The organism is Salinarimonas soli, assembly GCF_008386575.1.
GTDB lineage: Bacteria > Pseudomonadota > Alphaproteobacteria > Rhizobiales > Beijerinckiaceae > Salinarimonas_A > Salinarimonas_A soli.
In genome coordinates this window covers 108,676-162,689 of record NZ_VUOA01000006.1, presented here as the reverse complement: position 1 = coordinate 162,689, position 54,014 = coordinate 108,676, and the positions used below count along the sequence as shown (strand labels likewise).

The window sequence follows — 54,014 nt, the reverse complement described above, 5'->3', positions numbered from 1 at the left end:
AAACGTCCGACCGGGAAACGCGCACGACTGCTTCACAATGACATAGGGGAGCGGCCTGCCCGTTCCATCTGCCGCGTGGGTCAACGCCCCAGGCCCCGGCCCGTTCGACCGGGGCCGTGCGCCATCTAGCGGATCACCACGACCTTCGTGCCGACGCGCACCCGGTCGTAGAGGTCCTGCACGTCGCGGTTCGTCATGCGGATGCACCCCGACGACACGGCGGCGCCGATCGTCTCAGGCTCGTTGGAGCCGTGGATGCGGTAGAGCGAGGAGCCGAGATAGAGGGCGCGCGAGCCGAGCGGGTTGTCGGACCCGCCTGCCATGTAGCGGGGCAGGTCGGGGCGGCGCTTGAGCATCTGGGACGGCGGGCGCCAGTCCGGCCATTCCTTCTTCATGGTCACGGTCTTGGCGCCCGACCAGGCGAAGCCCTCGCGGCCGACGCCGACGCCGTACTGGACCGCCTGGCCGTTACCCAGAACGTAATAGAGCCGGCGCTGGCTCGTGGAGACCACCACGGTGCCCGGAGCGTAGCGGCCGTTGAACGCCACCACCTGACGCGGCACCGCCTGCTGCTCGAACATGCTGAAGAAGTCGCGGAAGGGACTGGGGGCGGCGTTCGCCGCTGTCGAGCCGAGCGCGAGGGCGAGAGCCAGGGGGGCGGCGAGCCGCAGCATATCGTTCTCCAGATCGTGGGTGCGGCGCGTCGAGGCGCCGGCGTCTGGGGTGCGGTTTAAGGTTTGCGGCCGCTTCGGGCAAATCAGGCGAATTCCAGAGGACGAATCCCACCTGTTTCCGCTAGGTGAGGCGGGATTCGTGACGCTGGGCTGCAACGAAAGCGTGGCCGTTTGCGTTTGTAGCCCTGACGAGATGCAGCGAGAGGGAGCGTTCATGACGGCTCACGACCAGACCCGCCCGGCGCCCGAAGGCAGCCTCGTCCAGGCCTGCCGCGATCTGGCGGCCGCCTTGGAGCGGCATCAGGAGGCCGTGGCGCGCCACGCCCGCGAAATCCCCGACCCGTCGGAGGAAACGCTCGCGGAGCTGGAGACCAGCTATTTCGATCTGATCGCGGCGGCGGGCATCGTGTCCGGACAATCCCTCGAGGCGGCCTCGGACGACGATCTCTTCACCGCGAAGGCGGCCTGAGGTGCCGGGCGCCGAGGAGCCGACCGGGCGCGCCCGCGGGCTGATGGAGCTCGGCCTCTTGGTGGAGCGCAGCGGCGTGCTCGCCGCGGTGGACGGCGACCGCGGGGCGGTCCTTGGCGTCCTGCTGGAGGCGGTCGAGCGGCTATGCGGGGCCGGGCGAGAGGCGCTCGTCGCCGAGTGGCGGCTCCGGGCCCGCGACAGCCTCGACGACGGCCTCGTTCTCGCCCGCCTCTCCGAGCGGGAACGGGCCTGACAAACTCTATGCGCGCCGGGCGCGGCCCACCGCCGCGTCGAGCGCCTGCAGGAAGCGCGAGCGGTCCGCCGCCGTGAAGGGCGCAGGGCCGCGGGTGATCTCCCCCATCGAGCGCAGGTGCTCGCCGATGCTGCGCGAGGCCAGCGCGCTGCCGATGTTCTGCGCCGTGAACGCCTTGCCGTTGGGATGGAGCGCCTGCGCGCCCGCCTTGAGCGAGCGCTCGGCGAGGGGGATGTCGGCCGTGATCACCACGTCGCCAACGACGGCCCGCTCGGCGATCCAGTCGTCGGCTGCGTCCGCCCCCGCCTCCACGACCGTCAGGGTGATCCAGGACACGCGCGGCACCCGGATCCAGCTGTTCGAGACCACGAACACGGCAAGCCCGTAGCGCTCGGCCACCCGGTAGACCTCGTCCTTCACGGGGCAGGCATCGGCGTCGACATAGATCGTGGTCATGGCGGACCCCCTCGTCAGCGCAGGGCGATGGCGTGAAAGAAGCTGCCGGTGACGAATCCCAGCCGGTGCCCGGCGGTGCCCAGCGGCTTGCCCTCGCCGTCCGTCACCTCGGCGAGGGCCTCGCCCCGTTCGGGATCGGGACTGGTGACGCTCGCGTAGTGGAACTCGTGACCCACGAGGGCGGTGCCGGCGGGGCCGAGGGCGCCGTCATGGAGGAGGCGCGCCACCCGGTAGCCCAGATGCATCCGGCGCCGGGCGAAGCTCGTCTCCACGGGCAGGAGCCCCGCCATGTCGTGCACCGTCCCGTCCGCGTGCTGGAGGCTCCGCCCGAGCACCATGTAGCCGCCGCACTCGCCATGGACGGGGCGCGTGGCGGCGAACGCCTGCAGGCCCTCCAGGAACCGCGCCGCGCCCGCGATGCGGCCCGCATGCAGCTCGGGATAGCCGCCGGGCAGCCAGCAGGCGTCGCAATCGGCGGGCGGCGCCTCGTCGGCGAGGGGCGAGAAGGGCCGGACCTCGGCGCCCATCCGCCGCCAATGGGCGAGCACGTGGGGATAGACGAAGGAGAAGGCCGCGTCGGAGGCCAGCGCGATGCGCCGCCCTGGCGGGGCGAGCGCGCCGGAGGCCTCGCCCGCCGCGCCGGGTGTCGGACGTCCGAGCGCCACGACGGCATCGAGGTCGACCGCTTGCTCGACCGCGTCGGCGAGCCGGTCGAGATGCGCCTGGAGCCCCGTCGTCTCGACGGCCTGGACGAGGCCGAGGTGGCGCTCAGGCAGCGTCAGCGCCGTGTCGCGCGCCAAGGCGCCGAGCACGGGAATCCCGACCCGCCGCAGGCCGTCCTCCACGAGACCCCGGTGGCGCTCGCTCGCGACCTTGTTGAGGATCACGCCCGCGACCTGGATCCGGGGATCATAGGATGCGCAGCCCAGGGCCACGGCGGCCGCCGACTGGGCGTGGCCCGACACGTCGAGGACCAGCACCACCGGCCAGCCGAGCGCCGCCGCAACATCGGCGCTCGCCCCCGTGCGCCCGGGCTCGGTCCGGATGCCGTCGAAGAGCCCCATGGAGCCCTCCGCGATGACGAGATCGGCGTCGCGCGCCGCCTCGCCCGCGAGGCCCGCCAGCAGCGGCGGGCTCATGGCGAAGCTGTCGAGGTTGAGGCTCGGGCGCCCCGTGGCGGCGGCGTGGAAGGCGGGGTCGATATAGTCCGGCCCACATTTGACGCCCGCCACCCGAAGCCCCCGTCGCGCCAGCGCGCGCTGGAGGCCCAGCACGATCGTGGTCTTGCCTGAGCCGGACCTCGGGGCCGCGACGAGGAGGCCCGGCGCGCCGCTCATTGGGCGGCCTCCGCGCCGAACTCCAGGAGGTGGTTGGCGATGGCGGAGCGGAACGCCGCGATAGCGCCGACCGCCACCACGGCGGGGGAGCGGATCGCGCCCTCGCGTGCGAGCGCCGGCAGCCGCTCCAACGTCGCCTCGACCACACGCTCCCGGGCGGTGGTCGCCCCGTGCACCACGAGGACGGGGGTCGCGCCGGGGAGGCCGCCGCCGATCAGGGCCTCGACGATCTCAGGAAGGTTTGTCACCGCCATGTAGAGGACGAGCGGTGCGCCCGTGCGGGCGAGCGCGGCCCAGTCCGTGGAGCCGTCCGCCGCGCAATGGCCCGTGGCGAGGATGACGGCGTGGTTGGTGTCCCGCGTCGTGGCCGGCACGCCGTGAATGGCGAGCGAGGCGAGACCGCTCGACACGCCGGGGATGATGCGGAACGGGATCCCCGCCTCGGCGAGCGCCAGCGCCTCCTCGCCCCCGCGCCCGAACACGAAGGGGTCGCCTCCTTTCAGGCGCAGGACCCGCAGGCCCCGTCGCGCGAGCGCGATCAGCCGCTCCGAGATGTCGGCCTGCGCCGCCGAGGGCTGGCCGCCGCGCTTGCCCGCGAATTCGAGCACCGCGCCCTCCCGGGTGAGCGACAGGACGGACGAGTCCACCAGCGCGTCGTGGACCACCACGTCGGCGGCGGCGAGCGCGTTGAGGGCATGGATCGTCAGGAGCCCGGGATCGCCGGGACCCGCGCCCACCAGCCACACGGTGCCGGGCGCGAACGGGGGGGAATACCGCGAAAGCGGGGTCAAGCGAGCCTCCGGCCATGACCTGCGGCGACGGGCCGACTATATGTGGGGGAATGGAGAGCGAAAAACCCCCCGGAGAGTTGCGCCGCGGCTGGACCACGGGCGCCTGCGCCACGGCGGCCGCCAAGGCGGCGTATCTCGGCTGGCGCACGGGGGAGTTCCCGGACCCCGTCGAGATCGTGCTCCCCGGCGGCGCGCGGCCTGCCTTCGCGCTCGCGCAAACGGAGGCCGCGCCCGCGGGCGCGCGGGCCGGCGTGGTGAAGGACGCAGGCGACGATCCGGACGTCACCCACGGCGCCCTTGTGATCGCGACCGTGCGGGCCGGCGCGCCGGGAACCGGGGTCAGCTTCCGGGCGGGCCCTGGCGTCGGAACGGTGACGCGCCCGGGCCTCCCCCTGCCGCCCGGCGAGCCCGCCATCAACCCGATGCCCCGCCAGATGATCCGCGAGAACCTGGAGGAGGCGGCGAGCGCCATCGGCGGCCCTCGCGACGTGGTGGTGGAGATCTCCATCCCCGGCGGTGAGGAGATCGCCCGGCGCACCCTCAACGGGCGCCTCGGCATCGTGGGCGGGCTCTCCGTGCTCGGCACCACGGGTGTCGTCGTGCCCTATTCCTGCGCGGCCTGGATCCACTCCATCCATCGCGGCATCGACGTGGCCCGCGCGGTGGGGCTTGATCATGTGGCGGGCGCCACGGGCTCCACCTCGGAGGCCGCCGTCCAGGCCCTGCACGGGCTGCCCGATCACGCGCTCATCGACATGGGCGATTTCGCGGGCGGCATGTTGAAATATCTGCGCCGCAACCCCGTGCCCCGGGTCACGGTGGCGGGAGGCATCGCCAAGATGGCGAAGCTCGGCCAAGGCATGCTCGACCTCCATTCCCGGGCGGGCGCCGTGGATCTCGACTGGCTCGCCGAGCGCCTGCGGGAGGCCGGGGGCGACCCGGACGCGGTCGCGGCGGCGCGGGGCGCCAACACGGCGCTGGAGGTGCTGGAGAGCGCCGCGCGCCTCGGCCTGCCGCTCGCCGACGTGGTGGCCCAGCACGCCTGGCGCACGGCGGCCAAGGCGCTCGCCGGCACGGACACAGCCCTCGAGGTGGCTGTGTTCGACCGGGCCGGGGCTCTCCAGGGCCGGGTGCCGCTGCATCCGATCGGATAGGGTCTCACCCATCGGAGGGTCCTCCGGCGCGGGGGCGGAAGCGCCGGTCGTAATCCGTCGAGTAGAGGGCGCTGTCGCGGAAGCTACCCGCGTCGAGCGCACGGCCCACCAGGATCAGCGCCGTGCGCTCCAACCCTTCCGCCCGCACCAGCCCCGCCAGCGTGCCGAGCGTTCCCCGGATCACCCGCTCGTCGGGCCACGAGGCGCGCCAGACCACGGCGGCGGGGCAATCGGCGCCGTACGCGGGGATCAGCTCCTCGGCGACCCGCTCCACCACGTGGATCGAGAGATGGATCGCGAGCGTCGCCCGGGTCGCGGCAAAGGCCGTGAGCGTCTCGGTCTCGGGCATCGCTGAGGCGCGGCCCGTGGTGCGGGTGAGCACCACCGACTGCGCCACCTCCGGTACGGTGAGCTCGCGCCCGAGCGCTGCAGCGGCCGCCGCGAAGGAGGGGACGCCCGGCGTGATCGTGTAGGGAATGCCGAGCGCGTCGAGGCGGCGCAGCTGCTCGCCCATGGCGCTCCACACCGAGAGGTCCCCCGAATGGAGCCGCGCCACGTCCTCCCCGGCCTCGTGCGCCCGAACGAACTCCGCCACGATGGCGTCGAGGTCGAGGGGAGCCGTGTCGATGCGCCGGGCGCCGGGCGGGCACCAGGCCAAGATGTCGGACGGAACGATGGAACCCGCATAGAGGCAGACGGGGCAGCGCTCGATGAGCGCCCGGCCCCGCACGGTGATGAGATCGGGGGCGCCCGGACCGGCGCCGATGAAATGCACGGTCACGGGAGGTTCCCCCGTGCGAGCGCGCAGGTGGCGGCGGGAGAGGAGATGCGTGCCAGAAGGAGCGTGCTCCCGAAGCCGGCGGCAGCGAGGGCCGCGGCTTCCGCCACCGAGCCGACGCCGTGGGCTTTGAGCGAGCGCTCCGAGCGGGTCAGCACCCGCGCGTCGGCTCCTTGCAACGCAATCTCGTCGACGCCCAGGCCCGCCGCCGCGAGGCGGCGGGCGGCATCCTGGAAGGCGGGTGCGTCGGCGAGCGCCTGCACCGTGGCGAGGCGGGCGAGGTCGCCGCGCGGCGCTGCGGCGAGCGCGAGCGCGCGCTCCACGAGCGCGACGATCTCGTCCGCGCCCGCGCCGCCCCTGAATCCTACGCCCGCCACGATCATGGCTTCGTCACCAGCCATTGCGTCACAGGCATCGCGGCCCGCCAGCCGTGCATGGAGCCGACCCGCTCCAGGCGCGAGAGCGCGATGCGTCGCATGAGGCCGCCATAGGCGCCATGGAGCGCGGCGAGCCGCGCCTCCGTCTCCAGGGTGACGGCGTTGATCACGAGCCGTCCGCCGGGTTTCAGGGCGCCCCAGCAGGCCTCGAACACCCCCGCCTCGTGCGCGCCCCCGCCGATGAACACGGCGTCAGGCGGAGGGAGATCGGCCAGGGCCCCCGGCGCTTGGCCGACGCGGACCTCCACGCCGACCGCGCCGAGCTGGAGGGCGTTGCCCCGCGCCCGCTCGGCGCGCTCGGCCCGCTCCTCGATCGCAAGGCAGCGATTGCGGGGATGGCTCAGGCACCATTCGATGGCGACCGATCCCGCCCCCGCGCCGACGTCCCATAGGAGCTCGCCGGCGCGCGGCGCCAGGGCGGCCAGCGTCATGGCACGCATCTCCGATTTCGTGAGCTGGCCGTCATTGGCGAACCAGGCATCGTCGAGCCCCGGCGCGAGGGTTACGACGCGCGCCGTCAGAGGCGCCTCGACCTGGAGCGCGATCGTGTTGAGCGGGTCGACGTCTCCGAGGGCGAAGCCCGCCGCGTCCGCCGTCCGCACCCGCTCGCGCGGCCCGCCCATGGCCTCCAGCACGGTGAGCTTCGACCCGCCCATGCCGCGCTCGTCCAGCAGCGCGGCCAGCCGCGCGGGCGTCGTGCCGTCCCAGGACAGGGCGAGGAGGCGGGCACCGGGCTGGAGCAGGGGGATGATCCGCTCCAGGGCCCGCCCGTGCAGGCTCACGCAGGCGCATTCGGGCAGCGACCAGCCCATGCGGGCGGCGGCGAGCGTGAAGGCGGACGGCCCCGGATGGCACACGATCTCGTCCGCCGGGATCAGGCGGGCGAGCTCCGCGCCGACGCCATGATTGAACGGGTCCCCCGTGGCGAGCACGCACACGGCCTCGCCGCGCCGGGCCAGGATCGCGCCGTAGCCGTCCGCGATCGGGGAGGGCCAAGCGAGCGTCGGCGCCGCGATCGGCGCGACGAGCGCGAGATGCCGCGCGCCGCCCACCACCAAGGTCGCGGTCTCCAGAGCGCGGAGCGCGGCGGGGGAAAGCCCCGCGCGCCCGTCCTCGCCCACGCCCACGATGGCGAGCCAGGGGCGGGCGGCGCTCGACTCCACGTCAGCTTTCGGCGACAAGGCGTTCATGCGCATCCTTATTCTGGGCGGCACCACGGAAGCCTCGGGGCTCGCGAGGGCGCTCGCCGGGCAGGGCCGCTTTCAGCCGCTGCTGTCGCTTGCCGGCCGCACCAGCGAGCCGCGCCACCTGCCGATCCCGACCCGCATCGGCGGCTTCGGCGGCCCGGAGGGGCTCGCGCGGTTCCTGCGCGATGAGCGGATGGAAGCCGTCATCGACGCGACGCACCCGTTTGCGGCGGTGATGTCCCACAACGCGGCCAAGGCCTGCGACGACGCTGGCGTGCTTCTGCTGGCGCTGCGCCGTCCGCCCTGGAGGCCGCAGGCCGGCGATCGCTGGCGCGAGGTCGCAACCATGGCGGACGCCGTGCGGGCCCTGGGCGAGGCGCCGCGGCGGGCTTTCCTCACGGTCGGGCGCCTGGAGCTGCGCCCCTTCGCGGCGGCCCCGCAGCATGCCTACGTGGTGCGCACCATCGAGCCCATCGACGACGCCCTGCCGGTGCCGAACGTCATCGCCATCCGCGACCGCGCCCCCTTCGACGAGGCGGCGGAGCGCGCCCTGATGCAAACGCACCGCATCGACGTGCTCGTCACCAAGAATTCCGGCGGCGGCGCCACCTATCCGAAGATCGCGGCGGCCCGGGCGCTGGACATCCCCGTGGTGCTCGTCGCCCGGCCGGAGAAACCGGCGGGCGTCACGGAGGTGGCGGCTGTCACCGAGGCGCTGGCTTGGCTCGATGAGCGTCACGGGCGCACCCCGTAAACGCGGGGCGTGTAGACGTAAGGCGCGGCGCCCTCGCGTTCGATGAGCCGCGTGGTGCTGGCGCCGATCATGACGAGGGTCGACATGTCGGCCGAGGCCGCGTCGGCTTGCGCCAGCGGCACGACGCGGACGCCCTCGTCCGCCCGCCCCACCGCGCGGGCCATGATCACGGGGGTCGCGGGATGGCGGAACTCGGCCGCGAGCGCCAGCGCGCGGCCGAGCTGCCAGGGGCGCGCCTTCGAGATCGGGTTGTAGAGCGCCACGACGAAATCCGCACCGAGCGCCGCGCGAAGCCGCGTCTCGATCACCTCCCATGGCTTGAGGTTGTCGGAGAGCGACATGGCGCAGAAATCGCCCCCGAGCGGCGCGCCGACCCGGGCCGCGGCGGCAAGCATCGCCGTGACGCCGGGCTCCACGCGGATATTGATGGCGCGCCACGCCGGGTCGCCGCCCTCCAGTGCCTCGAAGACGGCCGCCGCCATGGCGAAGACGCCCGGATCGCCGCCCGACACCACCGCCACCCGGTTTCCCGCCGCTGCGAGATCGAGGGCGAAGCGCGCCCGGTCGATCTCGACCCGGTTGTCGGACGCATGCCGCCGCTGGCCGGGCCGCTCTGGCGCGCGGTCGAGATAGGGGCCGTAGCCGACGAGATCCGTCGCCTCCGCGAGCGCCGCCGAGGCCGCGGGCGTGAGCCAGCGCGCGTCGCCGGGGCCTAGGCCCACCACGGTGAGGACGCCTGTCATACGCGCCTCCCTGAGCCTGGCACGATGATCATGGAGAAGTAGGGTGCGTCCTCGTCCTCCGGCAGGTCCGACAGCGGCACCACGCGCTCGCCTGCCATGGTGGCGCGCTCGACGTAGATGGCGCGTTCCAGGAGGCCTGCCTCGCCCAGCGCCGCGCGCACCTTCGGGAGGTGCCGGCCGAGCTTCATGATCACGGCGGCGTCGGTGGCCGCGAGGCGCCGGGCGAGATCGTTGCCCGGCAGCGTCGCGGGCAGGACCGTGAGCACGTCGTCGCCCCAGGTGATGGGCGCGTCCGCGCGCGTCCAGGCGCCGGACATCCCCGTCACGGCGGGCACGACCTCGATCGCCACCCGGTCGCGCAGGCGCCGCCACAGATGCATGAACGAGCCGTAGAAGAACGGGTCGCCCTCGCAGAGCACCGCCACGATCCGCCCCGCCTCGGCCTCGGCGAGGAGGCGGGCGGCGCAGTCCTCGTAGAAGGGGTTCAGCGCCGCCGCGTAGTCCGGATGGTCGGCGGGGATCTCCGTGGTGACGGGATAGACCATGGCGATCTCGCGGGCCGGGTCCGCGCCGAGAACCGCGTCCGCGATGGTGCGGGCGTTGCCGCGCCGCCCCTTCTTGCAGAAGTGGGCGAGCCGGTCGGCGCGCTCCAGGATGCCGCGGGCCCGCACGGTCATGAGGTCCGGGTTGCCGGGGCCTAACCCTAACCCGAAGAGGCGGATCGCGTCGCTCATCGCGCGCCCTACTCCACCGGGTTGGCAAGCGCGTTGACGGCTGCCGCCGCCATCGCCGAGCCGCCCCGCCGCCCGTGCACCACCACGAAGGGCACCCGGCCGTCGCGGGCGAGCGCCTCCTTGGACTCGGCGGCGCCGATGAAGCCCACCGGGATGCCGATCACGGCCGCGGGCTTAGGTGCGCCCTCGTTCATCATCTCGAGGAGCCGGAAGAGCGCGGTGGGCGCGTTGCCCACCACCACGAGGGCGCCCGCCAGCCGCTCGCGCCACAAGTCGAGCGCGGCGGCGGAGCGGGTGTTGCCCATCTGCGCGGCGAGCCCCGGCACGCGCGGGTCGTCGAGGGTGCAGATCACGTCGTTGCCGGCGGGCAGGCGCGCCCGCGTGACCCCGTTCGCCACCATCTTGGCGTCGCACAGGATCGGGGCGCCGGCCCTGAGCGCGGCCTCGGCCGTCTCGGCGAAATCGGGCGACATCTCCACGTCGCGGGGCAGGTCCGTCATGCCGCAGGCGTGGATCATGCGCACGACGACCCGCTCCGCCGTGCCGTGAAAGCGCGAGAGGTCGGCCTCGGCGCGAATGATCGCGAAGGAGCGGCGATAAATCTCGGCGCCCTCGCGGACGTAATCGAGGCGCTCGGTCATAGCGCGGGCTCCCGGAGGGCGCGGGCGAGCTCACCGGGCGTCGGAGCTTCGCGAAGACGGGTCATCACCTCGTCGAGGGAGAGGCGGAGGACCGCCGGATCGCGGGCCGTACCCCCTGGCACGAGGCCATAGCAACCGTCCTCCTGCCCCACGAGGGTGACATCCGCCCGGCCCGGATGGGCGCAGCCCTTCGGGCAGCCCGACACGTGAAGCGAGAGCCCCGCCGCGAGGAGGTGCGACGCGGCCTCCGCCAGAGGCGCAGCATCGCTCGGCGCTGGCACCCGCCCGGCGCCGCAGGAGGGCGCGCCGGGGCAGGCCGAGACGGCGAGGCGGGGATCGGCGGGATCGACGATGAAGCCCGCGGCCTCGGCCTCGCGGAGGATAATGCCCGGATCCGGGATACCCGGCAGGACCAGGCCCCGGCTCGGCGACGGACGGATCTCGCCGGAGCCATGAGCCCGGCTCCAGTCCGCGGCGCGGGCGAGCTGATCCGCGTTGCAGCGGCCGAAAGCGAGAGCGGCGAGAAGCGCGAGCGTGCCGCCGTGGGAGGGCACCAGCCCTGTGCGGGGGCAGGCGGGGCGGAGCGGGGGCGCGTCCCTGGGCGCCAGGGCCACGCGGGCGGCGAGCACCGCCCGTTGGGCCTCGTCCAGATCGCGGATCCGTCCGACCCCCGTGCGCCCGTCGCGCCGCAGGGCCGCGAAGCCCTGCAGCAGCGCGCGGACGACTTCGGGCGCGTCCCCGGCCCGGGTCGCGCCGATCCAGCGCGGGCCCTCCGGCGCGGCGAGGCCGACCGCGATCGGGGTGGGACCGGCCACGGCGGTGAGAACGATGTCGGCGCCCGAGCCCACGAGCGGCATGATCCCGCCGCCGTCGACCGCGACGAACACCTTGCCCGGCAGGTCGCGCACGTCCGCCGCCTCCTCCACGGCTGCCGCGAGGGGGCGGGCGTCGAGGCGCTCGGCGGGATCGATGCCGCTGAAGGGCGAGACGAGGGTGAGCCGGTTGGGGCCGTCGCCCTCGGGCTCCACGAGGCCCGCCTCGTCGAGGCGCGCTAGGAGGGCGGGGTAGGTCGCCGGTCGCACGCCCCGGATCTGGAGATTGCCCCGGGCCGTCACGTCGAGAAGCCCGTTGCCGAAGGTGCGCGCAGCCTCCGCCACGAGACGCGCCTCGTCCGCCCCGAGCACGCCGCCCGGCGGGTGGACGCGCACCAGGAGCCCGTCGCCGGTCTCCATGGGCCGGCGCACGCCGGGGCACCAGCCCCGCACCCGGGGCGCCTGCGGCAGGGGCGCGCTCATTCGGCCGCCTCCGGCAGGACATCATCGAGGCATGCCGCGACGGAGTTGAGCCGGCTCGTCCACAGGCCTCGACGCCGCGCGTCCGCCAGGCGCTCGCGGATCGCGTGGGCGGCGGCGGGATTGGCTTGCGCCAAGCGGTCGCGAACGGACTCGTCGCCGATGAGCGCGGTGAAGACGAGATCGAACGCGGCGTCGCCGACCTCGCGCGTCGTGGCTGCGAAAGCGTAGAGCGCGTCCACGCCTTGCGCGATCTCGGCCGCCCCGCGCCAGCCGTGGCGCAGCTGCCCCTCGATCCAGCGGGGATGGGAGAGCCTGCCGCGCACCAGCCGGTCCACGTCCTCGCGCAGGGTGCGGGCCCGCATGGAGTCGGGGCGGCTCGTGTCGAGGCTGTAGAGGGCGGGGCAGGCCCCGAGCGCCTCCGCCGCCGCGGCAAAGCCCCCGAAGGCGTCCGCCACCGCGTCGCCGTCGAGGATGTCGCGCTCGGCCACGTCGGTCACGTGGACGAAGGCCTGCGCTCCGCCGACGCGCTCGGGGAAGCTCGCATCGGCCCGCGCCTCGCCGCCGGCCCCATAGGCGTGGGTGACGGAAGCGAGATAGGTCTGCCCGAGATCGCCGCGCCCGCTCCAGTCGCCGTCGAGCGCGCGAGCCGAGACGCCCGCCCCGTAGGTGCCCGGCGCCCCGCCGAAGATCCGCGCCGCGCTCTCGCCCCGGCGGCGGGCGGCGGCGGGCTCGTTCCACTCGTCGTCCTCGTTCAGTGCCGCCACCGCGCGGGCGGCGGCGTCGAGGAGGGCGATCTGCTCGGGGAACGCGTCGCGAAAGGCGCCCGACACCCGGATCGTCACGTCGGCGCGCGGGCCCTCCAGGAGGGGCTGCGGCACGATCTCGAAGCCCGTCACCCGGGTCGAGGCGTGATCCCAGACGGGGCGCACGCCCATGAGTGCCATGGCGTGGGCGATGTCCTCGCCGCCCGAGCGCAGCGTCGGCGAGGCCCACAGGTCCATGACGACCCGGCGCGGCCAGTCGCCTTCTTCTTGCAGGTGGCGACGCACCACCTCCGCCGCGGCGCGCCGGCCGAGTTCCGTGGCGGCGCGGGTCGGGATGGCGCGGGGGTCGAGGGTCGCGAGGTTGCGGCCGGTGGGGAGCACGTCGAGGCGCCCCCGGCTCGGCGATCCGGCGGGACCGGGGGGCACGAAGCGGCCGTCCAGGGCGGCCAGAAGGCCCGCCCGCTCGGCCTCCCCACAGGCCTGGAAGCCGGGGCGCGCCTGCCCGAACACGTGCAGCCCGTCGCGCGCGGTCGTCTCGCCGAGATCGCACAGATGGGCGTCGAGACGGGTCAGCGCCTCGTCCATGGGGGTGCCCTCGTCCACGCCGCAGGCCCGGTCGAGACCGGAGGCGCGGGCGCGCTCCCGGATCTCGGCGGCGACGAGCTCGGCCCGGCGGGGGTCGAGGACGCCGGCTTGCGAATATTCCTCCACGAGCTCGCGCAGGGCCGCCGCCTCGCCCTGGAGGCCGGTCTCCATCACGGCGGGGGTGAGGTGGCCGAGGGTCACCGCGCCAAGGCGGCGCTTGGCGGGCGCGGCCTCGCCGGGATCATCCACGATGAAGGGATAGACCACCGGCAGCGAGCCGGTCGCGAGCCTCGGCCAGCAGGCGGCGGAGAGCGCCACGGCTTTGCCCGGCAGCCATTCCGTGGTGCCGTGGGTACCCAGATGGATGAGCGCGTCCACCCGCTCGAGGCCCCGAAGGGCGAGATAGAACGCGAGATAGCCGTGGCACGGCGGCAGGTCGCCGTCGTGGTAGCGCGCCTTGCGGTCGCCCCCGTGCCCCCGGTCGGGCTGGAGCGCCACGAGAACGCGGCCCGCCTTGAGCGAGCGGAAATGAAAGGCGCTCTCCTGGAAGGCGGGGTCGGCCTCCGGCGCCCCCCAGCGGGCGTGAAGCTCCGCGCGCTGCGGCTCGCCGAGCGTGTCGAGCCAGGCCCGGTAGGCCCCGAGGGGCACCGCGAGGCTCGGTGCGGCGCCCATGAGGCGGGGCATGAGGTCGGCAGGATCGATATCGCGGGTGACGTCGTAGCCCGCGTCCGCGAGCGTACCGAGGATCGCGCTGACGCTCGCGGGCGTGTCGAGGCCCACGGCGAAGCCCGCCCGGCCCCCGCGCGCCGGATAGTCGGAGAGGACCAGCGCCATGCGCCGCTCGGGGCGCGGTGTCCGGGCAAGTCGTACCCACGCCGCCGCGAGATCCGCCGCCGCGACGACGCCCTCCAGGTCCGGGGCCTGGACGCGGCGGGCGAAGGCGAGCGCCGGGTCGGGCTCCGCCTCGGCTTTGAACGAGATCGGCCCCGCGCCGATGCGCCCGTCGAATTCAGGCAGAGCGACCTGCATGGCGAGGTCGGCCGCCGAGAGGCCGCGCGGGGAGGCCTCCCACGCCTCGCGGGAGACGCCCACGGGGATCACCTGGAGCACGGGGCAGGCGGCGGCATCGAGGACGAAGCCCGAATCGTCGCGCGCCGCGAAGGCTGTGGTGGTGAGCACGATGTCGGGCCGCCGCGCCGCCGCGGCCTCAGCCACCACGGACACAGCCGCCGGGTCCTTGAGGCTCGACACGGCGAGCACCAGGGGCTCGATGCCCCGCGCCTGCAGGGCTTCGCACAACGCGCCTGCGGTGGCCGTGTCGCCCGCGAGCAAGGAGGAGCGGTAGACGAGGAGATGGGCGAGGGGGCGAGCGGGATCGAGGCCCGCCAGCACCTGAACGGCATCGTCCGGGCCGCCCTCGGGCGTCCAGGCGAAGGCGCGGGGGACGGTGCGGGGCGGGAGGACGGGGCCCCCCTCCATGCCGATCTCGGCCGCGATGCGGGCCAGCAGCCGCCCCATGTTCTCGACGCCGCCCGCGCGGAAGTAGGCCTCCAGCTCGTCGCAGAACGCGGCCGGCACCGTGGCGTAATCGGGCAGGCGCGGATCGGGCCTGTCGTCGCCCGGCAGCACGGCGAGGGTCACGCCGTTCGCCCGGCAGGCGGCGTGCAGCCGCTCCAGGCCGTAGCGCCAGTAGTCGAGCCCGCCGAGGCAGCGCACGAGCACGAACCGCGCCCGCGCCGCCGTGCCCTCCACGTAGAGGTCCACGGAGAGCGGATGGCGCAGGCGGCGCAGGGACGCGAGGCGCAAGGAGGGCGCGCCCGGGGGCAGCGCCTCCCGCGCGGCCGCGAGCGCCGAGAGATCGCTGTCGGCGAAGGAGAGCGCCACGACGTCGCCCGGGGGCTGGCGGAGGTCCACCGCCTCCGCCCCCTCGTCGAGGGAGACCGTCGTGACCGGGAGGAGGTGCATCCTAGCCGCCGCGAAGGGCCGCCTCGACGGCGCCCCGGTCGAACCCCTTGAGGCCGATCACCACCATGCGCCCGTCGCGCGCCTCGCCCGCCCGCCAGGGCCGGTCGAAGTGATGCGCCACGCGCCGGCCGACTCCCTGCACCACGAGGCGCATGGGCTTGCCCTCCACGGGCGCGAAGCCCTTGATCCGCAGCACGCCCGCGGCTTCCGCCGCGCGCTCCACCCGGATCGCCAGCGCGCCCGGATCGGCGACCGCGCCGACGGGGATCGAGACGCTCTCGAAATCGTCGTGGTCGTGATCGTCCTCGCCGTCGTGGTGCGAGGGGCGGGCCTCGAGATCGGTCTCGGCGGCGGCGCCGAGGCCCAGCAGCACCCGGGGCTCCACCCGGCCATGGGCCGTTTCGACGACCTTCACGGCTCGGGGCAGGTGCTCGCGGATGTCGGCCAGCACGCGGGCGCGCTCCGACTCGTCCATCGCGTCGGTCTTGTTGAGGAGGATGAGGTCGGCGCAGAGCAGCTGGTCCTCGAACACCTCCTCCAGCGGGTTGTCGTGGTCCACCGACTGGTCGGCGGCGCGCTGGGCGGCCAGGGCCTCCGGATCGTCGGCGAAGAGTCCCGCCGCCACGGCGGGACCGTCCACCACCGCCACCACGCCGTCCACCGTCACCCGCGAGCGGATGGCGGGCCAGTTGAAGGCGTTGACGAGGGGTTTCGGCAGCGCGAGCCCCGAGGTCTCGATGAGGATGTGCTCGGGCGGGTTCGGCCGGTCGAGGAGCTTCGTGAGCGCGGGCACGAAATCGTCCGCCACGGTGCAGCAGATGCAGCCGTTGGGCAGCTCGACGATGTCGTCCTGGGTGCAACCCTCGATGCCGCATCCCTCGATGAAGGAGCCGTCGAAGCCGAGATCGCCGAACTCGTTCACGAGCACGGCGAGGCGCCGCCCGCCCGCGTTCTCCAGGAGATGGCGGACCAGCGTGGTCTTTCCCGCGCCGAGGAAGCCGGTGACGACCGTGCAGGGAGTTTTGGCAAGCGTGCTCATGGGGCCTGTCTCGGGCGCTTTTACGCCGCGCTGCTCGTCTTGAAGGGCGGGATGCGGGCGACGACGCCCTTGCGGAAAGCTTCCGGGCGCTGGCGCCAGGGCACGAGGCCGTCGGGCGTGGCGGCGTAAAGGCGCACGCCCTCCAGGATGGTCTCGACGGCGCTGCCAGGGTCGAGGTCGCCGTAGATGTAGGTCCAGCGCCCCGGCCCCGACACCGCGACGGTGCAGGGCCGCTTGCAGACGGAGAGGCACTCCACCGCCTCGAGGCGCACGGCGGGCGCGCCCTCCTGGCCAAGCGCTTCCGCCAGCGCCCCGTGCAGCACCGCGCCAGGACGCGGCGCGCCCTCGTCCGCGACGCCCGCCATGCGGCAGGTGACGCAGACGTGCAGGCAGATCTCGGAATCGGACATGTCCGGGGCCGGATCAGCCGAGGAGCGGCAGGGCGAGCGCGCCGAGGCCCGTCGCCGCGACGCCGAAGCCCGCGAAGCGCAGGCGGTCATGGGCCGCCACCGGCGTGGCCCCGGCGATGCGGCGCGCGGCGAGCGCCACGCCCGTCGCGACGGCGGCCTGGATCAGGACGAGGCCGACGAGATAGGCCGTGAGCGGGCCCGTGCGCGCTCCGATGATGGATTCGGCGAGCGCATGGCCGTGGGTGAGGCCGCCGACCGCGAAGAGGAGCGCCGTCGCCCCGAGCGGCAGGGTCACCTGGCGCGCCGCCGCAAGGCCGATGGCGACCACCGCGAGCGCGACGAGCACCTCGGCGAAGGGCAGGCCGATGCCCGCCGCGTGCAGGCCCGTGCCCATGGCCATGGCGGCGACCCAGACGAAGGGGAGGGCGAGGCCGCGGGGGAAGCGCGCCGCGAGCAGCCCGACGCCGATGAGCGCCGCGAAGTGATCGAGGCCGATCAGGGGATGGCCGAGCCCCGAGAGGAAGCCCTGGACCACCGTCGTGGGCAGCTGCCCGCCGGTCGGATGGTGCGCGAAGGCCGGGGTCGCGGCGAGGAGGCCGGCGACGGACAGCGTGAGGAGGCGGGTCGTGTGGGCTCGCAGGGGCATCGCGTACTCCGTCGGGCGGCCCTTTCGGGCCAAAAAGCTTCCACGAGCGGAGTCGAGCGAGCTCGACCACAGTCGCCCCCGGAAATCCCCGTCCGGAGGGCTCGACAGAAGCGGCGCGACGGCAGGTCTCCTGGCTCGCGGGTCAGTGCCCATCGCCCCTGCCTTCCCGGGTCTCCCCAGTGGCCGTTCGGGCGCGGGCTCGCCGCTTACAGTTGCGGGGGCAGCCGCGGTGTCTCACCGCATTCCCTTTTCACCCCGTCTCCGGGGCACCGTCGCGGGGGACGATAGCGGGTGTGGAAGGGGGCGGCAACCTTTCTGGCGCCGTCCCCGGCCGCCGTGACCCGCCGAAGGGGCGTGGCGGCGGGGGCGGCGCGGCGCTATAGGGGGTCCACGATGACCAGCCACCCCGACATCCCTACTTCAGCCCGCCTCACCCTGGTGCTCGGCGGCGCGCGCTCCGGCAAGAGCCGGCATGCGGAGGCGCTCGTGCAGGCGCACCCCGCGCCGTGGCTTTATATCGCGACCGCGCAGGCCTTCGACGACGAGATGCGCGCGCGGATCGCGCTCCATCGCGAGCGGCGGCCGGAGGGCTGGATCACCGTCGATGCGCCGCTTGACCTCGCAGGCGCCATCCGGAAGGCGGAACCCGGGCGGCCCATGCTCGTGGATTGCCTCACGCTGTGGCTCACCAACGTGATGCTCGCCGAGCGCGACGTGCCGGCGGCCGTCAATGAGCTGGAGGAGGCCTGCGCGGCGGCGGCGGGGCCCCTCGTGCTCGTGTCGAACGAGGTGGGCCTCGGCATCGTGCCCGACAACGCGCTCGCCCGCCGCTTTCGCGACCATGCCGGCATCCTGCACCAGCGGCTTGCCGCGCGGGCCGACCGGGTGCTCCTGATCGTGGCCGGCCTCCCCCTGACGGTGAAGTAGGATCCATGACCGAGAGCGACGACGCCGCGCGCCACCGCGCCAAGATGATCAAGCGCAAGGCCGTCCAGGACCGGGAGGTGGCCTCGAAGACGCTAGAGAAGGGGCTCCTTATCGTCAACACCGGCCCCGGCAAGGGCAAGTCCACGGCGGCCTTCGGGTTGATGCTGCGGGCGCTCGGCCGCGGTTTTCGCGTCGGCGTGGTGCAGTTCGTGAAGGGCGCGTGGGAGACCGGCGAGCGCCTGGCGCTGGAGCGCTTCGCCGACCAGATCGAGTGGCACACCATGGGCGAGGGCTTCACCTGGGAGACGCAGGACCGCGCCCGCGACGTGGCGGCGGCGGAGCGCGCCTGGGGCAAGGCCGGGGAGCTGATGGCCCGCGACGACATCCGCCTCGTGGTGCTGGATGAGCTCAACATCGCGCTGCGCTACGACTACCTGCCGCTCGCCGACGTGGTGGCGGCCCTGCGCGCGCGGCGCCCCGATCTCCACGTCGTGGTGACGGGCCGCAACGCGAAGCCGGAGCTGATCGAGGCCGCCGACCTCGTCACCGAGATGACCCTCGTGAAGCACCATTTCGCGGCGGGCGTGAAGGCGCAGGAGGGAATCGAGTTCTGATGCCGACCCGCGCGCTCATGATCCAGGGCACGGGCTCCAACGTGGGCAAGTCGCTCATGGTGGCGGGCCTGTGCCGCGTCTTCGCGCGCCGGGGCCTCGCCGTGCGCCCGTTCAAGCCGCAGAACATGTCGAACAACGCCGCGGTGACGGCGGATGGCGGCGAGATCGGCCGGGCGCAGGCGCTCCAGGCGCGGGCTGCGGGCGTTCCCCCCAGCGTCCACATGAACCCGGTGCTGCTCAAGCCTCAGAGCGAGGTCGGCTCGCAGGTGGTGGTGCAGGGGCGCATGGCCGGCACGGCCCGGGCGCGGGAATACCAATCCTGGAAGCCGCGCCTGATGGCGGCGGTGCAGGACAGCTTCGCGCGGCTCTCGGGCGAAGCCGATCTCGTCCTCGTGGAGGGTGCTGGCTCGGCGTCGGAGGTGAACCTGCGGGCCGGCGACATCGCCAATATGGGCTTCGCCCGCGCCTGCGACGTCCCCGTGGTGCTCGTCGGCGACATCGACCGGGGCGGCGTCATCGCGAGCCTGGTCGGCACCCGCGTGGTGCTCGACGAGGCGGACGCAGGCATGATCCGCGGCTTCGTGGTCAACCGCTTCAGGGGCGACCCGTCGCTCTTTGAGGACGGGATGCGGCTCATCGCCGAGCGCACGGGCTGGCCGGCCTTGGGCCTCGTGCCCCACTTCTCCGACGCGGCGCGGCTGCCGGCGGAGGATGGCCTAGGCTTGCGGCGCGAGGGCCGGTCGGGAGGCGTGGTGATCGCCGTACCGGTGACGCCTCGCATCGCCAATTTCGACGATCTCGATCCGTTGCGCGAGGAGCCCGGCGTCTCGGTGGTGCTGGTCGAGCCCGGCATGCCGATCCCGGCGGAGGCGTCGCTCGTGCTCCTGCCCGGCTCCAAGACCACCATCGACGACCTCGCCTTCTTCCGAGAGCAGGGGTGGGACATCGATCTCAAGGGCCATCTGCGCCGGGGCGGGCGGGTTCTAGGCCTGTGCGGCGGCTACCAGATGCTCGGGCGGCGCATCGCCGATCCGCACGGGATCGAGGGGCCGGCGGGGCGCTCGGTGGAGGGTTTGGGCGTGCTCGAGGTCGACACGATCCTCACCGACGACAAGCGGCTCAAGGCCGTGACGGGGTGCTCGCTTCCAGACGACACCCCGCTCGCGGGCTACGAGATGCATATCGGTGAGACGACAGGGGAGGGCGCCGCCCGACCCTTCGCCCGCCTGTCCGACGGGCGCCTCGACGGGGCCGTGTCGGCGGACGGGCGGGTCGTGGGCACCTACCTGCACGGCCTCTTCGCCGACGACCGGCAGCGGACGCGTTGGCTTAACGTTCTCGGCGCCACGGGCGGCGATCTCGCCTATGAGAGCCTCGTGGAGGACATCCTCGACCGCTTGGCCCTTCATCTGGAAGCCCACCTCGATTGCGACCGATTCCTCGCGCTCAGCGCCAGATGAGCCACGCGACGCCCGCCAGCGCGACGGCAAGGCCTAGGAGCAGCCCGCAGGCCGTGCGGTAGAGGGCGAGCGCCCGGTCGATGTCGGCAGCAGACGCCTCAGGGCTCCCGTCGCCCATCCAGCGGTCCTCGACGCGCGTCTCGCCATAGACGCGCGGTCCCGCGAGCCTCAAGCCCAGCGCCCCCGCCATGGCGGCCTCGGGCCAGCCCGCGTTGGGCGAGCGGTGATGGCGCGCGTCCCGGCGCACGGCGCGCCACGCCTCCCCCGCCGAGGCGTCCCGGTGGATCGCGGCGGCGGCGACGAGAAGCAGCGCGGTGAGGCGCGAGGCGGGGAGGTTCACGAGGTCGTCGAAGCGCGCGGCGGCCCAGCCGAAGGCCTCGTGCCGGGGCGTGCGGTGGCCGATCATGCTGTCGGCGGTGTTGGCGGCCTTGTAGAGGAGGCCGCCCGTGAGCCCCCCCGCGCCGATCCAGAAGGCGGGCGCCACGATCCCGTCGGAGAAGTTTTCCGCCAGGCTCTCGATCGCGGCGCGGCACACGCCCGCCTCGTCGAGGGTCCTCGGGTTGCGCCCCACGATCATCGACACCGCCGCCCGCCCGCCCTCAAGGCCGCCCGCCCGCAGGCCGGCCGACACGGCGGCCACGTGCTCGTGAAGGCTGCGCTGGGCGAGGAGCGTGCTGGCCAGCACCGCGGCGATCGTGAGGCCGACGAGCCCGAACGGCGCCAGGACCGCCGTGATCGCGAGCCCCGCGAGACCCGTGACGGCGAGCAGGATCGCCAGCGCCGCCACGCCCGCGGCCCGGCGGCGCGGGGCGCTCCAGGCCTCCCGGTTGAGGTCGCGATCGAGGAGGGCGATGCCGGCGCCGATCCAGGTGACGGGATGGCCGATCCACGTGTACACGCGGGCCGGATAGCCCACGGCCGCCTCGGCGAGGAGCGCGAGGACCAAGAGGGTCAGGGTGTCGGGCGGGAGCATCGGCGGGACGATATGGGTGAGACGCGGATCTGGCACGGGGGCGATCTGGACGAGGCGCGGGCGCTCTTTCCCGGGGCGCCCGAGCCCTGGATCGATCTCTCCACGGGCATCAACCCCGTACCCTATCCCGTGCCGGAACTCACGCCCCGCCTCTTCGAGCGCCTGCCCGCGCCCGGCGACGTCGCGGAGCTCGAGCGCGCGGCGGCGGCGGCTTACGGCGCCCGCATGCCTGAAACTGTCGTGGCGGCCCCGGGCACGCAGGTGCTCATCAGCGTGCTGCCCCACCTGCGGGCGCCTGGCCGAGTCGCCATCCTCGGTCCGACCTATGCCGAGCATGCCCGCGCCTGGGCGGCGGCCGGGCACGAGGTGGTGGAGGTGGACGAGCTCGCGGCGGCGCACGGCGCCGATGCAGCCGTCGCCGTGAACCCGAACAACCCGGACGGCCGCCGCCTCGACCCGGAGGCGCTGGCCGCCACTGCCGCGAAGCTCCAGGCCCGCGGCGGCCTTCTTGTGGTCGACGAGGCCTTCGCTGATTTCGAGCGGGACTTGAGCATCATCCCGCATCTCCCTGACGGAGCTGTCGTTCTGCGCTCTTTCGGCAAGACCTTTGGCCTGGCCGGCGTGCGGCTCGGCTTTGCCGTCGCGAGCGCTCCCCTCATTGAGAGGATCCGCACCGCGCTCGGGCCCTGGGCCGTGTCGGGCCCTGCCATCGAGATCGGGGCGCGCGCCCTGCGGGACGGCGCTTGGCTGGAGGAGACCGCGCGGGCGAGGGGAGGGGACCGCGACCGCCTCCACGCGCTTCTCGCGCGCACAGCCGGCGTCGGCTCCTGCGGCACGACGCTGTATCGGCTGATCGAGACCCCGCTTGCGCCGGCGCTCTTCGACCATCTCGGCCGCCATGGCCTATGGACGCGCCGCTTCCAGGGCCGGCCGGACCGCCTGCGATTCGGCCTGCCGCCGGACGAGGCGGCGTGGCGCCGGCTCGACGAGGCGCTACGGGCTTTTCGCCCCGGTTGAGCGCCCGGTCAGGCGAGGGTCAGCGTCACCCCCGGCAGCGGCACCCCGTCGATGGCGGTGCTCCAGGTCTCGCCCGGCGTCACGGGAAGAGCACGGGTCAGCGTGCCGGTGGAGACCACCTCGCCGGGCCTAAGGGGCGGGGAGCCCGGATCGGCCGCGAGCAGGTCCACGAGGTGGCGCAGCGCCGCGAGCGGGCCGCCGTCGAGCACGTTGGCCGAGGTGCCACGGTCGGCCGGCGCGCCGTTGCGGCGCAGCTCGATGGTGAAGCCCGCGAGCCCCCCGAGCCAGGCCTCGCCGGGCCGGGAGGCGATCTCCACCTCCGGACCCATCAGCAGGGCGCCGTGGAGCCCGAAGGCCGCCACGGTGTCGGGGGCCGCGAAGCGCCAGCCGGGGAAGAGCGACTGCACGATCTCGAAGCCGTGCGACACGGTGGCGATGCAGGCGAGCAGCGCCGGATCGCTCATGCCCGGCTCCGGCGCGCGGGCGAGGCGAAAGACGATCTCGGGCTCGATCCGCGGCTCGACATATGCATCGAGCGGGAGCGGCGCGTCGAGGCGGTGGAGGGTCGTGTCGTAGACGTAGCCCCAGATCGGCGCGTGGACGCCGTACTGGTCCCAGATCGTGCGGTTCGTGAACCCGATCTTGCGCCCGACCACGCGCTCGCCCCGCGCCTCGCGCAGGTGCCTCACCTGCGCCGTCACCCGGTACGCCGCCGCAAGGTCGAAGGCAGGGAGCGATTCGGTCAGAGGCGGGATCCCGCGGCGGGCGTCGTGCGTCTCCAGGATCGTGCGGGCGATGGCGTCCGGATGCGGCATCGGGCGGGCCTGATGGAGAGGAGGGTGACGTTGAGCGAACCCATCTATCACAACACGCCGACCGTCGTCGTGGTGCTGGTACCGATCGGGCGTGGCCTCCTGATGATCCGGCGCGCGCTGCCTGGGCAGGGCCAGGGCCGGCTGGCGCTCCCCGGCGGCTACCAGATGCTCGGCCAGACCTGGCAGGAGGCGGGCGCCGCGGAGGTGCGGGAGGAGACGGGGGTCATCGTCGATCCGGGGCGCCTGGAGGTGGTCGGAATCGACACGACCCCGGACCGGCGCCAAAACCTTCTGTTCTGCCGCAGCCCGGCGGTTCCGCATCCGGGCCGGTTCAGCCACGATGCGGAGGTCTCGCAAGTGCTCGTGATCGAGGCGCCCGTCGAGACGGCGTTTCCTCTCCACACGCGCCGGGTGCGGGAATACTTCGGCTGATTCGCGCTCAGACCTCGATGCCGCCGAAGTCGCCGAGCAGGGCCCGGAGGGCCGCCGCGCGCGCCCGGCTCATCATGGCGTCGACCCGGTGACCGCGGGCTCGCAGACGGGCCTCGACGGCGTCCGAAGCAAGCCCCCAATGATCGCAATCGCCCGCGAAGAGCGACAGCGAATCGGCTCGCGAATCGAGCGTCCCGGCAAGGGCTTCGAGGGCCGTCAGCCGGTGAGTGAAGGTCTGCGAATCAGAGGCATTTTCCATGCTCGCGGCATAACATGGGATACCCTCGAACTGGCGTGCGCGAAGATACGGATCACAGCGGATTTGCGGGTTGTTGCAGCCGCGTCACGCCCCTAACGGAAGGCGCAGCAGCCAGGCTTCCAAGGTCGCTGTTGACAAGAAACCCGGGCTGGATTCGGCCGTCGCGGCTGCCACGATTTAACCAAAGATTAGCAATCGATTCGCGTCAGGGAAGAATATGTGCAATCTGACGGCCCGGAGGCGATGAGTCAGACTCCGGCGCCGGGAGAAAGGGATGATGATGACCAAGGTGATTGAGGATCTGAGCACCGATTTGGGTGCGGTTATCCGGAACGAGGTCGCCAAGACCAATGCGGCCCGCGACCCCGGAACGGCCGTCGCCGCCCAGGCCCTCGCCGTCGAGCCCGCCGGCGACGCTTCGCCGCGTCTGCCCCGCCGCATCTCCGGCGGTTTCCGGGGCGTGAACGACGAGCTCGACCAGCGCAGCCGCGAGTGGCGCTCGACCGTGCGCCTGCTCAACCAGCAGCGCCTGCACGTCGAGACCGCCGAGGCCGAGCGCGATCGTCTCTACGAGGCTCTGAACCGCATCGCGACCGAGGCCCAGGAGAGCGGCCGCTCCCTGAAGTCCGTGCTCGACACCACGAAGGACGGCGACATCTCGGGCGACCTCGCGGCGCAGTTCGTGCGCAGCCAGCGCGCGCTCGAGGATCTCGAGACCGTCTCCGAGGCGCTCTCGACGAACCTGTCGGGCCTGCGTTCCGTGTGGGAGCAATATGCCCGCACGATCATCCGCGCCCAGAAGATGCGCGACGATCCCAAGGCCCCGACCGGCGCCGATCGTCACTGAAGGCCGGGGCGGGCCGGTCCACGTCTCCCGGACCCCCGCCGCGCCAAGACCATGCCGGCTCCGCCTTGGAGCCGCCCGCCCGGGCCCGTGATCGCGAAGGACGCGGTCGCGCGCCCGGGCGCGGCCGCATTTCAGGAATGCATGTCCGGCCTGTGTCCACCCCCCTCGCGCGACGCGCCGCGATGCTGTAACAGACCGGCCCTCGACGGGGGAGGTCGATGGCCAAGTTGGACAAGGCGGTCGCGTTCGCGACGCTCGACGGACGCAGCATCCGTCTCGAGGCGCGCCAGGGGCGCTCGGGCCTGTGGTACGTGACGAGCCCGGACGTGCGCTGGCTTCTCGGCACGGGGCTGACGCTCGCCCAGGCGATCGAGGCGGTGCCGGGAGCCTACGCGGCCCTGCGGACGGCGCCGGTGTCGGGCGTCCGCTAGCGCCTCGCTTCGTCACAAATATCGACCGGCGAGCCCCCTTGCGCGGCCGAAAACGGCTCCGTTTGCGGGCGACGCCGCGACCGATTGGCCCTGGAACCCCGCCCCGCGCCTCACGTTGGCCTCTCAAGCGAAAGCAACAGGAGGCTCACGCCATGGTATGCCAATTCTGCAAGCAGGACGTCGATCAGCCCTGCCAGACCAAGTCCGACGTGGAGCAGCGCGCCGAGAAGCATGTCGACCGCTGCGAGAACGCGCTCAAGAGCCAGGGCGGGATCGCGAGCGGCGACTGACCCTCGCCCCATCCCGACGCGACCTAAGGCGGCCCGCTCACGCGGGCCGTTCGCGTTTTCGCGGTCCGCGTGAGCGGGCCGCCCATGGCCAGCGCGGTCCGCCGGCGCTAGCCTCCCGCCCGACAACGTGGCGGAGGACGGACCATGGACAGGATCGAGGTGGCGATCGCGGGCGCGGGGCTCATGGGGCACGGCATCGCGCTCGTCTTCGCGCTGAAGGGGCACGGGGTCCGCATCACGGACAACAGCGGCGAGACCCTGGAGCGCCTGCCGGGTCTCATGGCCTCGGCGCTGTCGACCTTACGCGAGGCGGGCGCGGTGGATCCCGCCTGGACGCCGGAGCGCCTCGCGGCGGCGGTGCGGGTCTCGCCGGACCTCGCCGAGACGGTACGGGGCGCCGATCTCGTCATCGAGGCGATCACCGAGCGGCCGGACCTGAAGGCCGCGCTCTTCGCCGAGCTCGACCGGATCTGCCCGGCGGAGACGATCCTCGCCAGCAACACGAGCTATCTCGACGTCTTCCCGCTGATCCCGGCAGGCCGCCAGCGCCGCGCCCTCGTGGCGCACTGGTACACGCCGCCCTACATCGTCGACCTCGTCGACGTGGTGCCGGGCCCCGAGACGGATCCCGCCGTGGTCGAGCGGGTGCGCGACCTCGTCCTGGGCCTCGGCCAGGTGCCCATCGTCCTCAAGCGCTTCATCCCGGGCTATGTCGCGAACCGCATCCAGTCGGCGATCAGCGCCGAGGTGTACCGGCTGCTCGACGAGGGGATCGCGACGCCCCGCGAGATCGACGACGCGATCATCCATGGCCTGTCGCTGCGCATCCCCATCCTCGGCCATCTGGCCAAGGCCGACTTCACCGGGCTGCCGCTCCTGCGCCACGCCCTCGCCAACGCAAGCTACGCCCCGCCGCCGCCCGCGACCCGTTGCGAGACCCTCGACAGCCTGTGCGACTCGGGGCGCACGGGGGTGATGGCGCGGCAGGGCTTCTTCGACTGGGGCGACCGCGACCCGGCCGAGCTCTTCCGCGACCGGGATCTGAGGCTGCTTGCCCTGAAGCGGGCGATGGCCGAGATCGGGCCGCTGCAGGGGCGGTGAGGGACGGTCTCCCCTCCCCCTTGCGGGGAGGGGTTGGGGGTGGGGGTCGAAAAGTCGGAGCTGGAGACGGAGACGGGAGCACGCACGCCCGTACAGCCCTATCTTTCCCCGGGATCTCTCGCGTCCCGACCCCCACCCCCGGCCCCTCCCCACAAGGGGGAGGGGAGTCGGGCGGCTAGAACCCGACCCGGTCGCCGCCTTTCAGCTCCAGGATCGCCCGCGCCTCGTCGGGCGTGGCGATCTCGAGCCCTAAGCCCTCGATGATCCCGCGCACGATGCGGACCTGCTCGGCGTTTGAGGTGGCGAGCCGCCCCTTGCCGGCCCAGAGCGAGTCCTCCAGTCCCACCCGCACGTTGCCGCCCATGGCGGCGGAGAGCGCGGCGATCGTCATCTGGTTTCGGCCCGCGCCCAGCACCGACCAGCGATAGGCGTCGCCGAAGAGCCGGTCGGCCGTGCGCTTCATGTGGGCGACGTCCTCCGGGTGGGCGCCGATGCCGCCCAAAATCCCGAACACGCTCTGGACGAAGAGCGGCGGCTTCACGAGGCCGCGGTCGACGAAGTGGGCAAGCGTGTAGAGGTGGCCGATGTCGTAGCACTCGATCTCGAAGCGGGTGCCGTTCTCGGCGCACGCGGTGAGGATGTGCTCGATGTCGGCGAAGGTGTTCTTGAAGATGCGGTCGCGCGAGCCCTCCAGGTAGGGCCGCTCCCAGTCGTGCCGCAGGTCCTGGAAGCGCTCCAGCATGGGATAGAGCCCAAAATTCATCGAGCCCATGTTGAGGGACGCCACCTCCGGCTTGAACATCGTGGCGGGGCGGGCGCGTTCCTCGACGCTCATCGTCGCGGCGCCGCCCGTGGTGATGTTGATCACGCAGTTCGAGCGCTGCTTGATGACCTGAAGGAACGGCGCGAACAGCTCCATGCTCTGGTCGGGCCGCCCGTCGCGCGGATCGCGGGCGTGGAGATGGACGATCGCGGCGCCCGCTTCCGCCGCCCCGATGGCGGCCTCCGCGATCTCCTCCGCCGTGACGGGCAGGTGCGGCGACATGGAGGGCGTGTGGATCGACCCCGTGACGGCGCAGGTGATGATGACCTTGCGTTTCATGTTCCGCCCCCGCTCGCGTGTCGTGCCTGGCTCCCCACCTCGTGACGCCGATGCACCGCGGCTTTGAGCCCGGTCGAGGGGCGCCTGCGGGCTGCATGGGCGATGCCGGGAGAGCCGCGTTCCCCGTTGTCGCCCGCCGCTGGACAGGGCGCAACGGTTTTGCATACTCGCCCTCATGCCGGTGCGGAAAGCGCCGACTCAAGGCCCGTGAGAGGCCGACAGGGGACGGAACGGGAGGGAGCCGCGTGAGCGAGCTCGACGCCTTTCGCCACGAGGTCCGCCTCTGGCTCGACGCCCACTGCCCAGCCCCCATGCGCGAGCTCACGCGCGGCGAGGAGGACATCGTCTGGGGCGGCCGGCGCTGGGCGTTCCGCTCGGAGGCGGAGCGGGTCTGGCTCGAGCGCATGGCCGAGCGCGGCTTCACGGTGCCGACCTGGCCCAAGGCGTATGGCGGCGCCGGGCTCTCGCGGGACGAGGAGCGGGTGCTGCGCGAGGAGATGGCCCGCATCGGGGCCCGCTCGCCGCTGGAGAGCTTCGGCATCTGGATGCTCGGGCCCGCCCTCCTGAAATTCGGCAACGAGGCGCAGAAGCGCGAGCACCTGCCTCGCATCGCGCGCGGCGAGATCCGCTGGTGCCAGGGCTATTCGGAACCCAATGCCGGCTCGGACCTCGCCTCGCTCCAGACCCGGGCCGAGGACCGGGGCGACCACTGGGTGGTGAACGGCCAGAAGGTCTGGACGAGCTATGCCGACCAGGCGGACTGGATCTTCTGCCTCGTGCGCACCGATCCGGCGGCGCCGAAGCACCGGGGCATCTCCTTCGTGCTGTTCGACATGGCGACGCCCGGGGTCTCGACCCGGCCCATTCGCCTCATTTCCGGCAAGTCGCCGTTCTGCGAGACGTTCTTCGACGACGTTCGGGTGCCCAAGGAGAACCTCGTCGGCGAGCTGAACCGGGGCTGGGACATCGCCAAGTACCTGCTAACCCATGAGCGCGAGATGATCGGCGGCGGGGCCGGCGGCCTGCTCGGCACCCGGCCCATCGGCGAGGTCGTGGCGGAGCTCGCGGGTTCGGACGGGGAGGGGATCTCCGATCCGCTGCTGCGCGCCGACGTGATGCGGGCCGAGATCGACACCCTCGCTTTCGCGCTGACGATGGATCGCCTCCGCGACGAGGCGGCGGGCGGGCAGGGGATCGGCGCCCGCTCCGCGATGCTCAAATATTACGGCACCGAGCTCAACAAGCGCCGCACCGAGCTGATGCTCCGGGCTGCAGGCTCGGACGGGCTCGAATGGGAGGGCGAGCGCTCCGGCGGCGGGCGTCTCGCCCGCGACTGGCTGCGCGCGAAGGGCAATTCCATCGAGGGCGGCACCTCGGAGGTGATGCTCGGCATCATCGCCAAGGCCATCCTCGAGCTGCCGGGGGCGTGAGATGAGAGCGACACGCGCGTTCCCCTCCCCCTTGCGGGGAGGGGTTAGGGGTGGGGGTCGGGACGCCAACCTGCGTCGTTTCAGGATGAAGCCTGTACGGACGTGCGTGCTCCAACTCCCGATCCCCAGCTCCGACTTTGCGACCCCCACCCCCAACCCCTCCCCGCAAGGGGGAGGGGGGCTCGCGTTGACGGAGAGGGGCGCATGCTGACCCTCACCGAGGAGCAGGGGATGCTCCAGGAGGCGGCGCGGGGGTTCCTGTCCGAATCCGCGCCCGTCTCCCAGCTGCGCGCCTTGCGCGATGCCCGGGACGAGCTGGGTTACAGCCGTGACCTGTGGCGGGCGATGGCGGAGCTCGGCTGGACGGGGATCCTTATCCCCGAGGAGCACGGGGGCCTCGATTTCGGCCATATGGGGGCGGGCCTCGTCTGTCAGGAGATGGGCCGCACGCTTGCCGCCTCGCCCTACATCTCCACCGCCATCATGGCCGCGACCGCGATCCGGCGCGGCGGCGGCCCGGGCCAGCAGGCGCGCTGGCTGCCGGCCATCGCGGCGGGCGAGGCGGTGATCGCGGTCGCCGTGGACGAGGCCCGCAAGCACGATCCCGCCGGCACAGCGCTCCGGGCGCAGGCCTCGTGCAACGGCTTTCGCCTCGACGGGCACAAGACCTTCGTGGCCGACGCCGTCGGCGCCGACGCGATCATCGTCGCGGCCCGCACCGGCGGGGAGCCGGGCGAGGCGGAGGGCCTCTCGCTTTTCGTCGTGGACGCGCGGGCGCAGGGCCTCGACATCGAGCGGACGCTCATGGTCGACAGCCGCAACGCCGCCCGCCTGACCCTCGACGGCGTGCAGGTCGACGAGGCGGACGCGCTCGGCCCTGTCGGCGGCGCCTTCGAGCTGCTGGAGACGGTGCTCGGCGCCGGGCGCGCGGGGCTTGCGGCCGAGATGTCGGGCATCGCGCAGGAGAGCTTCGCCCGCACGCTCGGTTACCTGCGCGAGCGCACGCAGTTCGGCCGGCCGATCGGCTCCTTCCAGGCGCTGCAGCACCGGGCGGCGCATCTCTATTGCGAGATCGAGGTCGCGAAATCCGCCGTGCTCGCGGGGGGCCAAGCCCTCGACCGGGACCCGACGGGCGCCGGCTTCCTCGTCAGCCTCGCCAAGGCGAAGGCGGGGGAGGTGGCGCGGCTCGCGGTCGCCGAGGCGGTGCAGATGCATGGCGGGATCGGCATGACGGACGCGGTCGATATCGGCCTGTTCATGAAACGCGCCCGGGTCGCCGGCGAGTGGCTCGGCGACGCCTCCTTCCATGCCGGGCGCATCGCGCGCCTGCGCTGCTTCTAGCGGGGCGGCCATGACCTATCTCGAAGGCCTCTTTTCCGTGGCAGGCAAGACGGCCCTCGTCACGGGCGGCGCCACCGGCATCGGACGCATGATCGCCGAGGCTTTGGTGCGGGCGGGCGGCCACGTGCTCATCGCCTCGCGCAAAGGCGACGCCTGCGAGGCGGTGGCGGCCGAGCTCAACGGGCTCGGGGCACCGGGCCGCGCGGACGGGTTCGCGGGCGACGTCGGCACGGACGCCGGCGTCGCGGCGCTGGTCGATGCCGTGCGGGCGCGGGGCGACCGGCTCCACATCCTCGTCAACAATGCCGGCAAGACCTGGGGCCAGCCTCTCGACACCTTCCCGCACAAGGCCTGGGAGGGCGTGTTCTCGGTCAACGTCGCGGGCCTCTTCACGCTGACGCAGCGCCTGCTCCCGCTGCTGCGCGCCGCCGCGTCCGACGACGATCCGGCCCGGGTGATCAACCTAGGCTCCGTGATGGGCGCGCAGCCGCTCGGCGACGGGGCCTATTCCTACGCCGCCTCCAAGGCCGCTGTGCATCATCTCACCCGCATCCTGGCCAAGGAGCTCGCGGGCGACCGGATCACCGTGAACGCTTTCGCGCCCGGCCCCTTCCAGAGCCGGATGATGGCCTTCGCCACGGAGGACGAGGAGCGCCGCGCCCGGGTCTCCGCCGGCGTGCCGCTGGGGCGCATCGGCCGGCCCGACGACATCGCGGGAGCGCTCCTGTTCCTGTGCGGCCGGGGCGGCGCCTACACGACGGGCGCGATCCTGCCCATCGACGGCGGCATCGGCGTCGAGACCGGCCACGACCTGTTCGGCGGGGAGGAGGCATGACGCTGCCCCCCAAACCCGTCCTTTCCGTGGAGGCGCTCGAGGGCCGCATCGGCGAGGAGGCCGGGCTGTCGGGCTGGCACGGCGTGAACCAGGGGATGATCGACGCCTTCGCGGAGGTGACGAACGATCACCAGTTCATCCACCTCGACCCCGAGCGGGCCGCCGCCGAGACGCCCTTCGGCGGCACCATCGCCCACGGCTTCCTCACCCTCTCGCTCCTCTCGGCCATGGCCTACGAGGCGCTGCCGGAGGTGGAGGGGCGGACCATGGGGATCAATTACGGCTTCGACCGCATCCGCTTCCTCTCGCCCGTACGGGCCGGCTCGCGGGTGCGGGCGCGCTTCACGTTGATCGAGGTGACCCGCCGCTCCGCGGCCGAGATCATGCTGCGCCACCGGGTCAGCGTCGAGATCGAGGGAGCCGAGAAGCCCGCGCTGGCCGCCGACTGGCTCACCTTGAGCATCCTGGGAGGGACCGACACCCCATGAGTATCCGCTTCGACGACCGGGTCGCCATCGTGACGGGGGCCGGCAACGGCCTGGGGCGCTCCCATGCCTTAGGCCTCGCGGCCCGGGGCGCGAGGGTGGTGGTGAACGATCTGGGTGGCGCCCGCGACGGGACGGGAGGCTCATCGGAGGCCGCGCGCGCCGTGGTGGAGGAGATCCGCGCAGCGGGCGGCGAAGCGATCGCCGACGGGGCGAACGTCGCGGAGTTCGATCAGGTGCAGGCCATGGTGGAACGTGCCAAGGCCAAGTGGGGGCGGGTCGACATCCTGATCAACAATGCCGGTATCCTGCGCGACAAGACCTTCGCCAAGATGAGCCTCGACGACTTCCGGGCCGTGATCGAGGTGCACCTCATAGGCGCGGTGAACGGCTGCAAGGCCGTGTGGGAGACCATGCGTGCGCAAGGCTACGGCCGCATCGTGATGACATCGTCCTCCTCAGGGCTCTACGGCAATTTCGGCCAGGCGAATTACGGGGCCGCAAAGGCGGGCGTGGTCGGGCTCATGAACGTGCTGCACCAGGAGGGCGAGAAATACGGCATCCGGGTCAACACGCTTGCCCCCACGGCCGCGACCCGCATGACGCAGGACCTCATCCCGCCCGACCGGCTCGCCCTCATGGCGCCGGAGGCGATCACGCCGGGCGTGCTCTACCTCGTAAGCGAGGAGGCACCCTCCCGCACGATCCTGTGCGCGGGCGCGGGCGCCTTCGCGGTGACGCGGATCATGGAGACGCCGGGCGTCTACGTGCCGGAGGCCGAGCGGACCCCTGAGACCATCGCGGCGCGCTTTGCCGAGATCGCGGGAATGGAGGGCGCCGAGGCGCTGCCCAACGCCTTCGCCCAGACAGACAAGTTCGTCGCCATGGCGGCCCGGGCGGAGGGGATCGCCCTAGGCCTCAGCAACAAGGAGAGCGCGTGATGCGGGAAGCGGTGATCGTCTCGACGGCGCGCACGCCGATCGGCAAGGCCTATCGGGGCGCCTTCAACGACACGCAGGGGCAGACGCTCGGCGGCCACGTGGTGGCCGAGGCCGTGCGCCGGGCGGGCGTCGAGCCCGGCGAGGTGGAGGACGTGGTGCTCGGCGCGGCGCTCCAGCAGGGCACCACGGGCTTCAACGTCGCCCGCCAGGCGGCGCTGCGGGCGGGCCTGCCGCCCACCGTGGCGGGCATGTCGATCGACCGGCAATGCGCGTCGGGCATGATGGCGATCGCCACCGCCGCGAAGCAGATCGTCCATGACGGCATGGGCATCGTGGTAGGCGGGGGGCTCGAATCGATTTCCCTCGTGCAGAACGAGCACCAGAACGGCTGGCGCGCCCGCGACCCCTGGCTCCAGGAGCACCGCCCCGACCTCTACATGTCGATGCTGGAGACCGCCGAGACGGTAGCCGAGCGCTATGGCATCACCCGCGAGGCGCAGGACGAGTACGCCTTCCAGAGCCAGCAGCGCACGGCCATCGCCCAGCAGGCGGGGCGCTTCGACGCCGAGATCGTGCCGCTGCCCACCACGATGCGGGTCCAGAACAAGGACACAGGGGAGATCGTCGAGCAGGCGGTGACGCTGGAGCGCGACGAGGGCAACCGGCCCTCGACCACCTACGAGAGCCTCGCCGCCCTCAAGCCCGTGTTTCGGGACGGCTTGCGGGTGAAGGAGGGGCGCCACGTCACGGCCGGCAACGCGAGCCAGCTCTCCGACGGCGCCTCCGCCTCGCTCCTCATGGAGGTCCGGGAGGCTGAGCGCCGCGGGCTCCAGCCGCTCGGCGCCTATCGCGGCATCGCGGTGGCGGGCTGCGACCCCGACGAGATGGGCATCGGCCCCGTCTTCGCCGTGCCGAAGCTCCTGGAGCGGCACGGGCTGACAGTCGACGACATCGGCCTGTGGGAGCTCAACGAGGCCTTCGCGGTCCAGGCGCTCTATTGCCGCGACCGGCTCGGCATCGATCCCGAGCGCTACAACGTGAACGGCGGCGCCATCTCCATCGGCCACCCCTACGGCATGTCGGGCGCCCGGCTCGTGGGCCACGCCCTCATCGAGGGCAAGCGGCGCGGCGCCAGGTACGTCGTCTGCACCATGTGCGTGGGCGGCGGGATGGGAGCCGCGGGGCTCTTCGAGGTGCTGTGAGAAAAGGCCGGGAGGGGCGCGAGCGGTCCTCCCCGGCTGCCCCGGAACACGCTACGCTCGCACGATACGACGCCGACAACGGCGCGACGACCAGAGGAAACGTCAATCCGATCCCCCAAGGGAGGCTAGCATGTGGACGAAGATCATCGCGGCTGCCGCATCCGTCGGCGTCATGACCGCGTTTGCGGCGCACGCCCAGACGGTCAAGATCGCCTATATCGACCCGCTCTCCGGCCCCTTCGCCAATGTCGGCGACCAGGGCCTGAAGCACTTCGAGTACATGGCGAACAAAATCAACGAGGCGGGCGGGATCGCGGGCGGCAAGAAGGTCGAGATCATCGGCCTCGACAACAAGGTCGACGCCAAGGAGAGCCTCATCCAGTTCCAGAAGGCGGTCGACCAGGGCGCCCGCTTCATTCTCCAGGGCAACGGCTCCTCGGTGGCGGCCGCCCTCGTCGACGCGGTGAACAAGCACAACCGCCGCAACCCGGACCAGCGGGTGCTCTTCCTCAACTACGCCGCCGTCGACCCGGTCTTCACCAATGACGGCTGCAGCTACTGGCATTTCCGCTTCGACGCGGACGCCGACATGAAGATGGAGGCGCTCACCAACTGGCTCGCCGAGCAGAAGGCGATCAAGAACGTCTACATCATCGGCCAGGATTATTCCTTCGGGAAGGCGGTCGCCGCCGCGGCCCGCTCGATGATCGCCAAGAAGCGCCCCGACGTGAAGATCGTCGGCGACGAGCTGCACCCCTTGGGCAAGGTGAAGGACTTCTCTCCTTATGTCGCGAAGATGCGGGCGGCGGGCACCGACCTCGTGATCACGGGCAATTGGGGCCCCGACATGAGCCTTCTCGTGAAGGCCGCGGCGGACGCGAACTTCAACGTGCCGATCCTCACCTATTACGGCGGCGGGCTCGGCGCCCCCACCGCCATGGGCTCTTCCGCGGTGGACCGCGTGAAGCAGATCACCGAGTTCCACGAGAACGTCGAGGGCGCCCCCGCGGCGCTGATGGACGACTTCGAGAAGAAGACGAGCTACGACCTCTATTATTGGCGCGCCAAGACGCTGATGGAGATGCTGAAGGCCGCCGCCGACAAGGCGGGCTCCACCGACGCGACGGCGGTGGCCGCGGCCCTGTCTGGCCTCGAGCACAAGACGGAGCTCGGCACGGTCACCATGCGGACCGACAACCACCAGCTCCTCCAGCCGCTCTTCATCTCCACCCTCTCCGACAAGGTGGCGCGCACCGTCGAGGGCACCACTCTCGGTTTCAAGACGGATTACCGCATTGAGGCCGACGCGACCCGCACGCCCACCACCTGCAAGATGGAACGCCCGAGCTGAGACGGCCGACCGGGGCGGCGTCGCGACCCGCGACGCCGCACCGCCCGACGAACGGCCCTGGAGGCGTCCTGGATGGAAGTCGTCGTCTTCTCCCTTTTGAACGGGCTCCTCTACGGGCTGCTCCTGTTCATGCTGTCGAGCGGGCTCACCCTCATCTTCTCGATGATGGGCGTGCTCAACTTCGCCCATGCGAGCTTCTACATGCTGGGCGCCTATCTCGCCTATGCCATGGGCGGGCAGATCGGGTTCTGGCCGGCTTTGTTCCTCGCCCCCGTCCTGGTCGGCGTCGCGGGCGCCCTGGTAGAGCGCTACGGCCTGCGCCCCGTCCACGCCAACGGCCACGTGGCCGAGCTCCTGTTCACCTTCGGGCTCGCCTACCTCATCGAGGAGATCGTGAAGCTGTTCTGGGGCAAGCAGCCGGTGCCCTACCGGGTGCCGGACGTGCTCTCGCAGCCGATCTTCACCCTGTTCGAGACCACCTATCCGGCCTTCCGCGTCTTCATGATGGTGGTCGCGCTCCTGATGTTCGGGGTGCTCTGGCTGCTCTTGAAGCGCACGCGGGCGGGGCTGATGATCCAGGCGGCCCTGACCCATCCTCACATGGTCGGGCATCTCGGGCACAACGTGCCGCTCATCTTCATGACCGTGTTCGGCATCGGCTGCGCGCTTGCAGGCCTCGCGGGCGTCATCGGCGGGGCGATCCTCGTCACCGAGCCCGGAATGGCGCACTCGCTCGGGCCCATCGTCTTCGTCGTGGTGGTGGTCGGCGGCATGGGCTCGCTCACGGGGGCCTTCGTGGCCTCGCTCCTCATCGGCATGCTCCAGACCTTCGCCATCGCGGTCGGCGCCTCCATCGGCGACCTGCTGCGCCTCGTGGGCATTCCGGTGGCGCCGCACGGCGAGCTCACGGGGATCACGCTCGCGCAGATCGCCCCGATGCTGCCCTTCCTGCTCCTCGTCCTCATCCTGATCTTCCGCCCCCGCGGCCTCATGGGAGCGCGCGAGACATGACGGCGATCGACCGCGCGCTCCCCGCCATGCGCCCCGTCGGGGTCCGCTCCTCGCCGCTCGCGGCGGTGGCGCCCTGGCTCCTTGGCGCCGCGATCCTCCTCGCGCTGCCCTTCGTGTTCCCGTCGCGCACGGGCTTCACGATCATGAACGCCATCGGCATCAACGTGGTCTTCGCCCTGTCCTACAACATGCTGCTCGGCCAGGGCGGGATGCTCTCCTTCGGCCATGCGGTGTGGTTCGGGCTTGGCGGCTTCGCGGCCATGCACATGATGGTGGCGATCGACAAGCTGGCGCTGCCCGTCCCCGTCTTCCTCCTGCCCCTCGTCGGCTTCGCGGCGGGCCTGCTTGCCGGCGCGGTTTTGGGCTGGCCGATCTGCCGCCGCGCGGGCACGCCCTTCGCCATGATCACGCTCGGCATCGGCGAGCTCATCGCGGCGGCGGGGCTGATGTTCGTCACCGTGTTCGGCGGCGAGGAGGGGATCAAGGGCGACCGGGTGGTGGGGCCGATGCTGTTCGGGCTCGATCTCGGGCCGCAGGGCGGCGTCTATTGGTTCATCGCCTTCTGGGTCTTCGCCGCGGCGCTCGCCATGTGGGCCTTCACCCGCACGCCGCTCGGGCGCCTGTCGCTCGCCGTGCGCGACAATCCCGACCGGGTGCCCTTCATCGGCTACGATCCGCAGCGGGTGCGCTATCTCGTGTTCATGGTGGCCTCAGGGTTCGCGGGGCTCGCGGGCGGGATGGCGGCGGTGAACTACGAGATCCTCACCCCTCAGATCTTCGGCGCGCTGACGTCGGGCAACGTGCTGCTCATGGCCTTCATCGGGGGCTTGGGCGCCTTCTATGGCCCGATCCTCGGCGCAGTCCTCATCGTGCTCATGCAATCCATGCTCTCGGACTACACCGAGGGTTGGCAGCTTTATGTCGGCCTGCTCTTCATGGGCCTCGTGATGTTCGCCCCCGGCGGCCTCGCCTCCATGGTGGAGGGCGGCGCAAGGGCGGTGCGGCGGGGCGACTGGCGCGAGCGCGCGCCCGCCTGGGCCTCCGGCGCGCTCGCCTTCGCGGTGCTCGCGGCGGGCATCGTCCTCCTGGTGGAGCTTGCGTTCCGGGCCCATGGCGGCGGGGCGCTCCGGCTCGCGGGGCTGACGCTCCGGCCGGGCGACGCCATGGGCTGGATCATTGGCATTGCGCTGGTGAGCCTCGGCGCCGGGCTCTTGCGCCTTCTGACGCGGCGCGGACACGACGGCGACACGGCGAGACCCGCATGAGCGATCTCGAGCTGCGGGCCCTGCGCAAGAGCTTCGGGTCGGCCGACATCATCCGCGGCGTCGACCTCGCGGTGCCGGCGGGCGAGCGCCACGCCGTCATCGGCCCGAACGGCGCCGGCAAGTCGACCCTGTTCAACCTGATCTCCGGCGCCTTCCCGCCCACCTCCGGCGAGGTGATGCTGGGCGGCGAGCGCATCTCCGGCCGGCCGCCCTACGAGATCAACCGGCGGGGGCTGTCGCGCTCCTTCCAGGTCACGAACATCTTCCACAACATGAGCGTCTACGAGAACCTGCGCTGCGCCGTGCTGTGGAGCCTCGGCTACCGCTACACGCTCTGGCGCTCGGCCGCCGCCCTCAAGGACGCGGCCGAGCGCTCGCGTGAGGTGCTGCACCTCATCGGCCTGGATCATGCCCGCGAGACCCCGGCCGGGCTCCTGTCCTATGCCGACCAGCGCGCCCTGGAGATCGGCGTCACCATCGCGGGCGGCGCGCGGGTCATCCTTCTCGACGAGCCCACCGCCGGCATGAGCCGGGCTGAAACGGACCGGGCCGTCGACCTCATCCGCCGGGTCACGGAGGGGCGCACGCTCCTCATCGTGGAGCACGACATGGGCGTGGTGTTCGGGCTCGCCGACCGCATCTCGGTTCTCGTCTATGGCGAGGTCATCGCCACCGGCACCCCGGCCGAGATCCGCGGCGACCCGCGGGTGCGCGAGGCCTATCTCGGCGAGGAGGCGGCATGAGCGCACTCGCCGACACCATCGCGACGCCGCCCGCAAGGCGCGCTTCCGGGGAGGCCATGCTGGAGATCCGCGACCTCCACGCCTATTACGGCAAGAGCCACATCCTCCAGGGCGTGGATCTCGATGTGGGCGCGGGCGAGGTGGTGAGCCTGCTCGGGCGCAACGGGGTGGGCCGCTCGACCCTCGTCAAGGCCGTGATGGGCGAGGTGCCGCCGCGCGGCGCCATCCGCTTCAAGGGCCACTGGATCGCCGGCCTGCCGAACCACCGCATCGCACGGCTGGGCCTCGGCTACGTGCCCGAGCACCGGGACGTGTTTCCCTACCTCACGGTGCGCCAGAACCTCCAGCTCGGAGTCAAGAACCCGCGTCGTCCGGGCAAATGGCGCCTGGAGCAGATGCTCGACATGTTCCCCAACCTCGCCCGGCGCGCCGACAGCCCGGCCGGCGTGCTCTCCGGGGGCGAGAAGCAGATGCTCACCATCTGCCGCACCCTCATGGGCGACCCCGACCTCATGATGATCGACGAGCCCACCGAGGGCCTGGCGCCGCTCATCGTCCGCCAGGTCGGCGACCTCATCGCCGAGATCGCGCGGGCGGGCGTCGCGATCCTCCTCGTCGAGCAGAAGCTCTCCATCGCCCTCGACATCTCGCACCGCGTCTACGTCATGGGCCACGGCCGCATCGTCTTCGAGGGCACCCCGGCGGAGCTGCGGGCGAACGACGGGGTGCGCCGGGAGTGGCTGGAAGTCTAGGGGCGGCGCTCCCGCCTCGACGGGCGGATGGTGCGCGGGCCTCGACCCGTGCCAAGATCGCGAGGCCCCAAAGATCCCACGACGCCCCCATGCCAAACATCCTCTGCGCCGGCATCGCCACCCTCGATCAGATCTTCCGGCTCGACGCGATGCCCTCGCGGGCCGAGAAGTACCGGGCGACGGATCTCGCCGTCACGGGCGGGGGCACGGCGGCGAACGCTGCGGTCGCCATGGCGCGGCTGGGCGCGCGGGTCGGGCTCTTCGCCACCCTCGGCGACGACCCGATCGGGCATCAGATCCGCGAGGGGCTGTCCCGCGAGGGCGTGGACACGGACGGCCTCCGTCTCCTCCCGGGTCACCGCTCGCCCCTCTCCGCGATCCTCGTCGACGGGGCGGGCGAGCGCATGATCATCTCCCACGCCGATCCGGCCCTGCCGCGCGACACCGACTGGCTCCCCTCCACGCTTCCCGCCGGGATCGACGGGGTTCTCGGCGACACCCGCTGGCAGGAGGGCTCGGCGCATCTCTTCCGGCTCGCGCGGGCGGCCGGGAAGCCGGCCGTGCTCGACGGTGACCGGGCCCCAACCGTCGTGCCGGGGCTCGTGGACCTCGCGACCCACGTCGCCTTCAGCCTCCAGGGCCTGCGTGACCTCACGGGGGAGGGCGACGCTCGCCGGGCGCTGCGCGCGTTCGGGCCCAGGCCCGGCACCTGGATCGCCGTCACCAACGGCGACGAGGGCGTGTTCTGGTGGCGGGACGGGGAGATCGCGCATCGCCCGGCCTTCCGGGTACCCGTGGTCGACACGCTCGGTGCCGGCGACACCTGGCACGGCGCCTTCACGGTGCGCCTCGCTGAGGGCGCGGACGAGGCAGAGGCGATCCGCTTCGCGAGCGCGGCGGCGGCCCTCAAGTGCACCCGTTTCGGTGGGCGCGACGGCGCGCCGGGGCGGACGGAGGTCGAAACCTTCCTGGCCCACGCCGAGTAAGGTCGATCTGCAACCGCCGGTCCTGCCGTCGGGTGTAGAAACAGACGTTTCGCCAAGTCATTCGAGCTTTGAAATTCAGAGATCCTCAAGAAGAGGCCGCACCGTCCTGCGCATTCAGGCGCGGTACATGACGTTACGTCACCTGCAATACGAATGATTCAGCTTTCTCGTCTAAGTAACGTTTCAGAAGTCGCTCCCCCCGCAGGTCAGACATGTTGCGCAAGCTCAGCCTCGTCCAGAAGATCGTCGCCCTCGTCGCCTTCGCCGTGATCGCCGCCGCGACCGGCACGGGCCTCATGGCCGCCCGCGAGATGGGCCGCCAGATCGAGGCGAACGAGCAGGAGAACGCCACCGCGCTGCTGCGCGCCCTCGCCATCACATTCGGCGACCGGGTCTCCGGTGCCAAGGTGCCCCTGAACGGCATGAATGTCGGCCGGGTCGAGAGCCCGTCCCTCGCCGCCTTCGAGGACCACACGGTGGTCGACCGGGCCGTGGCGCTCGGCGGCGGCGTGGCGACGATCTTCACCTTCGACAAGGAGAAGAGCCAGTTCGTCCGCCGCTCCACCAACGTGAAGAAGGAGAACGGCGAGCGCGCGGTGGGCACCCAGCTTGCCGCCGATCACCCGGCGCAGGCCGTGCTGCGGCGCGGCGAGACCTTTGCCGGCGCCGCGACCCTATTCGGGCGCGCCTATTACACGATCTACCAGCCCGTCTTCACGGCGGGCCAGGTGTCGGGCGTCCTCTTCGTCGGCCTGCCGAGCGAGGAGCTCGCCGCCGCCAAGCACTCGGCGCTGCTCGCCATCGCGCTGGCCGCGGGCGCGATCATCCTCGTCGCGTGCCTCGCGGCGTGCGTCATGGCGCTCCGCATGGCCCGGCCGCTCACGGTGATGTCGGCCCGCGTGGCGGATCTCGCCCGGGGCGACCTCGACGGCGAGATCCTCTACCGCGAGCGCGGCGACGAGATCGGCCAGGTGGCCCGCGCCCTCGAGACCCTGCGCGAGACCAGCGCCCACGCCCGGATGCTGGAAGAGGAGCGCCAGGGCTCGGCCGCCGGCGAGCGTCGCCGCCGCGAAGCCCTCGACGGCGCCGTGACCTCCTTCCGCGAAGCCGTCCGCCTTGCCCTCGGCGATCTCACCCAGGGCGCCGCCGGCATGGCGCGCCGGGCCGAGTCGCTCACGGGCCTCTCCGTCGAGGCGAGCGGCGCGGTCGCGGCCGCCTCGCAGGGCTCGCAGGAGACCTCCGCCAACGTCGCCACCGTGGCGAGCGCCGCCGAGGAGCTCTCGGCCTCCATCGCCGAGATCGGGGCGCAGCTCGACCGCGCGAAGGACCTCGCCGAGCGGGGCCTGAGCGACGCCACCGCCGCGAGCCAGGAGATCACTGGGCTTGCCGAGTCGGCCCAGCGCATCGGCGACGTGGTGGAGCTCATCCGCTCCATCGCCGACCAGACGAACCTGCTGGCGCTCAACGCCACCATCGAGGCGGCGCGCGCTGGTGAGGCCGGCAAGGGCTTCGCGGTCGTCGCCTCCGAGGTGAAGACGCTGGCGACCCAGACCGCCAAGGCGACCGAGGAGATCGCCCGCCAGATCGGCCAGGTGCAGTCCTCCACGGGCGGCGCGGTGGGCGCCATCCGCCAGATCACCGAGCGGGTGCGCGACATCAACGGCGCCACGGGCGCGATCGCGGCCGCCATGCAGCAACAGGGCGCCGCCACGGCTGAGATCTCCCGCAACGTCTCGGAGGCCGCGCACGGCACCGACTCCATGGCCCGCGACCTCTCCACTGTCGCGGACGCCGCCCAGCGCACCACGGAGGCCGCCCACGCGGTGAGCGACGCCGCGCACTCGCTGGACGGCGTGGCGGGCCGCCTGGAAGCCGAGGTCGAGCGCTTCCTGGCGCGCGTCGCGGCCTGACGACCGACCTTCCCGCTCCCTGCCACGCGGGGAGCGGGATCCTACGTTCCGGGCCAGAACGGGGTCCGAATAGCCCCCCGCGCCATCACGCCCGTTGGCGAATGCACAAAATCCCGCCATGTTAGCCCGCAGATCGGCCCGGGAGGGGCCTTGAGGGCAGGCGGGGACATCATGAGGCAGGCGATCAGGTTTCGCCGGCGCGGACGTATCGTCGAGGTGCGGGACTTTTCCCCTCGGACGCTTCTTCTGGATTATCTCAGGCTCACCGAGCGCAGCGTCGGCACCAAGGAGGGCTGCGCCGAGGGCGATTGCGGCGCCTGCACCGTGGCGCTCGGCCGGGTGCGCGACGGGCGCGTGGTCTACGAGCCTGTCAACGCTTGCATTCTCCTGCTCGGCCAGGTCGACGGCGCCGACGTGGTGAGCGTGGAGGACCTCGCGGCCGACGGCGTGCTGCACCCGGTCCAGGCTGCCATGGTCGAGCATCACGGCTCCCAGTGCGGCTTCTGCACGCCAGGCATCGTCATGAGCCTCTATACCCTCTATCGCGAGGCGGAGCGCCCCGTGACGCGCGAGGCCGTCAACGATTGCCTGGCGGGCAACCTGTGCCGCTGTACGGGTTACCGCCCCATCGTCGATGCCGCGCTCGCGGCCTGCGAGGGCCCGCCCGCCGACCGCTTTCTCGCCGAGAGCGAGACCATCCGGGCCGACCTGGAGGGGATCGCCGACGGAGCCGACATCTTCGTCGGCGACGACACCCGCTTTTTCGCCGCGCCCGCGAGCGAGGACGCACTCGCCGCACTCTATGCCCGCCATCCGGACGCCACGCTCGTCGCCGGCTGCACGGATGTCGGCCTGTGGATCACCAAGGGCATGGCCGCCATCGACAAAGTGATCTGGCTCGGGCGCGTCGCCGGGCTCGATGCAATCGAGGCGGGCCCGGAGGCCCTGACCATTGGCGCCACCGCGACCCACAGCGCCGCGCACGCCTCCTTAGGCGCCCTCGACCCTGACATGGGCGAGCTGATGCGCCGCTTCGGCTCGGTCCAGGTGCGGGCGTCGGGGACGGTCGGCGGCAACATCGCCAACGGCTCGCCCATCGGCGACCTCGCGCCGGCCCTCATCGCGCTCGGCGCTGCGCTGGAGCTGCGCAAGGGGGACCGCGTCCGTGCGCTGCCTCTGGAGGAGTTCTTCCTCGCCTATCGCAAGCAGGACCGGGAGCCCGGCGAGTTCGTCCGGCGGGTCAGCGTGAACCGTCTCGGCGCAGGCGACGCGTTCCGCTGCTTCAAGGTCTCCAAGCGCTTCGACGAGGACATCTCCGCCGTCATGGGCGCCTTCCGCCTGGCCCTCGTCGGTCGCCGCATCGCGTCGGCGCGCGTCGCTTATGGCGGCATGGCGGCGACCCCGAAGCGCGCGCCGGAGACGGAGGCCATGCTCGTCGGCGTCTCCCTCGACGATCCCGCCTCATGGGAGCCGGCCTTCGCGGCGCTGGCTGCGGATTTCCAGCCCCTCGACGACCACCGCGCCTCGGCCGCCTATCGCCGCACGGTCGCCCGCAACCTCCTCGCCAAGGCACTCCACGAGCTCGCCACCGGCCGCACCGACGAGACCCGCCTCGTCGGCGAACGTCCCGCGCTCCAGGCTGCGGAGTGATCGCGTGAACGAGATGTCGAAGCCCCTGCCGGCCACCCCGCTTCCCCCCGACGAGGCGCCCCTGCGCCATGTCCGCCAGCCCTTGCCCCACGATTCGGCCAAGCGCCACGTTACGGGGCTCGCGCAATATATCGACGACATCCGCGAGCCCGAGGGCACGCTCCACGTCGCCATCGGCCAGTCGCCCCGCGCCCGGGGCCGGCTCGTCGCCCTCGATCTCGACGCGGTGCGCGCCGCGCCGGGCGTGGTGCGGGTGCTCACCGCCGCCGACATCCCCGGCAAGAACGACGTGTCGCCCGCCTTCGGCGACGATCCGATGTTCGCCGCCGACGAGATCAGCTTCCACGGCCAGGCCCTGTTCGCGGTGGTGGCCACCACCCGGGACGCGGCACGCCGGGCCGCGACGCTCGCCCGCGTCGAGACCCTGCACGAGGCGCCGAGGGTCACGGTGGAGGACGCGCTGGAGCGGGGCGAGAGCGTCCTGCCTGACTATTCCTTCGGTCGCGGCGACGCCGCCTCGGTCATCGCGGGCGCGCCCGTGCGGCTGGAGGGCTCGCTGCGGGTCGGCGGCCAGGAGCACTTCTATCTCGAAGGCCAGGTGGCGCTCGCGATTCCGGGCGAGGAGGGCGACGTCCACGTCTATTCCTCGACGCAGCACCCCACGGAGGTGCAGCACGTGGTGGCCCGCGTGCTCGACATCCCCGACGCCTTCGTGACCTGCGAGGTGCGGCGCATGGGCGGGGGCTTCGGCGGCAAGGAGAGCCAGGCGACGCAGTGGGCGGCGACGGCCGCGCTCGCCGCCCGCATCACCGGCCGGCCGTGCAAGCTGCGCCTCGACCGCGACGACGACTTCAAGCTCACGGGCAAGCGCCACGACTTCCGCTCCGACTGGCGGATCGGCACCGACGAGACCGGGCGCATCCTCGGCTACGAGGTCGATCACCTGGCCCGCTGCGGCTACTCGGCCGACCTGTCGAACGGCGTGGTCGACCGGACGATGTTCCACTCCGACAACGCCTATTTCATGCCGGACGTGCGCATCGGCTCGAAACGGCTGAAGACCAACACGGTGTCGAACACGGCTTTCCGCGGTTTCGGCGGGCCGCAGGGCATGCTCGTGATCGAGCACGTCCTGGACCAGGTCGCCTGGGCCATGGGCCGCGACCCCCTCGACGTGCGCTACGCCAACCTCTATGCGCCCGGCCGCGACGTGACGCCCTATGGCATGAGCGTCGAGGAGACCGACACCCTGCCGGCCCTGATGCGGAGCCTGGAGCGCTCCAGCGACTATCGCACGCGCCGGGAGGCGATCCGCGCCTTCAACGCGGGTTCGCCCGTGATCAAGCGGGGACTCGCGCTGACGCCCGTGAAGTTCGGCATCAGCTTCACGCTGACCCACCTCAACCAGGCCGGCGCCCTCGTCCACGTCTACCAGGACGGCTCCGTGCACCTGAACCACGGCGGCACCGAGATGGGGCAGGGGCTCTATCTCAAGGTGGCGCAGGTGGTGGCCGAGGAGTTCGGCATCGCCATCGAGCGCGTGCGCATCACCGCCACGACCACCGCCAAGGTCCCCAACACCGCCCCCACCGCCGCGTCCTCGGGCACCGACCTCAACGGCATGGCGGCCCGCATCGCGGCGGGCGCGATCCGGCGGCGGATGGCAGCCCATGCGGCGGAGACCTTCGGGGTGCCCGAGGACGAGGTCGTGTTCCGCGACGACCGGGTCTTCGCGGGCAACGAGAGCCTCGATTTCGGCGAGCTCGCGAAGCGCTGCGTGCAGTCGCGGGTCCAGCTCTCGGAAGCCGGCTTCTACAAGACGCCGAAGATCACCTGGGACCGGGCGAAGGGCACCGGCCGGCCCTTCCTCTACTTCGCCTATGGGGCGGCCTGCGCCGAGGTCGCGGTCGACACGCTCACGGGCGAGTACCGGGTGACCCGGGTCGACATCCTGCACGATTGCGGCCGGTCCCTGAACCCGGCGATCGACATCGGTCAGATCGAGGGCGGGTTCGTGCAGGGCATGGGCTGGCTCACCACGGAGGAGCTCGTCTTCGACGGGGAGGGGCGGCTGCGGACGCACGCGCCCTCCACCTACAAGATCCCCGTCGCCTCGGACGTGCCCGCCGACTTCCGCGTCGCGCTCTATCCCAACACCAACCGCGAGGAGACGATCTACCGCTCCAAGGCGGTGGGAGAGCCGCCGATCATGCTGGCGAACAGCGTGTTCTGCGCGCTCACCGACGCGGTGCGGGCCCTCGACCCGACCCGCCCCGTGCCGCTCGACGCGCCCGCCACCCCGGAGGCGGTGCTGCGCGCCTGCGAGGCCATGCGCGGAAGGCCGCTGGGGTGATCGTCTGGGGCCGCCTGGCCGAGATCGTGCGCGCCCATGGCGCCGCGGCGCTGGTGGGGGTCCACGAGGCGCGGGGCTCGGCGCCCCGCGACGCCGGGGCCCGCATGGTCGTGCGCCCGGACGGCGCCTTTCACGGCACTATCGGCGGCGGCCGCTTCGAATGGGAGGCGCTCGACCTCGCCCGGCGCGCGCTCGAGGCCGGACGCGGCCCGGCCCGTTTCACCGACCACGCGCTGGGGCCCGATCTCGGCCAATGCTGCGGCGGACGGGTGCGGCTCCTGATCGAGACGTTCGATGCGCGGGATCTGGCGCAGGTCGACACCTTGGCGGCAGGGGAGGCCGAGGGATCGTTCGAGGTGGCCTGCCGCCTCGACGAGCAGGGGAGGGTGGCTCGAACGGTCGCCGCGATCACCTCTCCCCGCGCGCGGGGAGAGGGTTCCGCCCCCCTCGCCGGGGGCGGAGCAAGCCCGCAGGGCGGGGGTGAGGGGGCGCCTCAGAATGGAGCTCGTCCGTCCAGGCCCCCTCACCCTCGGGCTGCCGCCCTCGCCTCGGCCCCCGACGAGGGGGGCTTCGCCCCTCTCCCCGCGCGCGGGGAGAGGGGCCCGCCCGTCTGGACGGAGCGGCTTGGGGAGGATCGGACGACTCTTCTGCTGTTCGGCGCCGGCCATGTGGGCCGCGCCCTTGTGCTGGCCCTCGCGCCGCTCCCTTTCCGGATCCGCTGGATCGACTCTCGTGCGAACGCCTTCCCGGCCGCGATGCCGGGCACCGTGACGCCCGTGAGCCCCCGCGATCCCGCGCCTGAGATCGCCGCCGCTCCCCCGGGCGCCTTCGTGCTCGTGATGACCCACGAGCACGCCCTCGACCTCGCCATCACGGCGGACGCGTTGAAGCGGCCCGATCTCCCCTTCGTCGGCCTCATCGGCAGCGCCACCAAGCGCGCCCGCTTCGAGCGGCGCCTGCGCGAGCTTGCAATCCCCCCGGAGCGCATCGCGGCGCTGGCCTGCCCCATCGGCGTGCCGGGAATCGAGGGCAAGGAGCCCGCTATCATCGCGGCCTCCATCGCGGCGCAGCTTCTGATCGCGCGCGAGCGGGGGACCGGATCGCGGCACCCCTCGCCCGAGGCCGCCGAACCCGCTAGAACCCCCGCATGACCGATCTCTCTCCCGACGACCGCCGTCACCTCGCCCATGCCGTCGCGCTCTCCCGCCAGCACATGGAGCAGGGGGAGGGCGGGCCGTTCGGCGCCGTGGTGGTGCGCGACGGGCGCGTGCTGGCCGAGGGCTGGAACCAGGTCACGTCAGCCAAGGACCCCACCGCCCATGCCGAGGTGGTGGCGATCCGCCAGGCGTGCCAAGCAGCGGGCGACTTCTCGCTTGATGGCGCGACGCTCTACACCAGCTGCGAGCCCTGCCCCATGTGCCTCGCCTCCGCCTATTGGGCTCGCGTCTCGCGCATCGTCTACGCCAACACCCGCGACGACGCGGCGGCGATCGGCTTCGATGACAAGCTCATCTACGACGAGATCCCCAAGCAGCCCCACGACCGCCTGATCCCCATGACCCACGCCCCGAGCGACGAGGCTGGCGGCGTCTTCGCCGATTGGCTGAGGAAGGCGGACCGGGTCGCATACTAGCGTGGCGCCCCATCCGAAAACCCCTTTACGGACAACTACTGCTTTTGCGGTTGGAGCATGCGCCTGCGACAGCCTGCCACATATTCAAATCGGAACCAAAGACCCGCGCCATAATCGGCCGGGGAAATTGCCACAGAATAACCATGGGGATTGACGTAACGTCCCCTCGTTCCGATTGCGAATTTGTGGTTGAAGCAGGCCCAACCAAGACGCGGGCTGCAAAGCTTCGATCCGACGGGGGAATTTCGATGAGACATGTCCTGGTCGTCGCCCTGACCGCGCTCGCCACGTGGTCCGGTTTTGGCGTGGCGCAAGCCCAAACCTCCGCCCGCCCCGCCAAGCCCGCTCAGGCGGCCACGCAGTCCGCCGACAAGATGAATGCCGGCGTCGTGTCGGTGATCTCGGGCGGCGTGAACGGCACCTATGTGCGCATCGCCGCCGAGATGGCCAACGTCCTCGACAACGGCGAGAACCTTCGCGTCCTGCCGATCATCGGCCGCGGCTCGGCCCAGAACATCCGCGACCTGCTCTTCCTCAAGGGGGTGGACATCGGCATCGTCCAGATGGACGCCCGCGAGTCGCTGGGCGCCGAGGCCGGCGAGGGCAAGCGCCAGCTCGAATACATCGCCCGCCTCTACAACGAGGAGATCCACGTCATCGCCCGGCGCGACATCGGCGACATCCGCCAGCTCGGCGGCCGCAAGGTGAACATCGACGTGGCGGGCAGCGGCACGAACCTCACCTCGCGCATCGTGTTCGAGCGCCTCGGGGTGAAGCCCGCCTTCGAGACGGTGGACCAGGGCGCGGCCTTCGAGAAGCTCGCCTCGGGCGAGATCGACGCCGCCGTGTTCGTCTCGGGCCGCCCGGTTCGCGCCGTGGCGGAGTTCAAGAGCGACGGCCGCTTCAAGCTCCTCTCGATCCCCTTCGAGGAGTCGCTCTCCGAGCTCTACCTGCCGGCGCGTCTCGCCGACAAGGACTATCCGGGTCTCATCGAGCGCGGCGGCGCCGTCGACACGCTCGCGGTGGGCAGCATCCTCGCCGTCTATGGCTGGCCCGAGGGCACGGAGCGCAACAAGCGCGTCCAACGCTTCGTCGAGGCGTTCTTCTCGCGCTTCGACGAGTTCCTGAAGCCCGGCCGCCATCCGAAGTGGCAGGAGGTGAACCTCGCCGCCACGGTGCCGGGCTGGAAGCGCTTCAAGGGCGCGCAGGACTGGATTGACCGCTCCACCTCCGCGGCCGCCAAGAAACCCGATCCCGCCTTCGAGGCCTTCCTGGAGTCCCGTGACGTGAAGGCGAGCCCCACCGAGCGCCAGAAGCTCTTCGAGGAATTCGTGGCCTGGCAGAACAGCCGCGCCGGCGCGAGGGCGACCCGGTGAGCGCCCGGCCCGATCCCCAGGGTGAGTGGGAGAGCGAGGCCGACCTCGACATCGAGTCGATGCCGCGCTTCCTTTCCCACCCGCGCCCGGCGAACGACCTGCGCGGCCAGAACCCGCTGATGCGGCGGCGCAAGTCCATCGTGCCGCTCGTGGCGACGCTGGGCCTCGGCCTCGCGGTGCTCGGAGGCGCGGCCTACCTCCTTGTCGCGCCTCCCGCGCCCGAGGTGGCGGTGATGGCGCCCGCGACCCGCTCACCCGTCGCACTCAAGAGCGAGCCGAAGGCCGAGGCCCGGTCGCTCGCCGAGACGATCGACGCCCGCCCGGCCGTGGTGACGGGGGCCCTGCGCGAGACCATGACCGCCTCCGCCGACCCGGCGGTCGCGATCGCCGCGCCCGTGGCGGCCCCGGTCGCGGCGCCGGCTCCTCCCCCTGAGCCAGCGCCCCGGGAGGTCGCGCGCCTGGAGCCGCCGCGGATCGTGCCAGAGCCGCCCCCCGCCGTGGAGCGTCCCGCGCCTGCGCCCGTGCCCGTTCCGGAACGTCCGGCGCCCGCGCCCGAGCGGGCCGCCCCGGTCGACGCCGCGCCCCGGGTCTCGTCGGCGGAGGCCGAGCGGGCCTTGAAGCGCGCCGAGACGCTGCTTGAGCAGGGCGACATCAGCGCGGCCCGTCTCTTCCTTGAGCGGGCGGCGGACGGCGGCAGCGCCCGCGCCTCGTTCCGCCTCGCGGAGACGTATGATCCGCGCGTGCTCCAGCGCTGGGGCGCCCGTGGCATCAAGGGCTCGCCCGAGAAGGCGCGGGACTATTACCGGCAGGCGCAGGCCCGCGGCGACGCCGAGGCCGCCTCACGCCTCGCGGGCCTGGGCGCCCGCTGACCCTGCCGGCACGCCGGTTCCGGCGTGCCGCGCTCCGCTGACGGCGCGTCTGCCTATGTTTCGGGCAGGCCGACGCGCCAAGGCCGCTTGCGCCTCGCGCGCGCCAGCGCGATCCTGCGCCCCGATGCTGATGACCTCTCCCGCCGTCCCTGGCCTGCCGCTGCCCGCCTTCGTGCGGGCCCAGGGCGGCGTGCGGATCGAGGTCGAGCGCAGCCTCCGCGGCTCCGCCGCCATGCGGGTCGCCGAGAGCGGCGGCTACCGGGTGCGATTTCCCCGCTCCGTCCTCGGCCTCGAGGGCGTGCTCATCAACACGGGCGGCGGCATGACCGGCGGCGACCGGCTCGGCATCGACGTCCGGGTGGGGGAGGGCGCGGGCGCGACCCTCACGACCCAGGCCGCCGAGAAGATCTACCGGTCGCGCGGCGCAGACGTCGAGGTGGCGATCCGCCTCGATCTTGAGGCGGGCAGCCGGCTCGACTGGCTGCCGCAGGAGCAGATCCTGTTCGACCGGGCGCGCTTCGCCCGCACCCTCGACGTCGCCATGAGCCCGTCCGCGTCCCTCACCCTCATGGAGAGCACCGTCTTCGGCCGCACCGCTATGGGGGAAACGCTCGTCGACGCGGCGTTCCGCGACCGCTGGCGCATCCGCCGGGGCGGGCGCCTCGTCCTCGCCGAGGACGTGCGCCTGGAGGGCGACGTCGCCGCAGCATTGGCGCGGCCCGCGATCGGTGCGGGCGCCCGTGCCATGGCGGTCCTGCTCCATGTCGCGCCTGATGCCGAGGCGCGGCTCGACGCCCTGCGCGAGAGGCTGGAGGGCGCCGCCAGCGAATGCGGAGCGAGCGCCTGGAACGGGCTTCTCGTCGCCCGCTTCCTCCATCACGACGCGGCGGCGCTGAGGGCGGATCTCGCCCGCGTCCTGCAATCCTTCCGCGGCGCGCCGATGCCGCGCTCCTGGCAGACCTGAGGCCTCCCATGCAGCTCACCCCCCGGGAAAAGGACAAGCTCCTCGTCGCCATGGCCGCCATGGTGGCCCGCCGCCGCCTGGAGCGCGGCGTGAAGCTCAACTACCCCGAGGCCATCGCCCTCATCACCGATTTTGTGGTCGAGGGCGCCCGCGACGGGCGCTCGGTGGCCGATCTTATGGAGGCCGGCGCCCACGTCGTGACGGCCGACCAGGTCATGGACGGCATCGCCGAGATGATCCACGACGTGCAGGTGGAGGCGACGTTTCCCGACGGCACGAAGCTCGTCACGGTCCACCACCCGATCCGCGGCGCCACGGGCGCGCTCACGCCGGGCGAGGTGAGCGTGGGGGAGGGCGACCTCGTCCTCAACGAGGGCCGCGAGACCGTGACCCTCACGGTCGCCAACACGGGCGACCGGCCGATTCAGGTGGGCTCCCACTACCACTTCTTCGAGACGAACGCGGCGCTTGCCTTCGACCGCGACAAGGCCCGCGGCATGCGCCTCGACATCCCCGCCGGCACGGCGGTTCGCTTCGAGCCGGGGCAGAGCCGGGACGTGACGCTCGTGGCGCTGAGCGGGACGCGGACGGTGTACGGGTTCCAGGGGAAGGTGATGGGGGCCTTGTGATAGGGTAGGGCAGTCGGACGGAGGTAGGGAGATCGGCATGGCGCGCTACCAGGCTAGGACCTCGCAGAAAGGGCAGGCGACGATCCCGGCGGAAGTCCGCCGCAAGATCGGGCTTGAGCCCGGGGGCGTGGTGGAGTTCGTCGAGTCGGATACCGGCGAGGTGGTGGTGCGCGCCAAGAAACGCGGCGTTGCGCATCTGCGCGGCCTGTTCGGACCGCAACCGGAACGTCTCGACGTCGACGACGCGATCGCGGAAGCCGTCTGGGAGGAGAATGGTCCCGGCGGGAAGCGCCCGGCCCGATGATCGGTATCGACACAAATCTTCTGATCCGGTTCATCTTGCAGGACGATCCCGTCTGGTCGGAGCCTGCCGCGCGTTTTCTTGAAACGGAACTCTCGCCTGAGCGGCCCGGCTACGTAAACGTCGTCGTCCTGGCGGAACTCGCGTGGAGTGTTCGAAAGGCGAGCGGCTTCGACCGCGAGCGAATGGCTGCCATGATCGAGGGCCTCCTCACCTCGGACAGTCTCGTCCTCGAGCGTTCGGACATCGTAGCGCGAGCGTTGAATCGCTATCGAATCAGCTCGGTCGGTTTCGCCGACTGCTTGATCGCCGAACTGAATGCAGAGGTGGGCGCCGCTCCGACCGTGAGCATCGACAAGGAGGCCGTGAAAACCGGTATGTTCGAAGGGCTTTCGCTGTGAGAACGGCATTGATCACAGCTCTTGTGGCCACGCTCATCGGCACGGCGGCCCACGCCCACGACCCCTCCTTCGACCGCATCCCGCCCCAGACCCGCGAGGAACTGATCGCGGCGGGCAAGCGGGTGCATGGCGGCTTCGGGACGCTGGTCGCTCTCGGGATCCGCATCGGGACGGACGCCGCCGAGCGTCTCGGGGCCGGGCCGCGGGAGGTGGACGTCACCTATTTCGACTCCCCTGCGGCGCCGTGCGCCTGCATCGTCGATGGCATCACCGTCGCGACCGCCGCGTCGCCCGGTCAGCGCACGCTCCGCATCGCGCCCGAGCCTGCAGGCTACGGCCTGCTCGCCCGGGTCGTCATCCGCCACAGGCGCACCGGCCGCGCCGTCGAGGCCGCCGTTCCGCTGGAGGTCCTGCCCGGCATGAGCGAGGTCAACGCCCGCGAGGAGGGCGTGCGCTGGGCCTATGTCATGCACGCCGACCGCGACGAGCATTTCACGCTGACCGACCTGCCCGCCAAACCCTGACGGAGAACCCCCATGCCCTTCCGCTTTCCCCGCCAGGCCTATGCCGACATGTTCGGCCCCACCGTGGGCGATCGGGTGCGGCTTGCGGACACCGATCTCGTGATCGTGGTCGAGCGGGATCTCACCACCTATGGCGAGGAGGTGAAGTTCGGCGGCGGCAAGGTGATCCGGGACGGGATGGGCCAGAGCCAGGTCACGAATGCGGAGGGCGCCGTCGACACGGTGATCACCAACGCCCTCATCGTCGACCATTGGGGGATCGTGAAGGCGGATGTGGGCCTGAAAGAGGGGCGCATCCACCGGATCGGCAAGGCGGGCAACCCGGACATCCAGCCGGGCGTCGACATCGTCGTGGGGCCGGGCACGGAGGTGATTGCGGGGGAGGGGAAGATCCTCACGGCGGGGGGCTTCGACGCGCATATCCACTTCATCTGCCCGCAGCAGATCGAGGAAGCCCTGATGTCGGGGCTCACCTCCATGCTCGGCGGCGGCACGGGCCCGGCGGCGGGCACGTCCGCCACCACGTGCACCCCGGGGCCGTGGCATCTGGAGATGATGATCCGCGCCGCCGATTCCTTCCCGATGAACCTCGGCTTCGCCGGCAAGGGTAACGCCTCGCTCCCCGGGGGCCTCGTCGAGATGATCGAGGCCGGCGCCTGCGCCATGAAGCTCCACGAGGATTGGGGCACCACGCCCGCCGCCATCGACAACTGCCTCTCGGTCGCCGACGACCACGACATCCAGGTGATGATCCACACGGACACGCTCAACGAGTCGGGCTTCGTTGAGGACACGATCCGCGCCTTCAAAGGCCGCACCATCCACGCCTTCCACACGGAGGGCGCGGGCGGCGGGCACGCGCCCGACATCATCAAGGTGGCGGGGCTCCCCAACGTCCTGCCCTCGTCCACCAACCCGACGCGGCCCTTCACGGTGAACACGCTGGACGAGCATCTCGACATGCTCATGGTGTGCCACCACCTCGACCCCTCCATCCCCGAGGACCTCGCCTTCGCGGAAAGCCGGATCCGCAAGGAGACGATCGCCGCTGAGGACATCCTTCACGACATCGGCGCGCTCTCGATGATGTCGTCCGACAGCCAGGCCATGGGCCGTGTCGGCGAGGTGATCACCCGCACCTGGCAGACGGCGCACAAGATGAAGGCTCAGCGCGGCAGCCTGCCGGAGGACCGGGGTACGGACGCCGACAATTTCCGGGTGAAGCGCTACGTCGCGAAATACACCATCAATCCCGCCATCGCGCACGGCGTCTCGCGCCATATCGGCTCGGTGGAGCCCGGCAAGCTCGCCGACCTCGTGCTCTGGTCCCCGGCCTTCTTCGGGGTGAAGCCCGACATGATCATCAAGGGCGGCGCCATCGCGGCGGCCCCCATGGGCGATCCCAACGCCTCGATCCCCACGCCCCAGCCCGTGCACTACCGCCCGATGTTCGGCGCCTTCGGGCGGGCGCGGACCGCCACCTCGCTCACCTTCGTGTCCCGCGCCGCGGTCGCGAACGGGCTGCGTGAGCGGCTCGGCGTCGCCCGCGAGATGGTGGCGGTGGAGAATGTGCGCGCAGGCATCGGCAAGGCCAGCATGATCCATAACGGCGCCACCCCCGACATCCAGGTGGACCCGGAGACCTATGCCGTCACTGCAAACGGCGAGCTGCTGGTTTGCGA

Annotated in this window: 58 protein-coding genes and 1 riboswitch (2 of these 59 only partly in view); of the genes, 38 read left to right on the top strand and 20 right to left on the bottom strand. The window is 72.1% G+C overall.

The genetic code is table 11. From position 1 onward, the window contains the following. Together F0L46_RS03290 and F0L46_RS03285 are read right to left on the bottom strand one after the other, a co-directional pair. Window positions 1-25, bottom strand: partial view of a hypothetical protein gene (locus F0L46_RS03290; protein WP_149815593.1) — the start only. The gene continues 314 nt to the left of window position 1, outside the view; only the first 25 of its 339 coding nucleotides appear in the window; its start codon is at window positions 23-25; the stop codon falls past the left edge of the window. A 100-nt stretch (window positions 26-125) separates the two neighbouring features. Further along, window positions 126-674: a L,D-transpeptidase gene (locus F0L46_RS03285; RefSeq protein WP_149815592.1), complete on the bottom strand. Its 549-nt coding sequence runs from the start codon at window positions 672-674 to the stop codon at window positions 126-128. A gap of 214 nt (window positions 675-888) precedes the next feature. Between F0L46_RS03285 and F0L46_RS03280 the strand changes: the two genes are divergently transcribed. Both F0L46_RS03280 and traD read left to right on the top strand, forming a co-directional pair. Then, window positions 889-1,143, top strand: coding sequence for a hypothetical protein (locus F0L46_RS03280; RefSeq protein WP_149815591.1), 255 nt, complete (start codon window positions 889-891; stop codon window positions 1,141-1,143). A 1-nt stretch (window position 1,144) separates the two neighbouring features. After that, window positions 1,145-1,396, top strand: coding sequence for a conjugal transfer protein TraD (gene traD / locus F0L46_RS03275; RefSeq protein WP_149815590.1), 252 nt, complete (start codon window positions 1,145-1,147; stop codon window positions 1,394-1,396). 6 nt (window positions 1,397-1,402) lie between these two features. Here the strand turns inward: traD and F0L46_RS03270 are convergent, their stop codons facing one another. The 3 genes from F0L46_RS03270 to cobA are packed head-to-tail and all read right to left on the bottom strand — an operon-like array spanning window position 1,403 to window position 3,980. After that, the gene (locus tag F0L46_RS03270; protein ID WP_149815589.1) at window positions 1,403-1,852 is read right to left on the bottom strand and encodes a YaiI/YqxD family protein; all 450 of its coding nucleotides are present in this window, start codon (window positions 1,850-1,852) and stop codon (window positions 1,403-1,405) included. 14 nt (window positions 1,853-1,866) lie between these two features. Beyond that, the gene (locus tag F0L46_RS03265; RefSeq protein WP_149815588.1) at window positions 1,867-3,189 is read right to left on the bottom strand and encodes a cobyrinic acid a,c-diamide synthase CobB; all 1,323 of its coding nucleotides are present in this window, start codon (window positions 3,187-3,189) and stop codon (window positions 1,867-1,869) included. Next, complete coding sequence (gene cobA, locus F0L46_RS03260; RefSeq protein WP_149815587.1) at window positions 3,186-3,980, bottom strand: uroporphyrinogen-III C-methyltransferase; 795 nt, start codon at window positions 3,978-3,980, stop codon at window positions 3,186-3,188. Before cobA ends, F0L46_RS03265 begins: the two co-directional genes overlap by 4 nt. 50 nt (window positions 3,981-4,030) lie before the next feature. On the opposite strand from cobA, the gene F0L46_RS03255 reads away from it, so the two are divergent. Beyond that, window positions 4,031-5,134, top strand: coding sequence for a cobalt-precorrin-5B (C(1))-methyltransferase (locus tag F0L46_RS03255; protein ID WP_149815586.1), 1,104 nt, complete (start codon window positions 4,031-4,033; stop codon window positions 5,132-5,134). Between the two features lie 4 nt (window positions 5,135-5,138). On the opposite strand, the gene cobM is transcribed toward F0L46_RS03255, so the two are convergent. The 3 genes from cobM to cbiE are packed head-to-tail and all read right to left on the bottom strand — an operon-like array spanning window position 5,139 to window position 7,539. Further along, complete coding sequence (cobM, locus tag F0L46_RS03250) at window positions 5,139-5,915, bottom strand: precorrin-4 C(11)-methyltransferase (RefSeq protein ID WP_149815585.1); 777 nt, start codon at window positions 5,913-5,915, stop codon at window positions 5,139-5,141. Next, on the bottom strand, window positions 5,912-6,313 hold the full coding sequence (locus F0L46_RS03245; RefSeq protein ID WP_149815584.1) for a cobalamin biosynthesis protein: 402 nt from the start codon (window positions 6,311-6,313) through the stop codon (window positions 5,912-5,914). Before F0L46_RS03245 ends, cobM begins: the two co-directional genes overlap by 4 nt. Further along, window positions 6,292-7,539, bottom strand: coding sequence for a precorrin-6y C5,15-methyltransferase (decarboxylating) subunit CbiE (gene cbiE, locus F0L46_RS03240; protein WP_149815583.1), 1,248 nt, complete (start codon window positions 7,537-7,539; stop codon window positions 6,292-6,294). The genes F0L46_RS03245 and cbiE overlap by 22 nt, the downstream gene beginning before the upstream one ends. Here cbiE and F0L46_RS03235 point away from each other — a divergent pair. Next, complete coding sequence (locus F0L46_RS03235; protein WP_149815582.1) at window positions 7,538-8,290, top strand: cobalt-precorrin-6A reductase; 753 nt, start codon at window positions 7,538-7,540, stop codon at window positions 8,288-8,290. The genes cbiE and F0L46_RS03235 overlap by 2 nt on opposite strands. Here F0L46_RS03235 and cobJ read toward each other — a convergent pair. From cobJ to F0L46_RS03195, 8 genes are read right to left on the bottom strand one after another with little or no spacing between them, the layout of a single operon-like run. After that, window positions 8,272-9,033: a precorrin-3B C(17)-methyltransferase gene (gene cobJ, locus F0L46_RS03230; protein WP_149815581.1), complete on the bottom strand. Its 762-nt coding sequence runs from the start codon at window positions 9,031-9,033 to the stop codon at window positions 8,272-8,274. The two genes, F0L46_RS03235 and cobJ, sit on opposite strands and share 19 nt — an antisense overlap. Continuing rightward, a complete protein-coding gene (locus F0L46_RS03225) occupies window positions 9,030-9,767 on the bottom strand; it encodes a precorrin-2 C(20)-methyltransferase (RefSeq protein WP_149815580.1) in 738 nt (245 codons plus the stop codon). Before F0L46_RS03225 ends, cobJ begins: the two co-directional genes overlap by 4 nt. Window positions 9,768-9,775: 8 nt before the next feature. After that, window positions 9,776-10,408 (bottom strand): precorrin-8X methylmutase, encoded by a 633-nt coding sequence (locus tag F0L46_RS03220; RefSeq protein WP_149815579.1) that lies wholly within the window; start codon window positions 10,406-10,408, stop codon window positions 9,776-9,778. Continuing rightward, the gene (cobG, locus tag F0L46_RS03215) at window positions 10,405-11,703 is read right to left on the bottom strand and encodes a precorrin-3B synthase (RefSeq protein WP_149815578.1); all 1,299 of its coding nucleotides are present in this window, start codon (window positions 11,701-11,703) and stop codon (window positions 10,405-10,407) included. The genes F0L46_RS03220 and cobG overlap by 4 nt, the downstream gene beginning before the upstream one ends. Continuing rightward, entirely contained in the window at window positions 11,700-15,017 is a 3,318-nt protein-coding gene (cobN, locus tag F0L46_RS03210; RefSeq protein ID WP_149815577.1) for a cobaltochelatase subunit CobN, read from the bottom strand. Before cobN ends, cobG begins: the two co-directional genes overlap by 4 nt. Window position 15,018: 1 nt before the next feature. After that, complete coding sequence (cobW, locus tag F0L46_RS03205) at window positions 15,019-16,056, bottom strand: cobalamin biosynthesis protein CobW (protein WP_149815576.1); 1,038 nt, start codon at window positions 16,054-16,056, stop codon at window positions 15,019-15,021. Window positions 16,057-16,076: 20 nt separating this feature from the next. Continuing rightward, a complete protein-coding gene (locus F0L46_RS03200) occupies window positions 16,077-16,466 on the bottom strand; it encodes a DUF1636 family protein (RefSeq protein WP_149815575.1) in 390 nt (129 codons plus the stop codon). Between the two features lie 13 nt (window positions 16,467-16,479). Beyond that, the gene (locus tag F0L46_RS03195; RefSeq protein ID WP_149815574.1) at window positions 16,480-17,112 is read right to left on the bottom strand and encodes a HupE/UreJ family protein; all 633 of its coding nucleotides are present in this window, start codon (window positions 17,110-17,112) and stop codon (window positions 16,480-16,482) included. Window positions 17,113-17,215: 103 nt separating this feature from the next. Further along, a riboswitch (cobalamin riboswitch) is annotated at window positions 17,216-17,401 on the bottom strand. Between the two features lie 104 nt (window positions 17,402-17,505). On the opposite strand from F0L46_RS03195, the gene cobU reads away from it, so the two are divergent. Genes cobU through F0L46_RS03180 form a run of 3 tightly spaced genes read left to right on the top strand, consistent with a single transcriptional unit; the run spans window position 17,506 to window position 20,113 of the window. Then, entirely contained in the window at window positions 17,506-18,039 is a 534-nt protein-coding gene (gene cobU, locus F0L46_RS03190) for a bifunctional adenosylcobinamide kinase/adenosylcobinamide-phosphate guanylyltransferase (protein ID WP_149815573.1), read from the top strand. 5 nt (window positions 18,040-18,044) lie between these two features. After that, entirely contained in the window at window positions 18,045-18,653 is a 609-nt protein-coding gene (cobO, locus tag F0L46_RS03185) for a cob(I)yrinic acid a,c-diamide adenosyltransferase (RefSeq protein WP_149815572.1), read from the top strand. After that, window positions 18,653-20,113 carry a cobyric acid synthase gene (locus F0L46_RS03180; RefSeq protein WP_240539839.1) on the top strand — a complete coding sequence of 487 codons (1,461 nt, stop codon included), beginning with the start codon at window positions 18,653-18,655 and terminating at the stop codon, window positions 20,111-20,113. Before cobO ends, F0L46_RS03180 begins: the two co-directional genes overlap by 1 nt. Here the strand turns inward: F0L46_RS03180 and cbiB are convergent. Beyond that, the gene (cbiB, locus tag F0L46_RS03175) at window positions 20,100-21,086 is read right to left on the bottom strand and encodes an adenosylcobinamide-phosphate synthase CbiB (protein WP_149815644.1); all 987 of its coding nucleotides are present in this window, start codon (window positions 21,084-21,086) and stop codon (window positions 20,100-20,102) included. The genes F0L46_RS03180 and cbiB overlap by 14 nt on opposite strands. Before the next feature lie 12 nt (window positions 21,087-21,098). Between cbiB and cobD the strand changes: the two genes are divergently transcribed. Further along, window positions 21,099-22,103, top strand: a complete 1,005-nt coding sequence (cobD, locus tag F0L46_RS03170; protein ID WP_149815571.1) for a threonine-phosphate decarboxylase CobD — start codon at window positions 21,099-21,101, stop codon at window positions 22,101-22,103. Between the two features lie 8 nt (window positions 22,104-22,111). Here the strand turns inward: cobD and F0L46_RS03165 are convergent, their stop codons facing one another. Further along, on the bottom strand, window positions 22,112-22,918 hold the full coding sequence (locus tag F0L46_RS03165; protein WP_149815570.1) for a 2-keto-4-pentenoate hydratase: 807 nt from the start codon (window positions 22,916-22,918) through the stop codon (window positions 22,112-22,114). 30 nt (window positions 22,919-22,948) lie between these two features. Between F0L46_RS03165 and F0L46_RS03160 the strand changes: the two genes are divergently transcribed. After that, complete coding sequence (locus F0L46_RS03160) at window positions 22,949-23,350, top strand: NUDIX domain-containing protein (protein WP_149815569.1); 402 nt, start codon at window positions 22,949-22,951, stop codon at window positions 23,348-23,350. Window positions 23,351-23,357: 7 nt separating this feature from the next. Here the strand turns inward: F0L46_RS03160 and F0L46_RS03155 are convergent, their stop codons facing one another. Then, on the bottom strand, window positions 23,358-23,609 hold the full coding sequence (locus F0L46_RS03155) for a hypothetical protein (RefSeq protein ID WP_149815568.1): 252 nt from the start codon (window positions 23,607-23,609) through the stop codon (window positions 23,358-23,360). A gap of 274 nt (window positions 23,610-23,883) precedes the next feature. Between F0L46_RS03155 and F0L46_RS03150 the strand changes: the two genes are divergently transcribed. The 4 genes from F0L46_RS03150 (at window position 23,884) to F0L46_RS03140 (ending at window position 26,278) form a co-directional block, all read left to right on the top strand. Next, entirely contained in the window at window positions 23,884-24,456 is a 573-nt protein-coding gene (locus F0L46_RS03150) for a hypothetical protein (protein ID WP_149815567.1), read from the top strand. A gap of 218 nt (window positions 24,457-24,674) precedes the next feature. After that, window positions 24,675-24,887 carry a hypothetical protein gene (locus F0L46_RS03145; RefSeq protein WP_149815566.1) on the top strand — a complete coding sequence of 71 codons (213 nt, stop codon included), beginning with the start codon at window positions 24,675-24,677 and terminating at the stop codon, window positions 24,885-24,887. Between the two features lie 152 nt (window positions 24,888-25,039). Further along, window positions 25,040-25,177 (top strand): hypothetical protein, encoded by a 138-nt coding sequence (locus tag F0L46_RS26000; protein WP_188311829.1) that lies wholly within the window; start codon window positions 25,040-25,042, stop codon window positions 25,175-25,177. A gap of 144 nt (window positions 25,178-25,321) precedes the next feature. Beyond that, on the top strand, window positions 25,322-26,278 hold the full coding sequence (locus tag F0L46_RS03140; protein WP_149815565.1) for a 3-hydroxyacyl-CoA dehydrogenase family protein: 957 nt from the start codon (window positions 25,322-25,324) through the stop codon (window positions 26,276-26,278). 175 nt (window positions 26,279-26,453) lie between these two features. On the opposite strand, the gene kce is transcribed toward F0L46_RS03140, so the two are convergent. Next, a complete protein-coding gene (gene kce / locus F0L46_RS03135; protein ID WP_149815564.1) occupies window positions 26,454-27,380 on the bottom strand; it encodes a 3,5-dioxohexanoate:acetyl-CoA acetone transferase in 927 nt (308 codons plus the stop codon). Between the two features lie 245 nt (window positions 27,381-27,625). On the opposite strand from kce, the gene F0L46_RS03130 reads away from it, so the two are divergent. From F0L46_RS03130 to ureC, 25 genes are all read left to right on the top strand, one after another. Beyond that, window positions 27,626-28,810, top strand: coding sequence for an acyl-CoA dehydrogenase family protein (locus F0L46_RS03130; RefSeq protein ID WP_149815563.1), 1,185 nt, complete (start codon window positions 27,626-27,628; stop codon window positions 28,808-28,810). 204 nt (window positions 28,811-29,014) lie between these two features. Continuing rightward, a complete protein-coding gene (locus F0L46_RS03125) occupies window positions 29,015-30,151 on the top strand; it encodes an acyl-CoA dehydrogenase family protein (protein WP_240539838.1) in 1,137 nt (378 codons plus the stop codon). 10 nt (window positions 30,152-30,161) lie between these two features. Next, the gene (locus tag F0L46_RS03120; protein ID WP_149815562.1) at window positions 30,162-30,986 is read left to right on the top strand and encodes an SDR family oxidoreductase; all 825 of its coding nucleotides are present in this window, start codon (window positions 30,162-30,164) and stop codon (window positions 30,984-30,986) included. Beyond that, complete coding sequence (locus tag F0L46_RS03115; protein WP_149815561.1) at window positions 30,983-31,474, top strand: MaoC family dehydratase; 492 nt, start codon at window positions 30,983-30,985, stop codon at window positions 31,472-31,474. Before F0L46_RS03120 ends, F0L46_RS03115 begins: the two co-directional genes overlap by 4 nt. After that, entirely contained in the window at window positions 31,471-32,412 is a 942-nt protein-coding gene (locus tag F0L46_RS03110; RefSeq protein WP_149815560.1) for an SDR family NAD(P)-dependent oxidoreductase, read from the top strand. The genes F0L46_RS03115 and F0L46_RS03110 overlap by 4 nt, the downstream gene beginning before the upstream one ends. Further along, window positions 32,412-33,614 carry an acetyl-CoA C-acyltransferase gene (locus tag F0L46_RS03105; RefSeq protein ID WP_149815559.1) on the top strand — a complete coding sequence of 401 codons (1,203 nt, stop codon included), beginning with the start codon at window positions 32,412-32,414 and terminating at the stop codon, window positions 33,612-33,614. Before F0L46_RS03110 ends, F0L46_RS03105 begins: the two co-directional genes overlap by 1 nt. A gap of 130 nt (window positions 33,615-33,744) precedes the next feature. Then, the gene (locus F0L46_RS03100; protein ID WP_149815558.1) at window positions 33,745-34,965 is read left to right on the top strand and encodes a branched-chain amino acid ABC transporter substrate-binding protein; all 1,221 of its coding nucleotides are present in this window, start codon (window positions 33,745-33,747) and stop codon (window positions 34,963-34,965) included. Between the two features lie 72 nt (window positions 34,966-35,037). Continuing rightward, a complete protein-coding gene (locus F0L46_RS03095) occupies window positions 35,038-35,976 on the top strand; it encodes a branched-chain amino acid ABC transporter permease (RefSeq protein WP_149815557.1) in 939 nt (312 codons plus the stop codon). Further along, entirely contained in the window at window positions 35,973-37,241 is a 1,269-nt protein-coding gene (locus F0L46_RS03090; RefSeq protein WP_149815556.1) for a branched-chain amino acid ABC transporter permease, read from the top strand. The genes F0L46_RS03095 and F0L46_RS03090 overlap by 4 nt, the downstream gene beginning before the upstream one ends. Further along, entirely contained in the window at window positions 37,238-37,984 is a 747-nt protein-coding gene (locus tag F0L46_RS03085; protein ID WP_149815555.1) for an ABC transporter ATP-binding protein, read from the top strand. The genes F0L46_RS03090 and F0L46_RS03085 overlap by 4 nt, the downstream gene beginning before the upstream one ends. Before the next feature lie 56 nt (window positions 37,985-38,040). Continuing rightward, on the top strand, window positions 38,041-38,736 hold the full coding sequence (locus F0L46_RS03080) for an ABC transporter ATP-binding protein (RefSeq protein WP_149815641.1): 696 nt from the start codon (window positions 38,041-38,043) through the stop codon (window positions 38,734-38,736). A gap of 89 nt (window positions 38,737-38,825) precedes the next feature. Further along, entirely contained in the window at window positions 38,826-39,722 is an 897-nt protein-coding gene (locus F0L46_RS03075; protein WP_149815554.1) for a PfkB family carbohydrate kinase, read from the top strand. 212 nt (window positions 39,723-39,934) lie between these two features. Next, a complete protein-coding gene (locus tag F0L46_RS03070) occupies window positions 39,935-41,632 on the top strand; it encodes a methyl-accepting chemotaxis protein (RefSeq protein ID WP_149815553.1) in 1,698 nt (565 codons plus the stop codon). 171 nt (window positions 41,633-41,803) lie between these two features. Next, window positions 41,804-43,282, top strand: coding sequence for a xanthine dehydrogenase small subunit (xdhA, locus tag F0L46_RS03065; RefSeq protein WP_149815552.1), 1,479 nt, complete (start codon window positions 41,804-41,806; stop codon window positions 43,280-43,282). Between the two features lie 13 nt (window positions 43,283-43,295). Then, window positions 43,296-45,635, top strand: a complete 2,340-nt coding sequence (gene xdhB / locus F0L46_RS03060; RefSeq protein ID WP_149815640.1) for a xanthine dehydrogenase molybdopterin binding subunit — start codon at window positions 43,296-43,298, stop codon at window positions 45,633-45,635. Then, window positions 45,632-46,786 (top strand): xanthine dehydrogenase accessory protein XdhC, encoded by a 1,155-nt coding sequence (gene xdhC / locus F0L46_RS03055; RefSeq protein ID WP_240539837.1) that lies wholly within the window; start codon window positions 45,632-45,634, stop codon window positions 46,784-46,786. The genes xdhB and xdhC overlap by 4 nt, the downstream gene beginning before the upstream one ends. Next, window positions 46,783-47,268: a nucleoside deaminase gene (locus F0L46_RS03050; protein ID WP_149815551.1), complete on the top strand. Its 486-nt coding sequence runs from the start codon at window positions 46,783-46,785 to the stop codon at window positions 47,266-47,268. The genes xdhC and F0L46_RS03050 overlap by 4 nt, the downstream gene beginning before the upstream one ends. Before the next feature lie 248 nt (window positions 47,269-47,516). After that, complete coding sequence (locus F0L46_RS03045; protein WP_188311828.1) at window positions 47,517-48,644, top strand: TAXI family TRAP transporter solute-binding subunit; 1,128 nt, start codon at window positions 47,517-47,519, stop codon at window positions 48,642-48,644. Beyond that, the gene (locus F0L46_RS03040) at window positions 48,641-49,513 is read left to right on the top strand and encodes an SEL1-like repeat protein (RefSeq protein ID WP_149815549.1); all 873 of its coding nucleotides are present in this window, start codon (window positions 48,641-48,643) and stop codon (window positions 49,511-49,513) included. The genes F0L46_RS03045 and F0L46_RS03040 overlap by 4 nt, the downstream gene beginning before the upstream one ends. Before the next feature lie 130 nt (window positions 49,514-49,643). Continuing rightward, window positions 49,644-50,477, top strand: a complete 834-nt coding sequence (locus F0L46_RS03035; RefSeq protein ID WP_240539836.1) for an urease accessory protein UreD — start codon at window positions 49,644-49,646, stop codon at window positions 50,475-50,477. Window positions 50,478-50,485: 8 nt separating this feature from the next. After that, window positions 50,486-51,106: an urease subunit gamma gene (locus F0L46_RS03030; RefSeq protein WP_149815547.1), complete on the top strand. Its 621-nt coding sequence runs from the start codon at window positions 50,486-50,488 to the stop codon at window positions 51,104-51,106. A 37-nt stretch (window positions 51,107-51,143) separates the two neighbouring features. Beyond that, window positions 51,144-51,410 (top strand): AbrB/MazE/SpoVT family DNA-binding domain-containing protein, encoded by a 267-nt coding sequence (locus F0L46_RS03025; RefSeq protein WP_149815546.1) that lies wholly within the window; start codon window positions 51,144-51,146, stop codon window positions 51,408-51,410. Further along, complete coding sequence (locus tag F0L46_RS03020; protein WP_149815545.1) at window positions 51,407-51,808, top strand: type II toxin-antitoxin system VapC family toxin; 402 nt, start codon at window positions 51,407-51,409, stop codon at window positions 51,806-51,808. Before F0L46_RS03025 ends, F0L46_RS03020 begins: the two co-directional genes overlap by 4 nt. An 8-nt stretch (window positions 51,809-51,816) precedes the next feature. Further along, window positions 51,817-52,332 carry a formylmethanofuran dehydrogenase subunit E family protein gene (locus F0L46_RS03015; protein WP_188311827.1) on the top strand — a complete coding sequence of 172 codons (516 nt, stop codon included), beginning with the start codon at window positions 51,817-51,819 and terminating at the stop codon, window positions 52,330-52,332. Window positions 52,333-52,344: 12 nt separating this feature from the next. Then, on the top strand, window positions 52,345-54,014 hold the 5' portion of the coding sequence (gene ureC, locus F0L46_RS03010) for an urease subunit alpha (RefSeq protein ID WP_149815543.1). It continues 46 nt past the right edge of the window; the window shows 1,670 of its 1,716 coding nt (coding positions 1-1,670); the start codon lies at window positions 52,345-52,347; its stop codon lies off the right edge, out of view.

What these genes read in the sequence shown, in the direction of transcription:
- F0L46_RS03285 (WP_149815592.1), bottom strand. Translation starts at nt 674, where the DNA reads ATGCTGCGGCTCGCCGCCCCCCTGGCTCTCGCCCTCGCGCTCGGCTCG.
- F0L46_RS03280 (WP_149815591.1), top strand. Translation starts at nt 889, where the DNA reads ATGACGGCTCACGACCAGACCCGCCCGGCGCCCGAAGGCAGCCTCGTC.
- F0L46_RS03270 (WP_149815589.1), bottom strand. Translation starts at nt 1,852, where the DNA reads ATGACCACGATCTATGTCGACGCCGATGCCTGCCCCGTGAAGGACGAG.
- F0L46_RS03265 (WP_149815588.1), bottom strand. Translation starts at nt 3,189, where the DNA reads ATGAGCGGCGCGCCGGGCCTCCTCGTCGCGGCCCCGAGGTCCGGCTCA.
- F0L46_RS03255 (WP_149815586.1), top strand. Translation starts at nt 4,031, where the DNA reads ATGGAGAGCGAAAAACCCCCCGGAGAGTTGCGCCGCGGCTGGACCACG.
- F0L46_RS03245 (WP_149815584.1), bottom strand. Translation starts at nt 6,313, where the DNA reads ATGGCTGGTGACGAAGCCATGATCGTGGCGGGCGTAGGATTCAGGGGC.
- F0L46_RS03235 (WP_149815582.1), top strand. Translation starts at nt 7,538, where the DNA reads ATGCGCATCCTTATTCTGGGCGGCACCACGGAAGCCTCGGGGCTCGCG.
- cbiE (WP_149815583.1), bottom strand. Translation starts at nt 7,539, where the DNA reads ATGAACGCCTTGTCGCCGAAAGCTGACGTGGAGTCGAGCGCCGCCCGC.
- cobJ (WP_149815581.1), bottom strand. Translation starts at nt 9,033, where the DNA reads ATGACAGGCGTCCTCACCGTGGTGGGCCTAGGCCCCGGCGACGCGCGC.
- F0L46_RS03225 (WP_149815580.1), bottom strand. Translation starts at nt 9,767, where the DNA reads ATGAGCGACGCGATCCGCCTCTTCGGGTTAGGGTTAGGCCCCGGCAAC.
- F0L46_RS03220 (WP_149815579.1), bottom strand. Translation starts at nt 10,408, where the DNA reads ATGACCGAGCGCCTCGATTACGTCCGCGAGGGCGCCGAGATTTATCGC.
- cobG (WP_149815578.1), bottom strand. Translation starts at nt 11,703, where the DNA reads ATGAGCGCGCCCCTGCCGCAGGCGCCCCGGGTGCGGGGCTGGTGCCCC.
- cobN (WP_149815577.1), bottom strand. Translation starts at nt 15,017, where the DNA reads ATGCACCTCCTCCCGGTCACGACGGTCTCCCTCGACGAGGGGGCGGAG.
- cobW (WP_149815576.1), bottom strand. Translation starts at nt 16,056, where the DNA reads ATGAGCACGCTTGCCAAAACTCCCTGCACGGTCGTCACCGGCTTCCTC.
- F0L46_RS03200 (WP_149815575.1), bottom strand. Translation starts at nt 16,466, where the DNA reads ATGTCCGATTCCGAGATCTGCCTGCACGTCTGCGTCACCTGCCGCATG.
- F0L46_RS03195 (WP_149815574.1), bottom strand. Translation starts at nt 17,112, where the DNA reads ATGCCCCTGCGAGCCCACACGACCCGCCTCCTCACGCTGTCCGTCGCC.
- cobU (WP_149815573.1), top strand. Translation starts at nt 17,506, where the DNA reads ATGACCAGCCACCCCGACATCCCTACTTCAGCCCGCCTCACCCTGGTG.
- cobO (WP_149815572.1), top strand. Translation starts at nt 18,045, where the DNA reads ATGACCGAGAGCGACGACGCCGCGCGCCACCGCGCCAAGATGATCAAG.
- F0L46_RS03180 (WP_240539839.1), top strand. Translation starts at nt 18,653, where the DNA reads ATGCCGACCCGCGCGCTCATGATCCAGGGCACGGGCTCCAACGTGGGC.
- cbiB (WP_149815644.1), bottom strand. Translation starts at nt 21,086, where the DNA reads ATGCTCCCGCCCGACACCCTGACCCTCTTGGTCCTCGCGCTCCTCGCC.
- cobD (WP_149815571.1), top strand. Translation starts at nt 21,099, where the DNA reads ATGGGTGAGACGCGGATCTGGCACGGGGGCGATCTGGACGAGGCGCGG.
- F0L46_RS03165 (WP_149815570.1), bottom strand. Translation starts at nt 22,918, where the DNA reads ATGCCGCATCCGGACGCCATCGCCCGCACGATCCTGGAGACGCACGAC.
- F0L46_RS03155 (WP_149815568.1), bottom strand. Translation starts at nt 23,609, where the DNA reads ATGGAAAATGCCTCTGATTCGCAGACCTTCACTCACCGGCTGACGGCC.
- F0L46_RS03150 (WP_149815567.1), top strand. Translation starts at nt 23,884, where the DNA reads ATGATGATGACCAAGGTGATTGAGGATCTGAGCACCGATTTGGGTGCG.
- F0L46_RS03145 (WP_149815566.1), top strand. Translation starts at nt 24,675, where the DNA reads ATGGCCAAGTTGGACAAGGCGGTCGCGTTCGCGACGCTCGACGGACGC.
- F0L46_RS26000 (WP_188311829.1), top strand. Translation starts at nt 25,040, where the DNA reads ATGGTATGCCAATTCTGCAAGCAGGACGTCGATCAGCCCTGCCAGACC.
- F0L46_RS03140 (WP_149815565.1), top strand. Translation starts at nt 25,322, where the DNA reads ATGGACAGGATCGAGGTGGCGATCGCGGGCGCGGGGCTCATGGGGCAC.
- kce (WP_149815564.1), bottom strand. Translation starts at nt 27,380, where the DNA reads ATGAAACGCAAGGTCATCATCACCTGCGCCGTCACGGGGTCGATCCAC.
- F0L46_RS03125 (WP_240539838.1), top strand. Translation starts at nt 29,015, where the DNA reads ATGCTGACCCTCACCGAGGAGCAGGGGATGCTCCAGGAGGCGGCGCGG.
- F0L46_RS03120 (WP_149815562.1), top strand. Translation starts at nt 30,162, where the DNA reads ATGACCTATCTCGAAGGCCTCTTTTCCGTGGCAGGCAAGACGGCCCTC.
- F0L46_RS03115 (WP_149815561.1), top strand. Translation starts at nt 30,983, where the DNA reads ATGACGCTGCCCCCCAAACCCGTCCTTTCCGTGGAGGCGCTCGAGGGC.
- F0L46_RS03110 (WP_149815560.1), top strand. Translation starts at nt 31,471, where the DNA reads ATGAGTATCCGCTTCGACGACCGGGTCGCCATCGTGACGGGGGCCGGC.
- F0L46_RS03105 (WP_149815559.1), top strand. Translation starts at nt 32,412, where the DNA reads ATGCGGGAAGCGGTGATCGTCTCGACGGCGCGCACGCCGATCGGCAAG.
- F0L46_RS03100 (WP_149815558.1), top strand. Translation starts at nt 33,745, where the DNA reads ATGTGGACGAAGATCATCGCGGCTGCCGCATCCGTCGGCGTCATGACC.
- F0L46_RS03095 (WP_149815557.1), top strand. Translation starts at nt 35,038, where the DNA reads ATGGAAGTCGTCGTCTTCTCCCTTTTGAACGGGCTCCTCTACGGGCTG.
- F0L46_RS03090 (WP_149815556.1), top strand. Translation starts at nt 35,973, where the DNA reads ATGACGGCGATCGACCGCGCGCTCCCCGCCATGCGCCCCGTCGGGGTC.
- F0L46_RS03085 (WP_149815555.1), top strand. Translation starts at nt 37,238, where the DNA reads ATGAGCGATCTCGAGCTGCGGGCCCTGCGCAAGAGCTTCGGGTCGGCC.
- F0L46_RS03080 (WP_149815641.1), top strand. Translation starts at nt 38,041, where the DNA reads ATGCTGGAGATCCGCGACCTCCACGCCTATTACGGCAAGAGCCACATC.
- F0L46_RS03075 (WP_149815554.1), top strand. Translation starts at nt 38,826, where the DNA reads ATGCCAAACATCCTCTGCGCCGGCATCGCCACCCTCGATCAGATCTTC.
- F0L46_RS03070 (WP_149815553.1), top strand. Translation starts at nt 39,935, where the DNA reads ATGTTGCGCAAGCTCAGCCTCGTCCAGAAGATCGTCGCCCTCGTCGCC.
- xdhA (WP_149815552.1), top strand. Translation starts at nt 41,804, where the DNA reads ATGAGGCAGGCGATCAGGTTTCGCCGGCGCGGACGTATCGTCGAGGTG.
- xdhB (WP_149815640.1), top strand. Translation starts at nt 43,296, where the DNA reads ATGTCGAAGCCCCTGCCGGCCACCCCGCTTCCCCCCGACGAGGCGCCC.
- F0L46_RS03050 (WP_149815551.1), top strand. Translation starts at nt 46,783, where the DNA reads ATGACCGATCTCTCTCCCGACGACCGCCGTCACCTCGCCCATGCCGTC.
- F0L46_RS03045 (WP_188311828.1), top strand. Translation starts at nt 47,517, where the DNA reads ATGAGACATGTCCTGGTCGTCGCCCTGACCGCGCTCGCCACGTGGTCC.
- F0L46_RS03035 (WP_240539836.1), top strand. Translation starts at nt 49,644, where the DNA reads ATGACCTCTCCCGCCGTCCCTGGCCTGCCGCTGCCCGCCTTCGTGCGG.
- F0L46_RS03030 (WP_149815547.1), top strand. Translation starts at nt 50,486, where the DNA reads ATGCAGCTCACCCCCCGGGAAAAGGACAAGCTCCTCGTCGCCATGGCC.
- F0L46_RS03025 (WP_149815546.1), top strand. Translation starts at nt 51,144, where the DNA reads ATGGCGCGCTACCAGGCTAGGACCTCGCAGAAAGGGCAGGCGACGATC.
- F0L46_RS03020 (WP_149815545.1), top strand. Translation starts at nt 51,407, where the DNA reads ATGATCGGTATCGACACAAATCTTCTGATCCGGTTCATCTTGCAGGAC.